At 68.6% G+C, this 41,937-nt stretch carries 49 protein-coding genes and 2 pseudogenes; 21 read left to right on the forward strand and 30 right to left on the reverse strand.

What is annotated here, in order from left to right:
- The coding region (locus tag CKO31_RS18155; protein WP_200240267.1) for a hypothetical protein at positions 1-216 on the forward strand (216 nt) is incomplete at its 5' end.
- A gap of 107 nt (positions 217-323) precedes the next feature.
- Here the strand turns inward: CKO31_RS18155 and CKO31_RS18160 are convergent.
- The gene (locus tag CKO31_RS18160; protein WP_200240269.1) at positions 324-863 is read right to left on the reverse strand and encodes a retropepsin-like aspartic protease; all 540 of its coding nucleotides are present in this window, start codon (positions 861-863) and stop codon (positions 324-326) included.
- A 277-nt stretch (positions 864-1,140) separates the two neighbouring features.
- Between CKO31_RS18160 and CKO31_RS18165 the strand changes: the two genes are divergently transcribed.
- Entirely contained in the window at positions 1,141-1,356 is a 216-nt protein-coding gene (locus CKO31_RS18165; RefSeq protein ID WP_200240271.1) for a hypothetical protein, read from the forward strand.
- Here CKO31_RS18165 and CKO31_RS18170 read toward each other — a convergent pair.
- On the reverse strand, positions 1,353-3,164 hold the full coding sequence (locus CKO31_RS18170) for an amidohydrolase (protein WP_200240272.1): 1,812 nt from the start codon (positions 3,162-3,164) through the stop codon (positions 1,353-1,355). The genes CKO31_RS18165 and CKO31_RS18170 overlap by 4 nt on opposite strands.
- A gap of 184 nt (positions 3,165-3,348) precedes the next feature.
- Entirely contained in the window at positions 3,349-4,302 is a 954-nt protein-coding gene (locus tag CKO31_RS18175) for an AraC family transcriptional regulator (RefSeq protein ID WP_200240274.1), read from the reverse strand.
- 318 nt (positions 4,303-4,620) lie between these two features.
- Between CKO31_RS18175 and CKO31_RS18180 the strand changes: the two genes are divergently transcribed.
- From CKO31_RS18180 to CKO31_RS18200, 5 genes are all read left to right on the forward strand, one after another.
- A complete protein-coding gene (locus CKO31_RS18180) occupies positions 4,621-6,327 on the forward strand; it encodes an arylsulfatase (protein ID WP_242475481.1) in 1,707 nt (568 codons plus the stop codon).
- A 429-nt stretch (positions 6,328-6,756) separates the two neighbouring features.
- Positions 6,757-7,731: an HAD family hydrolase gene (locus CKO31_RS18185; protein ID WP_200240276.1), complete on the forward strand. Its 975-nt coding sequence runs from the start codon at positions 6,757-6,759 to the stop codon at positions 7,729-7,731.
- 1 nt (position 7,732) lies between these two features.
- Positions 7,733-10,027 (forward strand): tetratricopeptide repeat protein, encoded by a 2,295-nt coding sequence (locus CKO31_RS18190; RefSeq protein WP_200240278.1) that lies wholly within the window; start codon positions 7,733-7,735, stop codon positions 10,025-10,027.
- A gap of 209 nt (positions 10,028-10,236) precedes the next feature.
- Complete coding sequence (locus CKO31_RS18195) at positions 10,237-10,470, forward strand: AbrB/MazE/SpoVT family DNA-binding domain-containing protein (RefSeq protein ID WP_200240280.1); 234 nt, start codon at positions 10,237-10,239, stop codon at positions 10,468-10,470.
- Positions 10,457-11,035: a PIN domain-containing protein gene (locus CKO31_RS18200; RefSeq protein WP_242475482.1), complete on the forward strand. Its 579-nt coding sequence runs from the start codon at positions 10,457-10,459 to the stop codon at positions 11,033-11,035. The genes CKO31_RS18195 and CKO31_RS18200 overlap by 14 nt, the downstream gene beginning before the upstream one ends.
- Here the strand turns inward: CKO31_RS18200 and CKO31_RS27945 are convergent.
- Genes CKO31_RS27945 through CKO31_RS18215 form a run of 3 tightly spaced genes read right to left on the reverse strand, consistent with a single transcriptional unit; the run spans position 10,947 to position 11,919 of the window.
- Complete coding sequence (locus CKO31_RS27945) at positions 10,947-11,162, reverse strand: PIN domain-containing protein (protein WP_498370617.1); 216 nt, start codon at positions 11,160-11,162, stop codon at positions 10,947-10,949. The genes CKO31_RS18200 and CKO31_RS27945 overlap by 89 nt on opposite strands.
- A gap of 57 nt (positions 11,163-11,219) precedes the next feature.
- On the reverse strand, positions 11,220-11,672 hold the full coding sequence (locus tag CKO31_RS18210) for a type II toxin-antitoxin system VapC family toxin (RefSeq protein ID WP_200240284.1): 453 nt from the start codon (positions 11,670-11,672) through the stop codon (positions 11,220-11,222).
- Entirely contained in the window at positions 11,659-11,919 is a 261-nt protein-coding gene (locus CKO31_RS18215; RefSeq protein WP_200240286.1) for an AbrB/MazE/SpoVT family DNA-binding domain-containing protein, read from the reverse strand. The genes CKO31_RS18210 and CKO31_RS18215 overlap by 14 nt, the downstream gene beginning before the upstream one ends.
- A 428-nt stretch (positions 11,920-12,347) precedes the next feature.
- Between CKO31_RS18215 and CKO31_RS26945 the strand changes: the two genes are divergently transcribed.
- From CKO31_RS26945 to CKO31_RS18230, 3 genes are read left to right on the forward strand one after another with little or no spacing between them, the layout of a single operon-like run.
- A complete protein-coding gene (locus CKO31_RS26945) occupies positions 12,348-12,557 on the forward strand; it encodes a hypothetical protein (protein WP_242475483.1) in 210 nt (69 codons plus the stop codon).
- Positions 12,558-12,593: 36 nt separating this feature from the next.
- Positions 12,594-12,833, forward strand: a complete 240-nt coding sequence (locus CKO31_RS18225; RefSeq protein WP_200240290.1) for a ribbon-helix-helix domain-containing protein — start codon at positions 12,594-12,596, stop codon at positions 12,831-12,833.
- A 9-nt stretch (positions 12,834-12,842) separates the two neighbouring features.
- Positions 12,843-13,181 (forward strand): type II toxin-antitoxin system RelE/ParE family toxin, encoded by a 339-nt coding sequence (locus CKO31_RS18230; RefSeq protein ID WP_200240292.1) that lies wholly within the window; start codon positions 12,843-12,845, stop codon positions 13,179-13,181.
- Between the two features lie 48 nt (positions 13,182-13,229).
- Here the strand turns inward: CKO31_RS18230 and CKO31_RS18235 are convergent, their stop codons facing one another.
- Genes CKO31_RS18235 through CKO31_RS18240 form a run of 3 tightly spaced genes read right to left on the reverse strand, consistent with a single transcriptional unit; the run spans position 13,230 to position 14,202 of the window.
- The gene (locus CKO31_RS18235; protein WP_200240294.1) at positions 13,230-13,694 is read right to left on the reverse strand and encodes a hypothetical protein; all 465 of its coding nucleotides are present in this window, start codon (positions 13,692-13,694) and stop codon (positions 13,230-13,232) included.
- Between the two features lie 17 nt (positions 13,695-13,711).
- A complete protein-coding gene (locus CKO31_RS27950; RefSeq protein WP_498370616.1) occupies positions 13,712-13,873 on the reverse strand; it encodes a PIN domain-containing protein in 162 nt (53 codons plus the stop codon).
- Complete coding sequence (locus CKO31_RS18240; protein ID WP_200240296.1) at positions 13,870-14,202, reverse strand: DUF7317 family protein; 333 nt, start codon at positions 14,200-14,202, stop codon at positions 13,870-13,872. Before CKO31_RS18240 ends, CKO31_RS27950 begins: the two co-directional genes overlap by 4 nt.
- A 180-nt stretch (positions 14,203-14,382) precedes the next feature.
- Between CKO31_RS18240 and CKO31_RS18245 the strand changes: the two genes are divergently transcribed.
- A complete protein-coding gene (locus CKO31_RS18245; RefSeq protein WP_200240298.1) occupies positions 14,383-14,568 on the forward strand; it encodes a PIN domain-containing protein in 186 nt (61 codons plus the stop codon).
- Between the two features lie 50 nt (positions 14,569-14,618).
- Here CKO31_RS18245 and CKO31_RS18250 read toward each other — a convergent pair whose 3' ends face one another.
- The 7 genes and pseudogenes from CKO31_RS18250 to CKO31_RS18270 all read right to left on the reverse strand — a co-directional run bounded on the left by CKO31_RS18250 (position 14,619) and on the right by CKO31_RS18270 (position 16,962).
- Entirely contained in the window at positions 14,619-15,119 is a 501-nt protein-coding gene (locus CKO31_RS18250; protein ID WP_200240300.1) for a hypothetical protein, read from the reverse strand.
- A gap of 24 nt (positions 15,120-15,143) precedes the next feature.
- The gene (locus CKO31_RS18255) at positions 15,144-15,470 is read right to left on the reverse strand and encodes a hypothetical protein (protein ID WP_200240302.1); all 327 of its coding nucleotides are present in this window, start codon (positions 15,468-15,470) and stop codon (positions 15,144-15,146) included.
- On the reverse strand, positions 15,403-15,726 hold the full coding sequence (locus tag CKO31_RS26950) for a hypothetical protein (RefSeq protein WP_369075138.1): 324 nt from the start codon (positions 15,724-15,726) through the stop codon (positions 15,403-15,405). Before CKO31_RS26950 ends, CKO31_RS18255 begins: the two co-directional genes overlap by 68 nt.
- Positions 15,723-15,980, reverse strand: coding sequence for a hypothetical protein (locus tag CKO31_RS26955; RefSeq protein ID WP_242475493.1), 258 nt, complete (start codon positions 15,978-15,980; stop codon positions 15,723-15,725). The genes CKO31_RS26950 and CKO31_RS26955 overlap by 4 nt, the downstream gene beginning before the upstream one ends.
- A gap of 76 nt (positions 15,981-16,056) precedes the next feature.
- Positions 16,057-16,383 (reverse strand): annotated as a pseudogene (locus tag CKO31_RS27295) (hypothetical protein); the annotation flags it as partial.
- A 20-nt stretch (positions 16,384-16,403) separates the two neighbouring features.
- Positions 16,404-16,565 (reverse strand): annotated as a pseudogene (locus tag CKO31_RS18265) (IS4 family transposase); the annotation flags it as partial.
- Positions 16,566-16,719: 154 nt separating this feature from the next.
- Positions 16,720-16,962: a hypothetical protein gene (locus CKO31_RS18270; RefSeq protein ID WP_200240306.1), complete on the reverse strand. Its 243-nt coding sequence runs from the start codon at positions 16,960-16,962 to the stop codon at positions 16,720-16,722.
- 272 nt (positions 16,963-17,234) lie between these two features.
- Between CKO31_RS18270 and CKO31_RS18275 the strand changes: the two genes are divergently transcribed.
- Positions 17,235-17,621: a transposase gene (locus CKO31_RS18275; RefSeq protein ID WP_200240308.1), complete on the forward strand. Its 387-nt coding sequence runs from the start codon at positions 17,235-17,237 to the stop codon at positions 17,619-17,621.
- Between the two features lie 98 nt (positions 17,622-17,719).
- On the forward strand, positions 17,720-17,884 hold the full coding sequence (locus CKO31_RS18280; RefSeq protein ID WP_200240310.1) for a hypothetical protein: 165 nt from the start codon (positions 17,720-17,722) through the stop codon (positions 17,882-17,884).
- 318 nt (positions 17,885-18,202) lie between these two features.
- Here the strand turns inward: CKO31_RS18280 and CKO31_RS18285 are convergent, their stop codons facing one another.
- From CKO31_RS18285 to CKO31_RS18345, 13 genes are all read right to left on the reverse strand, one after another.
- Positions 18,203-19,402 (reverse strand): dicarboxylate/amino acid:cation symporter, encoded by a 1,200-nt coding sequence (locus CKO31_RS18285; protein ID WP_200240312.1) that lies wholly within the window; start codon positions 19,400-19,402, stop codon positions 18,203-18,205.
- A 56-nt stretch (positions 19,403-19,458) separates the two neighbouring features.
- Positions 19,459-20,421, reverse strand: coding sequence for a hypothetical protein (locus tag CKO31_RS18290; RefSeq protein WP_200240314.1), 963 nt, complete (start codon positions 20,419-20,421; stop codon positions 19,459-19,461).
- On the reverse strand, positions 20,418-21,908 hold the full coding sequence (locus tag CKO31_RS18295) for a Mur ligase family protein (protein WP_242475486.1): 1,491 nt from the start codon (positions 21,906-21,908) through the stop codon (positions 20,418-20,420). Before CKO31_RS18295 ends, CKO31_RS18290 begins: the two co-directional genes overlap by 4 nt.
- 299 nt (positions 21,909-22,207) lie before the next feature.
- A complete protein-coding gene (locus tag CKO31_RS18300; RefSeq protein ID WP_200240316.1) occupies positions 22,208-22,495 on the reverse strand; it encodes a sll1863 family stress response protein in 288 nt (95 codons plus the stop codon).
- Positions 22,496-22,674: 179 nt separating this feature from the next.
- Positions 22,675-24,453, reverse strand: a complete 1,779-nt coding sequence (locus CKO31_RS18305; protein ID WP_200240318.1) for a complex I subunit 5 family protein — start codon at positions 24,451-24,453, stop codon at positions 22,675-22,677.
- Between the two features lie 46 nt (positions 24,454-24,499).
- Complete coding sequence (locus tag CKO31_RS18310; protein ID WP_200240320.1) at positions 24,500-26,005, reverse strand: proton-conducting transporter transmembrane domain-containing protein; 1,506 nt, start codon at positions 26,003-26,005, stop codon at positions 24,500-24,502.
- Positions 26,002-27,477: a complex I subunit 5 family protein gene (locus tag CKO31_RS18315; RefSeq protein WP_200240353.1), complete on the reverse strand. Its 1,476-nt coding sequence runs from the start codon at positions 27,475-27,477 to the stop codon at positions 26,002-26,004. Before CKO31_RS18315 ends, CKO31_RS18310 begins: the two co-directional genes overlap by 4 nt.
- Positions 27,478-27,488: 11 nt before the next feature.
- A complete protein-coding gene (locus CKO31_RS18320) occupies positions 27,489-27,785 on the reverse strand; it encodes an NADH-quinone oxidoreductase subunit K (protein WP_200240322.1) in 297 nt (98 codons plus the stop codon).
- Positions 27,786-27,797: 12 nt separating this feature from the next.
- Positions 27,798-28,583 carry an MnhB domain-containing protein gene (locus CKO31_RS18325; RefSeq protein WP_242475487.1) on the reverse strand — a complete coding sequence of 262 codons (786 nt, stop codon included), beginning with the start codon at positions 28,581-28,583 and terminating at the stop codon, positions 27,798-27,800.
- Positions 28,580-28,861, reverse strand: a complete 282-nt coding sequence (locus CKO31_RS18330) for a Na(+)/H(+) antiporter subunit B (protein ID WP_200240324.1) — start codon at positions 28,859-28,861, stop codon at positions 28,580-28,582. Before CKO31_RS18330 ends, CKO31_RS18325 begins: the two co-directional genes overlap by 4 nt.
- Complete coding sequence (gene mnhG / locus CKO31_RS18335) at positions 28,858-29,163, reverse strand: monovalent cation/H(+) antiporter subunit G (RefSeq protein WP_200240326.1); 306 nt, start codon at positions 29,161-29,163, stop codon at positions 28,858-28,860. The genes CKO31_RS18330 and mnhG overlap by 4 nt, the downstream gene beginning before the upstream one ends.
- A 118-nt stretch (positions 29,164-29,281) precedes the next feature.
- Positions 29,282-29,545, reverse strand: a complete 264-nt coding sequence (locus CKO31_RS18340; RefSeq protein ID WP_200240328.1) for an MrpF/PhaF family protein — start codon at positions 29,543-29,545, stop codon at positions 29,282-29,284.
- On the reverse strand, positions 29,538-30,167 hold the full coding sequence (locus CKO31_RS18345; protein ID WP_242475488.1) for a Na+/H+ antiporter subunit E: 630 nt from the start codon (positions 30,165-30,167) through the stop codon (positions 29,538-29,540). The genes CKO31_RS18340 and CKO31_RS18345 overlap by 8 nt, the downstream gene beginning before the upstream one ends.
- A gap of 420 nt (positions 30,168-30,587) precedes the next feature.
- Between CKO31_RS18345 and CKO31_RS18350 the strand changes: the two genes are divergently transcribed.
- The 8 genes from CKO31_RS18350 (at position 30,588) to CKO31_RS18385 (ending at position 40,908) form a co-directional block, all read left to right on the forward strand.
- Entirely contained in the window at positions 30,588-31,736 is a 1,149-nt protein-coding gene (locus CKO31_RS18350) for a DUF2333 family protein (protein ID WP_200240330.1), read from the forward strand.
- Complete coding sequence (gene glsA, locus CKO31_RS18355; protein WP_322789177.1) at positions 31,729-33,603, forward strand: glutaminase A; 1,875 nt, start codon at positions 31,729-31,731, stop codon at positions 33,601-33,603. The genes CKO31_RS18350 and glsA overlap by 8 nt, the downstream gene beginning before the upstream one ends.
- Positions 33,604-33,869: 266 nt before the next feature.
- Positions 33,870-34,649 carry an SOS response-associated peptidase gene (locus CKO31_RS18360; protein WP_242475489.1) on the forward strand — a complete coding sequence of 260 codons (780 nt, stop codon included), beginning with the start codon at positions 33,870-33,872 and terminating at the stop codon, positions 34,647-34,649.
- 276 nt (positions 34,650-34,925) lie between these two features.
- A complete protein-coding gene (locus tag CKO31_RS18365) occupies positions 34,926-36,341 on the forward strand; it encodes a WecB/TagA/CpsF family glycosyltransferase (protein ID WP_200240332.1) in 1,416 nt (471 codons plus the stop codon).
- Positions 36,338-37,072, forward strand: a complete 735-nt coding sequence (locus CKO31_RS18370; RefSeq protein WP_200240340.1) for a sugar transferase — start codon at positions 36,338-36,340, stop codon at positions 37,070-37,072. Before CKO31_RS18365 ends, CKO31_RS18370 begins: the two co-directional genes overlap by 4 nt.
- A gap of 85 nt (positions 37,073-37,157) precedes the next feature.
- Positions 37,158-38,651 (forward strand): sugar phosphate nucleotidyltransferase, encoded by a 1,494-nt coding sequence (locus tag CKO31_RS18375; protein ID WP_200240342.1) that lies wholly within the window; start codon positions 37,158-37,160, stop codon positions 38,649-38,651.
- Between the two features lie 66 nt (positions 38,652-38,717).
- Complete coding sequence (locus CKO31_RS18380) at positions 38,718-39,686, forward strand: glycosyltransferase family 2 protein (protein WP_200240344.1); 969 nt, start codon at positions 38,718-38,720, stop codon at positions 39,684-39,686.
- Entirely contained in the window at positions 39,673-40,908 is a 1,236-nt protein-coding gene (locus tag CKO31_RS18385) for a hypothetical protein (protein WP_200240346.1), read from the forward strand. Before CKO31_RS18380 ends, CKO31_RS18385 begins: the two co-directional genes overlap by 14 nt.
- A 112-nt stretch (positions 40,909-41,020) precedes the next feature.
- Here CKO31_RS18385 and CKO31_RS18390 read toward each other — a convergent pair whose 3' ends face one another.
- A complete protein-coding gene (locus tag CKO31_RS18390; RefSeq protein WP_200240348.1) occupies positions 41,021-41,725 on the reverse strand; it encodes a DUF8196 domain-containing protein in 705 nt (234 codons plus the stop codon).
- Positions 41,726-41,937: the final 212 nt, after the last annotated feature.

Below are 41,937 nucleotides of genomic sequence, written 5' to 3' on the forward strand. Positions count from 1 at the left end.
TTCGGGCAGCAGGGGAAGCTCAACGGTGCCTGGCATGGCGGCTTGCAGTCTCGTATTTATTTATCGAGCAATGCCGCAATTATAGCTCAAATTCAGACGGTTGAAGGGGGTATGTCCGGAGTTCTGCATTGGGCGCTGATGCTGGGCGCTTTGGCGCTCGGGATTTGGCTGGCGGGCGAGGTGGCCGGCGTGTGGCAGCGGACATGGATGCGCTGAGCGAGCGGATTCCGCACCTTGAGGCGTTCGTCCGGTTGCCCTAACGCAGCGCCCGGCGCACCGGGAGGCGGCGAGGCGGGATGCTGCCGCGGCGCCGGCCGGGATGCTCATCCAGCGCGGTCGGCCGCTTGCTGCAACGGCTCCGACGGCGTCTCGCCCGCGACTTCGTCGCGTGTGGCGCAGCGGCTCAGCAGCAATGCCGGTGGGTCCACCGAGAAGATGAAGGGGGCCGCCCGGCGCAGGGCGCTCAAGCCGAGGATTTGCCGTGCGCTGCCGGGGAAGACCGCGGCCTCCACGTCCTCCAGCCAGCACTGAGTGCCGATGCGCATCCGGGCGATGGCGTAGACGGGCACCGTGAGCTCGGAGCCGTCGGCGAGCACCCCGCGAAGCTGCTTCACGTAACGCGCCGCGTTGCGGTGCTGGAGCACGGCCAGCGTCTCCTCGTTGATGGTCATATAGCCAGAGCCCGTGTCCACCATCAGCTCCAGCGGGCCGTAGCCATGGATCTCGCCGCTGACGTAGAAGGTGGCCGCGGACTTCTGCTGCATGTCGATGCGATAGCGGAAGTCGTCAGGGTCGACATCGACCGCCAGGGCGACACCACCGAGGCAGTAGGGCAGGAGCAGGGCAAGAACGGCTGCGCGCATGAGATCGATTCATCTGTTGCTGGATAAGGTGGGCCCGTGCGTGCGGCGGCCTTGGGTCCGCGCCGCGGCGGGTGGCAGTGCTGGCGGGAGATGACTCAGGCACCGGGTCACCGGCGGACGCTACAACGAAAGCCTGCCTGGGTACAAACCCAGGGATCATCATGGTGAATGCCCCGGGGATGCTTTGGGGCCTATGGCCCTGCGGGCTTGGCATAAGCCCCGCCGCGACGACAGGGGCGCATGCGCCGGTCGCCGCCACCGCCCAGATCAGCTGCGGATGGGCGAAGACAAGGTCGTGCTGCCGGACGACATCGGCTCGAAGGTCGTGGTCGAAGGCCTGCCGGGCTGGGAGTCGGCCGAATTCGAGGCGTTGGCGGAGCTGGCTCACGGCCCGACTGACGGCCGGGCTCATGGTCGCCCGGCAGGCGGTCCGCCACTTCGGCACCACGCTCGCCGCGAAGGCCCGCTTCGCGACGCCGTTGCACCAGGCTAGCGGCTGATGGCGGCGCCCTGCGCCGCTGGTCTCGCCTGCTGTTGCGGTGCGGGCGCCGCTGCCGCTTCCTCCGGTGGCGGCGGCGCCGGCTGCACCCGCCCCTCCAGCATGGTGCCCCATACCGGGATGTCCTTGATCCAGGTCGAGGGTACCTCCAGCGGATTGGCTTCCAGAATGGTCAGGTTGGCCCGCTTGCCCACCTCGATGGAGCCGATGCTGTCTTCCTGTTGAATGGAATGGGCGGCGCCCAGAGTGACGGCCCGCAGCGCCGCCTCGCGAGGAACCTTGTGTGCCTCGCCCATGATCCGGCCCTCGCCGGTCAGCCGGTTGACTGCGGCGTACATCAGCTGCAGGGGCTTGGCCGGGCCCATGGGCATGCCGGAGCCAAAGGAGAATGGCAGGTCATGCTTCAGCACCTCCGCCATGGGCACCATGCTGTGAGCGCGCTCCTCGCCGATGCCCAGGTCGGCATAGCGCGCGGCGAGCGCCTCGACCCAGTAGGGATTGGCACTGACGATGCCGCCCAAGGCCGCGAAGCGCGCCACCTGCGCCGGCGCCGCGAAGCCGAAGTGGGCCAGCACCGTGCGGTGATCTTCGCGGCGGTTGCGCGCCATGGCCTGCTCCAGGCTCGCCAGCAGCACGGCGAGGCCGCCGTCGCCGACGGCCTGGACATGGATCTGATAGCCCGCGTCCCAGTAGGCCTGGAAGGCGGCGTCGAATGCCGTCGGCTCCATGATCCAGCTGCCCTCGCGACCGTCCGCGTAGCCGGCCTGGAGCTGCATGCTTGCGCCGTACATGGCGCCGTCGGTGTAGAGCTTGACCTGTCGCGGCAGATAGCGGGTGCGACCCTCGCCCCGGGACAGGAGTCGGCGGGTGGCGTCGATCAGGGCCCCGGCGGCACCCGGGCTGGTGGGCGGATGCCGGGCCGCCAGCGCCTTGCCGTCGGCGATGAAGCAGTGGTTGAAGGGCGTGGTCGAGTCACTGTAGGCGGCGTTGACGGCCTGCTGAAGCGGCTTCGACAGCACTGCACCCGGCTCGCAGGCGAGCGTAATGCCGTTGCGGTGATAGTAGCGCTCGGTGAGCTCGAGCCCCTGGCGAAGCCGCTCCGGCGGCGCCAGCAGCGGCGCTAGCTTGTCGAGGACAGCGATCATCCCTTGCGCCTGGACATGGCCCTGCTCCAGGTCGATGTGCGCCCGCTGGCTCGCGGGCAGCCCGGCGACCAAGTCCGCATCGATGCCGGTCTGCGCGAGGGCTGCGCTGTTCAAGTAGAGCTCGCGGCAGGACCGGTGCCAGACCACCACCGGCACCGCCGTCATCAGGCTGTCCAGGAACGCCCGGGACATGTCGCCGTGGAAGCCCTGGTGATAGCCCCAGGTGACGAAGGGCCCACCGACGTCCTGGTGCTGTGCGGCCAGCGCATGGAGCAGGCGCTCGCGGTAGCCCTCGGCATCGCGCACCGCCGGCGAGCGCCCGGCGACGGTGTCCCAATCCTCGATGGCGATCACCTGCGTGCCCAGGGTCAGCGCGGCCAGAATGGGGTGCACGTGCGGCTCGATGAAGCCGGGCACCACCACCTTGCCCGCGAAGGTCTGGTCCAGCTCGGCGTCAGGCCCCGCCGCCGCGGTCACGTCGGTGCGGCTGCCGACCGCGACGAAGCGCCCGTTGCGCACGGCGAACGCCTGCGCCCGCGGCTGGACCGGATCCATGGTGATGATGTCGCGCGCGGCATAGACCTTGGTCGCCGCCGGTGTCTCGGCGATGGCGGACAGCGCCTGAAGGCTCGGCGTCTGCGCAGCGGCTGTGGCCATCCCGAGCACCAGACCACCGACTGCGAGCAGCCGCGACGCGGTGCACAGGACAACCCGAGCGGATCTCCGAGCCATAGCCTTCCCCGAGCGAATAACCGATGCACAAGCTCGGAGTATAGGCGCCGGCGCCCGGGGACATGCAGGTGGACTGCGCTTCGCTTGAATGCCCCGCTCGGCGCTGCGATCACGGTCGTTGTCCGTTCGCGCGGCCGGTGGCCGACGGCGGTTCGCCGAACAGAGCCCGATACTCGGTGGCGAAGCGTCCGGGGTGATGCATGCCGCAGCGCGCGGCGATGCTCGCGATGTCGACATCGGCGCCGCGCAGCAGGGCGTCGCGCGCGGCGTGCAGGCGCAGGATCGTCAGGTAGCGCCGGGGCGAGATGCCCAGCTGGTCGCGGAAGGTCTGCTCCAGCGTGCGCTGGGCCACCCCGATGCCGGCGCACAGCGCCGGGATGCGCAGGTCCTCGTCGATGCGCTCGCGCACCAGTCGCTCGAAAGTCCGCAGCAGGCCCATACGCTCGGCGTAGCTCGGACGCCCGCCGCGTCCTTGGTCGTTGTGCACGACCAACATCAGCTCGGCGGCCAAGGCCCCGAGCTCCGCGTGCCAGTCCGCCACCCGGGTGCCCGAGCGCGCCCCTGCGAGCCGTGCGATGCGGTTGACGATACGGGCACTGCCCGGGAACGACGCCGGAAAGACCCTGGGCCTATCGAACAGGCTCGCCGACAGACCGAGCTCGCCGAGCACGGTGCCGGGGAGCTGGAGCGCCGTCCAGTGCGTCCCGGCCGGCAGCAGATAGTCGAGCTCGGCCCCCGCCGGGTAGCAGACGAGGTCTCGGGCGCCGAAGCGATACCCGTTGATGCAGCCGTCGCGCTCGGCATCGAGGATGGCGCCCAGCACCACGGCCCCCTCCGGCAGCCAGCCGCGTGCGCGCAGCATGCGGCTGTAGCGGCCGCTGTTCAGGGAGATGGGGCCGGCGAGCAGGCCGCGCAGCTCGCCGCGAAAGTCACCCGCTTCCAACTGGTGGTGCTCGATGGACGCCTCACGTATGGCCGTCGCCAGCTGCTCGGCGTCGAAGAAGGTCAGCGCCAGCCGTTCGATCACTGGCTCTCCCATGGCCCCGGCAGGCGAGGTGTTCATCCCGTTGTCCTCTTGTGCGAAAAGCGGACAACAAGGTTACCAAGAGAGCTGGCAGCGGTAATACTGCGCGGCGCTGCGAAGCTGCGGTGCTCGTCCTGAATCGCATCGCGTTTTGTCCGCTATTGGCGGACATGGCCCCGGCTCTGAGGAAGGGGCTGCATCGCGGGTGCGAGCACGGACGGCGGCGTCTTTAGTACGCAGAAGATTGGAGCGCTTCTCGGCGTCCCCCCACGGCCGGAGGACGTTTGAGAATCCAGCACCGCCGACGCCGGCGCAGCGTCTCTCGACCGTCATCATTCAGCTCTCGGAGGATTTGCTTTGCATAAGAAACTCACCTTGCCAATGCTGGCAGCTGCGCTCGCGCTGCTGAGCTTGCCAGCGCACGCGCAGCTGCCCAACCCGTTCACGTCCAATCCTGCGGCTCCACCCGCCGCGGCGGAGCGCCCGTCTGCCCCTGCCGAGTCCGCCGAAGCGGTTGCCCAGAGTGCGCAGCCGGCTGGCGCAGAAGGCAAGGCTCCGGCGGCAGGCGAGCGGCCAAACATCCTCGTCGTCTGGGGCGATGACATCGGCCAGTCCAACATCAGTACCTATACGCACGGCCTGGTGGGCTATGAGACGCCCAACATCGACCGCATCGCCAACGAGGGCATGACCTTTACCGATTACTACGGCGAGCAGTCCTGCACCGCGGGCCGCAGCTCCTTCATCACCGGTCAGAGCGTATTCCGCACCGGCCTGTCCAAGGTGGGCCTGCCCGGTGCCGAGCTCGGCATGCGCGAGGAGGACCCGAGCATTGCCGTGATGCTGAAGGCGCTCGGCTATGCCACCGGCCAGTTCGGCAAGAATCATCTGGGCGACCGCGACGAGCATCTGCCCACCAACCACGGGTTCGATGAGTTCTTCGGCAATCTCTACCACCTCAATGCGGAGGAAGAGCCGGAGAACGAAGACTATCCGCGCGACATGGCGCTGCCGAGCGGCAAGACCTTTCTCGAGCAGTTCGGTCCGCGCGGCGTCATCCACTCCCGGGCTATGCCGGACGGCACGCAGCAGATCGAGGACACGGGTCCGCTGACCAAGAAGCGCATGGAGACCGTCGATGACGAGACCTCCGCTGCGGCGCTCCGCTTCATCGAAGACAACACCAAGGCCGGCAAGCCCTGGTTCGTCTGGTGGAGCGGCACCCGCATGCACTTTCGCACCCACGTGAAGGACGAGCTGCGGGGTATCTCCGGGCAGGACGAATACGCCGACGGCATGGTCGAGCACGACAGGCACATCGGCAAATTCCTGGACAAGCTGGACGAGCTCGGCATCGCCGACAACACCGTCGTCTTCTACTCCACGGACAACGGCCCGCACTACAACACCTGGCCGGATGCCGGTGCCACTCCGTTCCGCGGCGAGAAGAACACCAATTGGGAGGGCGGCTGGCGGGTGCCGGCCATGGTGCGCTGGCCGGGGAAGATCCCGGCCGGCGAGTGGACCAACGAGATCGTCCACCACATGGACTGGTTCCCGACCTTCCTGGCCGCCGCCGGCGACCCCAAGGTCAAAGAGCGCCTGAAGCAGGGCGTCACCGTGCCTGCTATGGGCCGCGACTACAAAGTCCACCTGGACGGCTACAACATCCTGCCGCTGCTGACCGGCCAGGCCGAAGAGAGTCCGCGGAAAGAGATCTTCTACTTCTCCGACGACGGCGACCTGACCGCACTGCGCTATGCGGACTGGAAGCTCATCTTCTTGGAGCAGAAGGCCGAGGGTACCTTCCGCGTCTGGATGGAGCCCTTCGTGGAGCTGCGGGTGCCGCTGATCGAGAACCTGCGCCGCGACCCCTACGAGCGCGCCGAGATCACGTCCAATACCTACTATGACTGGCTGCTGGACCGCGCATACATGCTGGTTCCGGCGCAGGCCTATGTCGGGCAGTTCCTGGCAACCTTCCAGGAATTTCCGCCGCGGCAGAAGGCGGCGAGCTTCAGCCTGGATCAGGTGATGGAGAAGCTCTCACCGCCCGGCGGCTGAGCCGCTGTCCATGGCGGCGCGCAGCTTCGCAGCGGAAGCAGCGCCCGCCCAACCGACGGCGCGCCTGCGAGCAGGCGCTTGCAGGTGCGTCGTCAGCTCGGGTGGGCAACCGCAATGGGCAGGCCGATGGATTGCTGTCTGGCCCCACCGTGCGGGTCCCTGATGCGGGCAAGCCTCCACGCTTGTGGAGTGGGGCCTGGCTTTGCGTGCGGCGAGGTAGCGCCGAAACGACCAAGCGCGCAACCACAAGCTCGTCGACGGGGCTGAGGACCTCGTCCCGAGACGACGCGCGATGGGCGGGGGACGAGCCGGCTAGCTGCGCCTGTCCACTCGCACCGGGTCTGGCCGAAATCCGCAGCCTGCGGTACACCAGCGCGGTGTCCATTGGGCATGCTGAGAGAACCTTTCTAACATCCAAGAGAATCGGCGATGCGCATCCTGACCTTTCTGCTGCTCTGGCTGCCATTGGCGGTGGCCGCCGACCCACTGGCGTCATGGAATGACGGCGAGGCGAAACAGGCGATTATCGAATTTGTCGCAACAGTCACCGAGCCGGACTCGCCCGACTTCGTCCCCAAGGCCGAGCGTGTCGCCGTCTTCGACAATGACGGTACCCTGTGGGTGGAGCAGCCGTTCTACACCCAGCTCGCGTTCGTGCTGGAACGACTCCGCGAGCTCACCGACGACCATCCGGACTGGCGCAAAGAGCAGCCGTTCAAGGCCGCGCTGGAAGGCGACAAGGCGGCCCTGGGCGAGGCCGGCATGGAAGGGCTGATGCAGCTCCTGATGGCCACCCATGCGGGGCTTTCGAGCAGCGAATTCGCGGACATCGCAGCGGATTGGATCGCCACCGCCCGTCATTCGCGCTTCGAGCGTCCCTACACCGAGCTGGTCTACCAGCCCATGCTGGAGCTGCTCGCCTATCTGCGCGAGCACGGCTTCAAGACCTACATCGTCTCAGGCGGCGGCATCGCCTTCATGCGCCCCTGGACCGAGCGGGTCTACGGCATCCCGCCGGAGCAGGTGGTGGGCTCGCAGATCGCGCTGGACTACAAGCTGGTCGACGGTGAGCCTACCCTGGTGCGCAAGCCCGAGATCGCCTTCATCGACGACAAGGCGGGCAAGCCCGTCGGCATCCAACGCCACATCGGCCGCCGGCCGATCCTGGCCTTCGGCAACTCCGACGGCGACTATCAGATGCTCGAGTGGACCAGCGCCGGACCCGGCCGGCGCCTCGGGCTGATCCTGCACCACGACGACGCCGAGCGCGAATACGCCTATGATCGCGACAGCCATGCGGGCCGGCTCGACAAGGCCCTGGACGATGCCGAGACCCAGGGCTGGACGGTGGTGTCCATGGAGCGTGACTGGGCCAATGTGTTTCCAGCGGCGCCGCAGGACTAGCGTGCGGCTGCTGATCGCAATGGGGATGCTCGCGAGCGCCCTCGGCATCGCAGCCGCCCAAGCCGCCCCCCCGCGAGCTGCTCCCTCGGCCGACTTCGCCGGCAGCAGCCGCTGTGCCGCCTGCCACGAGGCGGAGCTCGCCCGCTGGCGGGGCTCCCATCACGACCTGGCCATGGCGGAGCCGACCGAGACAACCGTGCTGGGCGATTTCGACGACGCCGAGCTCACCGCGCACGGCGTCACCTCGCGCTTCTTCCGCCGCGACGGCGACTGGCTGGTGCGCACCGACGGGCCAGACGGTGAGCTCACGGATTACCGCATCGCCTACACCTTCGGTTGGGAGCCGCTGCAGCAGTATCTCATTGCACTTCCCGGCGGCCGTTTGCAGGCCCTTGGACTTGCCTGGGACAGCCGGCCTGCCGCAGAGGGCGGTCAACGCTGGTTTCATCTCTATCCGAACGCGCCCGAGATGGGGCCGAAGCACCCGCTGCACTGGACTGCACCGGATCAGACCTGGAACTACCAGTGTGCGGAGTGCCACTCCACGGGCCTTCGCAAAGGCTACGACCTGAACAGCGATCGCTACGCGACGACCTGGGCCGAGATCGATGTCGCCTGCGAGGCCTGCCACGGGCCGGCGTCCGCGCATGTCGAGCAGGCCGAGGCCGTCGCCGCCGGCAACAGTGATGCCTGGAGCCAAGACAAAGGTCTGCCGATTACCCTCGGCGAGGCCCGGGATGCGCGTTGGCTGATCGACGCCGACACCGGCCTGCCGCGCCGCTCGACGCCCCGAGCCAGCCGTGCCGAGACCCAGCTCTGCGCCCGCTGCCATTCCCGCCGGGGCCAGATCCATGCCTGGCAGCCACCGGGGCGCCCGCTCGGCGACAGCCACCAGCTCGCCCTCCTGGAGCCCGGCCTGTACCACGCCGACGGGCAGATCCTCGATGAGGTCTTTGTCCACGGCTCCTTTCTGCAAAGCCGCATGTACGCCGCCGGCGTCACCTGCACCGACTGCCACGACCCCCACAGCCTTCAGCTCAAAGCCGACGGCGATGAGGTCTGCGCGCAATGCCATCCCGCGGCGCGCTATGCCACGCCCGAGCATCACCACCATGCGCCCGGCAGCGCCGGGGCCAGCTGCATCGGCTGTCACATGCCGCAGCGCAAGTACATGGTCATCGACGCCCGGGCCGATCACAGCATCCGCATTCCCCGCCCGGACCTCAGTGCCGGGATCGGCACGCCGAACGCCTGTGGCCAGTGTCACGCCGACCGCAGCCCAGACTGGGCGACCGCGAGCATGCAGGACTGGTACGGCGACGCCTGGTCCAAGCGCCCTCACTACGGCGCGGCGATCGCCGCCGGCCGCAGTGGTGCAGTGGATGCGCCGGAGCAACTGCTCGCGCTCGCCGCCGACACCCACCAGCCCGGCATCGCCCGCGCCACCGCCGTGGAGCTGTTGCAGCCTCGGCTGCAGCCGGAGCACCTGCGGGCCCTGCCGCCGCTGCTCGCAGACGCGGACCCGCTGGTGCGCCGAAGCGCCCTCGGCTGGCTCGAGGCGGCCGACGCCCAGCTGCGGCATCGGTTCGGCATGCCCATGCTCGACGACCCCGTCCGGAGCGTTCGCCTCGCCGCTGCGCGGGCGCTCGCCCCGCTGATGCGCTACGAGCTGCCGGCGCCCGAGCGGCAAGCGCTGGCGGCCGGACTGCGCGCCTACAATGACGCACAGCTGGTCAATGCCGAGCGGCCCGAGTCGCACCTGAACATCGGCTTGGCGGAGATGGCCCGAGGCAAGGTCGCCATGGCCCGAAAGGCCTATCAGCAGGCGTTGGCGCTCGACCCGGCCTTTGTCCCGGCCTATGTGAACCTGGCGGATCTCTACCGTGCGCTCGGCTCCGACACCGAGGCCGAGGAGACGCTGCGCGCCGGCCTCGGACAGGCGCCGGACAGCGCGGCCCTTCATCACGCCCTCGGTCTGCTCAAGGTGCGCCAGAAGCAGCCGCAGCAGGCGATCGAGGCCCTGCGGAAAGCGGCGGTGCTGGCGCCGGACAATGCCCGCTACGCCTACGTCTATGCGCTCGCGCTCAACGGGCAGGGCGACCGCGACGAGGCGCTGGCGGTCCTGACCAAGGCCAACCGGACCTCGCCGGCAGACCGGGACATCTTGATCGCCTTGGTCACGATCAATCGCGACGCAGGCAACAGCGCCTCAGCGGCGAGCTTCGCCCGAGCGCTGCAGGAGCGCTGGCCCTCAGACCCTCAGGCCAAAGCGCTGATCAAGGAGCTTGAGCCATAGTCCCCCGGTGCTGTCGCCCGTCTCGGTGTCAGGCAGTGGAAGCCATGCAGCCACAACGTGTTCTCGGGCGCTGACGCCTCGCTGTTGGCCCACCGGCTTCCGGCCAGCTACCGCCTCTCCCGATGCCAAAATCCGATGACCGCTGACGCGCGCAGAGCCGACGCTCGCCAGAGGATGCCTGAGTCCAGATCGATCCGGGAGGGTACCCAATGCAGGTTTCAAGATGGGGCAACAGCCTGGCGGTGCGCCTGCCCGCCGCAGTGGTCGAGGCGCTCGAACTGCAAGAGGGCGATGACATCGAGATCCAAGTCGAAGGATCGCGGAGCTTAAAGGTACGCAAGGTATCCGATAGCCGGGAACTGCTAGCGCGGCTGCGCAAGTACCGCGGGCGTCTACCCGATGGGTTCCGTTTCGATCGGCTCGAGGCCCATGAGCGAGGCTAACGCCTTCTTCGATACCAATGTGCTGCTGTACCTGTTGTCCAACGACGCTGCGAAGGCGGACCGGGCCGAAGCCCTGCTCGCCGCCGGTGGCGTCATCAGCGTGCAGGTCTTGAACGAATTCGCAGCCATCGCTTCACGCAAGCTCGGCTTGGCTTGGTCGGAGATTCGCGAGATGTTGGGAACGGTGCAGTCGCTGTGTCAGGTCGAACCGATGACCGTCGCCACCCACGCGCGTGGACTCGCGATCGCCGAGCGCTACGGGTTCTCGATCGACGATTCGCTGATCGTTGCAGCTGCGCTGCTGGCTGGTTGTGAGGTGGTGTGGACCGAAGACCATGCAAGATGGACAGCCCATCGAGGACCAATTGACCGTGAAGAACCCCTTCCCCACGTCCTGAACCGACTCGGCTCAATCCAGCGCCGTCCCCGCGTTCCAGGTGGGCCTATCTTCGAGGTATCTGCTGAGCGTGGGACGATCACTCTTTGGCGAGGCGTCGGATCTCCGTGCCCAGCGGAGGAGCGAGCCGGTAGCCGATCTCGCTCAGGCGCTCAAGCTCGGGGGTGACCGAAGAGCGTCGTCCCGCTCGTTTGGCGCCCACGAGGAGGCCGCCGGTGCCGACGATGCGGATGCCGCGACGGCGTGCCACAGCGCGGCCCCTGCGCTCATCAATGAGTAGGAAGCGACATGCAATCTCTTCGGCGAGCTGGGTCGCTTCTGCCTCTTCTGGATGGTGATCTCACCGACTCGATCATGTGCAGCCGTTGCCGGGTGCGACCGGTGTCTCATCGGCCGGCACTCGCACCGGCGGCGCACACCCGAGCCGTCGCGCGCGGCGGGCGAAGCGGCGATCATCGAAGGTGTAGAGGGCCTCGCAATGGTCACTGCCGGCTAGGTGCAGGGCATCGGCGAAGTCCATACCTGCCGTGGTCAAAGGCAGGGCGGCGGCGACGCGCTCGGACTCTTCGGTGTTGATGTGACCGAGGCCGAGCAGGTGTTCGAAGACGCTGACGATCTGTGGGGCCTCGAAGCGATAGAAGGCCCGCAGGACCCATTCCAGCTCCAACACCACGGTCAGGGGTACGAACAGGCTGGGGTTGTTCGTCATGATCGCTCGCGCGATGGGGCGCTGCTTGGCGGCCTCCGGGTCGTTCGGGTCGTCGACGTAGAAGCGGGCGAGGATATTGGTATCAAGGGCGATCATCGGCCTCGGCCCGCATCGCCTCCGCCACGTCGAAGTCCGCAAGGCGCCGCTCCCCCGGGAGGTCGCAGCGCAGCATACCGTAGCCGTCCTCGGCGCGGGAAGGCGGTATCGACTTCAGCGGGCGTATCCGGATGCTGTCCCCTTCCAACGCGAAATCCAGCTTGCTGCCCGGCACCAGACCGAGCCGGCGGCGGATGACGGCGGGGATGACGACCTGACCCTTGTCGGAGACGGTGACTGTCGGCATGCTTTTTCCTCGATTTCTTACCTGGTAAGAGGCCCCCTGAATCTAGCACGCGTGTCCGCGACCGGCAACTCACGGCAGCCTGCAGCGCAGGGGCCGACCCCGGGCGCTCTCACCCTACCGGATCTCTTCATCTGTCTCGGGGAAAACGGGCCGTACCACGGTTTCCCTCCTCTACACAGCCCCTAGGCTCCGCATTCCGGGCTCAGGAAACGATTCGGCTGCGCCGTTGCATGAGCTGTGGGCACAGCTCGATGCCCTGCCTGTTGATGGCAGCGAGGCTCAGACCTAGGCCAGCGCGTCGGCGTGAGCGAGCAGGACGATCTGATCGGGGACCCGATCGCGGAGGTCGCCCGCTCCCATGGGGGTGGCGATGGAGACCTATCTCGCATTCGCAGGTCAGGACGACTGGGACCGGTCGCGAGCGAGCCGTGACCGACGATGGTCTCGGTGTTGGCGTGCTGGTAATGGGCGTTGGTGTAGTGGACGCCCTCCTCCATCAGGTTGGGGAAGCCGCCGTCGCCGAACAGGTGCGCATACCGGTTTGGCAGATCGCCGCGCAGGGCGTCGACGGTAATGGGCGTCTGAAGATCAGCCCATGGCCCGGTCCGGAAGGCGCGGCGGGCGACGATCCATGCTAGCCTTGGCAAGGATTGCCAAATTGCGGAGCCTCAGCTATGGCCACCATGAACATCTCCCTCCCGGACGACCTGCGGGACTTCGTGAACCGGCAGGTCGCTATGCACAGCTTCTCCAGCACAAGCGAGTATCTCCGTGAGCTGATTCGGCGCGAGCGCGACATTGAGATGCTGCGCAACAAGCTGCTGGCCGGGCGCGACTCCGGGCCGGCGGTACCCATCGACGACGCCTGGTTCGCACAGTTACGGGTACAGGCCGCCGCCGATATCGCCGAGTGATCGGCCCGCATGACAGATAGAACGCTGCAACTCCGACCGCTCGCACAGGCGGACATCGACGCAATCCTCGCGTACTTGCGTGCCGAAGGCGGACCGGGCTTGGCCGGCAAGTTTGCGCAGCTGCTCGAAGACGCACTGCGTACCCTCGCGACGCATCCGGCCATCGGCTCCCGGCGCTACGCGGACCTGCTGGGCATCCCCGGGCTGCGCAGCTGGCCGATCAAGCAGTCGGCGTATCTGATCTTCTATGTGGACGACGCCGGGCAGCTCGACATCTGGCGCGTCCTGCACGCTCGCCGAGATATCTCGGCACTGCTGGGCGAAGGCGACTCGCCAGACGCGGAGTAGGTTGGGCCGACGCAAGGGGGAGCAGGGTCAGTTCTAGGGGGAGCAGGGTCAGTTCTCGCATTGTTGCATCGCGGTTCGGACAATCCGTCCGACGGTCGAGAGATGGATGCCGAAATACGCGGCGATGGCTGCGTAGCTGTAGGCGCCTGTCGCGTACGCGGCCAAGATCGCTGAGTTTCGATCGGGATGGGATTGCGCAATCTCCGCCAACGGGGCCGGCGGCGGACGCCGCTGAATGTTGGGCACACTCAGCCGGTCGCCTTTGATGTTCGCCGCCGCCTGCATCTTCTCTACGAACGTCTCGTCGCCAAGGTAAACCTGCTGGCGCAGGTTCTGCCAGATGTCGCGCCCGAGTCCTTCGAGAACGAACCGCCTGTAGCGCGCCTGCGCGCGATCGCGATCCTCTGCAAACTGCCTCAACACGAAATCCGTCTCGAGCCATGGTGGAGTCGTGCTCTCACCGGCCGTCGCCCGATAGCTGCTCCAAAACCATTGCTCCGGATCTTGGACCATGCCCGCCCGCACGGGATTCAGTACAATTGTGCACCCGGTCGAGCTAAATCGAGTCGGAGCCCGTCCGAGACCGCCGTCGGCACCACGACGGGTCCGGAGAGATGATGGAGTAGTTGGAGCCTAGCGATACGGGCGAGAGCGACGAGTGGACCGGCGTCGGCGACGACAACCCGGCTCATCGCATCGCATCCAGCTCCCCTGCAAGCTCCTCTGTCGAGTAGTCGACGGCGGGGATGCCGGCTTCATGGAGCAACTCCATGAAGTCTTCTTGGGAAAGGCCGGCAACCTTAGCGGCTTTGGCAAGAGAGAGTTCGCCGGCCTCGAACAGGTTCAACGCAAGTGCTCGGTGGACGCCGCTGTCCAACAGCCTCTGATCGAAAGGGACTGCGACGATGGCGGGACGGCCGTTCTTGGTGATCAGTGAGACCTGTCCGCGTGCGGCGTCGGAGAGCAGTTCGCCGGAGCGTTGGCGCAGGTCGCGGGCGGTGAATACGTCCAAACTCTCCACTCTTGGGGCCTCAAAAATGTACACACAAAGCGTAGCACAACGCATTTTGTAGTTCCACGTCCGGCTCGGGCTGTTTGAGGCAATCCCAGTCCGGCATCGGCCCCGATACACCGTTCCAGGCAGGTGGGTCAGCTGCGCTGAAGCAGCGCACGACTGCAGTCGCTGTGTCAGGTCGAACCGATGACTGTCGCCACCCACGAGCGTGGACTCGCGATCGCCGAGCGCTACGGGTTCTCGATCTACCATTCGCTGATCGTTGCAGCTGCGCTGCTGAGTGGTTGCGAGGTGCTGTGGACCGAAGACCTGCAAGATGGCCAGCGCATCGAGGATCAACTGACCGTGAAGAACCCCTTCGCCACGTCCTGAACCGACTCTTCCAACCTCGGCGTTCTGGGGGGCGCTCTGGGGACAGAGTACTAAATTACCGTGCGCCAAGTTCGGAGACGGTGCGGCCCGCTCGCGTCGAGCTGGTCGGTGGGGCTGTGCTGCCATCCAGATTGGCTCGCCCCCCGAGAGGCGCGCAGCGAGTCGGGGCCGGCGCTGAACGCGTATGCGCACGTTGTCTCGCCGGCCGGCATGCTTCGTCTGGTTAGGGGGCCACCGACTCGGCTCGATCCAGCGCCGCCCCCCGCGCGCTCAAGGTAATCGTCTGGGAAGGTCCAGATCGGGCTGCCCGGGGCACGCGTGAGTCCGCGCTCCTCAGGGGCCAGGTCGTAGCGCAGGCTCAGGACCACATCACTGCTGACCCAGGGGCTTTCGCGCAGGTAGCCGCTGCCGCTGACCGCGCCTCCCGCGTTGCTGACATCGATGACGCGAAGCCTCGGGTGGCTGCGTAGAAAACGACTTGCCTGCTCCGTGGCAATCTCGCCGATCAGCGCCTCGCCGGCGCGCTGCCGGCCGAACACCAGCTTGGACAAGCTCAGCGCGGAATCCGCGGAGGATTAGTAGCGCGTCAGGGCCTTGGGCACGCGCAACGCCCCGTCGAGCACATAGCCGCCGAGAATGCCGCGGTCGATGTCGCTGCCGACCAGGACCGGATTTTCGTAGTCCACCTTGTAGCCGTGCACGTATATGTAGACGTCCTTGCTGGCAGAGGCATCCAGGCGGGCATCGAGCGCGGCGGTGAAGCGCTCGCCAGGCACGGGAGAGCGCTCGACCCCGCCGGCGAACGGCAGCACGCTGCGCTCGAGGATGCCGTATTCATCGACGTTGCCGACCCGCAACGGGTAGCGGTCGCTGCGATCCTTGAGCAGGGAGATGCGGCGCAACTCTGCCCAGGTCAGGGGTTGGTCGCCTGCCGGCTCGATGCAGGTCCCGCTGCGGGAAGGCGATGCTGATGCCCGCGTCGGCGAAGGCCTGGTTGATGGCCCGATTCAGCGCCGAGATGGTGCCGACGCGCGCATCGACGGAGTCGACGAAGGCGCGCAGTGTCAGGGTCAGCGCGTTGTCGCCGAAGGTGTCGAAGGTCACCACCGGCGGCGGCTCGTCGAGGACATGCTCGTTCGCGTGTGCGATGCGCGTCATGATCGCCGACGCCGGTTCCACATCGCTGCCGTAGGCGACACCCACCACCAGCACGATGCGAGTGACGGGATCCGACAGCTGGTCAAGGTCGTGACCGCGTAACGGTCCGCGGCAGACAGTGCATAGCGCTGCAGCAGGATGATCTCCAACAGCGCCGGCAGCCGCCTTAGCAGCACCCAGGTGCCGACGGTGAAGAGCAGGGCGAGGCCCAGATGCAGCAAGGTAACGGGCCGTTGCTGCTCTTCGCCGTCCATTGAACCTAGAAACGGTAGTTGAACGGCCCCCAGGGTGCGTCCCGCGGGGCGTCCAGCAAGGCACAACGAGGGTCCACGTCAAACGCCGGGTCGCGGTGCACAGCAGCCTGAGGTTCGGCTCCGGCCAGCGGAAGTGCGCGGCCGCAAGCCCTTTCGGCCGGCAGATGGCAGACAGCAGAGCCAGGGTCAGCAGGAGTGCGGCAACGCGGAGCAATTCGACGCCGACGGCCAGCCCCAGATCGGTCCCCGGAGACGCGTGCAGCAGCAGCCAGCCCGATGCGGCGAGCAGCAGCGGCAGCGGTAACGCCAGGATCAGCGTCAAGCCGAGCGTGCGCAGCGTGAGACTAAAGTGGTCTGTGGTGAATGGCGCTAACTTAAGCGGAAAGCTCACTGATTCATGCACTTGGCGGCCAGCTTGCCGACTCAGCGCTGCTTCTTCGGATGGCCGTTGAGCCGCACCTCCTCACGCGCCTCGGCCCGTGGCTTGGTCAGCAAGGGGAACGACTTGGGCCGGCGCTTGCGCTGACGGGGCTCGATTCGCCCCGGTCTGAGGCCAACCCGCGGCTCGGCGATGAGCAGCAGCAACCCGTGGATGACCACGCCGTCATGGCTGGCACCGCCGCGCGCAGCGCCTAAGGTGCTGATCATGGTCTGCGGCAACCGTGCGCGAGCCCTGCAGTAGCCCGCCCTGTTGCTGCTGCACGCCGCCAGCCCCCCGATCAAGCGCTTGACCCTGGCATCATTGACCACCGCTCGACAACTGCCGTCGGGTGAGAGTGCCTGCGCCATGAACATCGACAGCGTCTCGGTCGGCGGCCTCTCTTGAGATCAGGGGTCGCTCGCGGTGCTCAGGCAGCAGCGCCTCCACGTCATCGAGCAGCTCCGGGCCGGTGAGCAGGTTGAAGAACCCATAGGCGTCGGCGTTGTCGATCCGGCTCTGTACACGACGTTGTCGCGCGGCAGCAGCGGGAGTAGCCTGCATGGTGGGTCGCCTCCGGGATGGGGTGGGTTTGGTAACTCCACCGTACACCATCCCGCCCGGCCTATCTCCCTGACTTTTGAGACGATTCCGCTTAAGTTAGCGCCATTCGAGCCTGGCCCCTTTTCCCCCGCCATCGCCGAGCAGGTGCGCGTGCGGGTGCTGCGGTGGTTCGCCCGCAGCGGGCTGATCGAGCGTGATGACGTCCGCGAGATGCGAGCCCTCAGAGCCCCACCCAGCCCAACAGCGGCTTCTTGCTGGATGCCGCGGTGCGCGTGGGCGCGCACGATCGCGCCGGGCTGGAGCGGCTGCTGCGCTACTGTGCTCGGCCCCCGTTCGCGCTCGAGCGTCTGGAGCGGCTCGATGCCGAACGCGTCGTCTACCGATTACCGAAGCCGCAGCGTGACGGCACCACGGCGCTGACGCTCACGCCACTGGAGCTGATCGACCATCTCGCGGCACTCATCCCCCCGCCCAGGCGGCATCGCCATCGCTACCACGGCGTGCTCGCCCCCAACTCGCCCCGGCGGGCGGCGGCCGTCGTCTTGGGGCGTGACCTGACCGACGACCCGAGCGCCTCCGCCGAGCTCGCTGCACCCGGTCGCGCACCGGCCCCGAACGCTCGCTCCCCGGCGCGCTATCCTTGGGTGATGCTGCCCTAATGGGATCAAGCTCCGGCTGTTCGAGTCCCTGCCCCTGGTCTGTCCCAACTGCGGGGCGGACATGCGCATCATCGCGCAACGTCGCCGAGGCCGTCCTAGTGCAGCGCATCCTTGCCCATATGGGCGAGCCCACCGAGCCACCGCCGATCGCCTCCGCCCGCGGACCGCCCGGCTGGGACGATGCGCCCGAGCCGGCGCCGGACTGGGACCTCCTCCAACAGCCCGAGTCCGACTTCGAGTTTGATCAGCGCATTGCGTGGTAGCCGCCGTCTCTCGCAGGTGACGGCGCAGCCCCACTCGTCTCCCGGCGGCGCACGGCCCCGCAGATGCACGCCCCAGCACCCCACAACGCGCGCGCCTGCACCGCCCCCGACACCCGTCGGCCCCGCTGTTCGGTGTTGACCACACATCCCGCCCCGCTATCGTCCTCTCCCAAACCAACCTGGTCACTCAGGGTGGCTTGGATTTCCTATCCGTCACGCGAGCCGCCGCTGGTCGAGGACGAGACCCCCCGAGCCCCGCTCATGATCCTGCTCGACACCAACGTGCTGTCGGAGCTGATGCGCACGCACCCGAGGCGATCACTGCGCACGCGCACCCTGCGAGTGCTCGTTGCGCGCATCTACGACCGCTGCGACGATCAAGTCGCCCCAAACGTTCAAGGCGGTGATGGGGTAATCGAAGAAGCGGTCCACCACCAGGTATAGCGCCAGGTACGTCTGCGGCAGCCCCAGCAGGTCGAGCATAAAGGCCATCATGGCGATGCCGCCGCCGGGGATGCCGGCAGTGCCGGCGCTGGAGGCCATGGTGAGCAGCACGATGAACAGGGCCTGCGCGAGGCTGACCTCGGCGCCGGCGAGCTGGGCGATGAAGATGAGCAGGATGGACTGGTACAGCGCCGAGCCGTCCATGTTCAGCGTCGCCCCGAGCGGCAGGGTGAAGCTGGTGGTGTCGGGGCTGACGCCGGCGTTTGCTTCCAGTACGCGCTTGGACACGGGGTAGGTGGCCGCGCTGGACGCGGTGGCCAGCGCCGTCGCCGGCGCCGCGCGCACCTGCGAGAGAAAGGCCAGGGGCGCCCGGCGGCTGCCGAGCCACAACAGCGTCGGCAGGAACAGCCCGGCATGGACCAGCGCCGCCAAGGCCACGGCCCAGACGAAGGGCCGCAGCTCCAGCACCGCCCGCCACTCCATGTCCGCGAGGCTCGCGTAGACCAGGGCCGCGATGCCCACGGGCGCCGCCAGCAGCAACAACGACAGCATCCGCATCAACAGCGCATTCGCCGCCTCGGCGCCGTCCTGGAGCGTCCCGCGCTGGGACGCCGACAGCCCGCGGGCCGCGAGCGCCGCGAAGATGGCGATGACCACGATGTGCAGGATGTTGCCGTCCGCCAGGGACGCGAACAGATTCTCTGGCACGAAGTTGGCCACCAGCGCCTCGCTGCTGAAGGCTGCGTCCTGGGGGCTCACCTGCGCCAGCGCAAGCAGCCCGGGCGCGACGCCGCGGGAGAAGGCCCAGCCGAGCAGGGTGCCGACGCCGGCCGCGGCGGCCGATGTCAGCAGGTAGAAGCCGAGCGTGCGGCTGCCCAGGCGCTTCAGGTCCGCGCCGCCCGCCAGTGCCGCATAGATGGACACCAGGATCAGCGGCAGGATCAAGACTTTCAGCAGAGACAGAAAGATCTTGCCGAGCCAGGCAACATAGGGCGCCCCCGCCGGCAACAACAGGGCCGCGAGCACGCCGAGCACCAGCGCGGTCGGGGTCGAGTAGAGGGCTTTACCGATCATGGCCTGCCACCGGGACTGTCGGGCTGCATGTGTCCATTGCTTCCGTCGGCGCGGCGTCAGTCGAGAAACGGATTGCCGCCTGCGCGGCTGCGCAACGGGCGGATGCCGAGCACCGACATGAGTCGGTCGACCATCTCCACCTGTGTGGCGCGGGCGCCCTGCTGGGCCTCGAGGTTGTAGTACTCACCGAGGCCGTGGCGGGCGACATAGTCGGACAGCGAGCAGTCGAAGCTCTGGCCTGTCACCTGTTTGTGCATGACGTTGAGTCCGGCGGCGTTGAGGGCGCCGATGCGCCGGCGCATGGCCGGGTCGGCGTAGGCCGAACGGCGGCCGACGACGAAGATCAGATTGTCCTCGTCGCGCAGCCCCGGCCTGCCGCGGCCGGCGGCCCCCGGCCACTGCGTGAGGCCGGGAGCCGGGCGGAGCATCGAGATGTTGCCATAGCCGCCGTTGCCGGCATGCCCGTCGCCGTTGTTGTGCAGCGCGAGGATGGGCCCGCGGCGGCCGCGGTAGTGATCGAGGACCGCTCGGGTGTAGTGCGGTGCCGGCCGTCGCTGGGCGACGCAGAGCCGCGACTCGCCGCGGCTGGTGGAGAAATTGCGGTTCGGGTCCTGCCCGCGATAGGTGCGCCGGCCCCCGCTGTCCACCGCCAGCAGGCCGCCGCCGTAGGTGAGCACTGCGTGCACACCGGCGGCGAAGGCGGCGTCCTCGTCGTCGTGGGGCAGCACCCAGAAGGGGCCGTCCGGAGTCCGGGTGTGCTCCAGGATGTGAAAGGTCCACTGGAAACCGCCCTCGTTTACCTGCTGGCGGCGGTAGCACACGGGTGTGCCGCGCAAGGCCCCGAGATGACGGCGGACGTCCGCCGAACGCGCCTCGGCCGGGTCCATGCAGGCGCTGATGCTGCTGCCGGCGAGACGGTCGCCGCCGGCGCATCCGGCGAGGAGCACGCAGCACAGCAAGCCCGCGGCGACGGCGGGGTGCAACCGCGGGCGCGTGTGCAAAAGCAGCCGGGCGCTCAACCGCGCGCCCATCCGAGCCGCGCGAAGTTCCGCGCCACCTCGTCCTGGTCGCTGAAATAGGTCTTGGTGCCGTGCCGGTCGATGCTGCGCTCGTGGCCCTTGCCGGCGATGAGCGCCACCTGGGGCTCGTGCGCCGGTGCCGCGTCCAGGCGGTCGAACAGATGACGGATGGCTTCGGCGCGATCCAGCACCACGTCCGGCGCCGCGGCGCAGCCGCCCATGCCCTCCAGCGTCTCGTCGATGATGCGCCGGGGGTCTTCGAAGCGGGGATTGTCCGAGGTGACGATGGCGTGGTCCGCGTGCCGGCAGACGGCGGCGCCCATGAGCGGGCGCTTGCCCCGGTCACGGTCACCGCCGCAGCCGAAGAGCGTGGTCACCCTTGCCCGGGCGAAGGCGTGGCGAATGGCGGTGAGCACGTTCTCCAGCGCATCCGGCGTGTGCGCGAAGTCCACCACCAGGGTGCGGTTGCCGCAGACGAAGGTCTCGAAGCGACCGTCCACCCCCTGCAGGGCACGCCAGGGGGCCGCCGGCAGCTGCCTGCCCGTGGGCGCCAGGATGCGTGCCGCCAGCGCCAGCGCCAGCGCGTAGTTGGCGCGGTTGTAGCCGAGCGCCAGGAAGGCGCGCTCGCCGAGCATCCCGGCATCGGCCGCCGCGGGTGTGAGGAGCTCGACGGGCGCTCCCGGCCGTTCCTGCCGCAGCCGCTCGGCCACCGCGGCGCTGGTGGTCAGCAGCGGCAAGCCCGCCGGCAGGTGGTCGACGATGCCCGCCTTGGCCGCGAAGTAGCCGTCCTCGGTGCCGTGGTAGTCCAGGTGGTCCACCGTGAAATTGGTCCAGCCGGCCGCATCGAATCGCAGCCCGGCGAGGCGTCCCTGGTGCAGCGCATGGCTGGAGGCCTCGGTGACGAGCACGTCGGCGCACTCCTGGTAGGCCGCCAGCAGCCGGCGCAGCTCCACCAGCGGCGGCGACGTGAAGCCGGTGACGCCCTGGTCGACGCCGTTCAGCGCGAGCCCGAGGGTGCCGACCGACAGCACCCGCTCGCCGGCGGCGCCGAGCAGCGCCTCCAGGTACTTGACCGTCGTGGTCTTGCCGTTGGTGCCGGTGACCGCGGCGATGCGCCAGTGGCCGGCCGGCAGCGGATAGAAGGCATCGCACAGCCGCGCGAGCGTATCCCCGTAGGCACCGGGGCGGGTGACGAAGATGCCCTTGTGCCGCAGCGCCTCGAAGCAGTCCATGCGCCGGTTGGTCACCAGCACCGCGAAGGGGCTGGCGGCGAGGTAGCGCCGGTAGAGCTCGGCATCGGACGGCCCGCCGTCATGGCACTGAAAGCACAGCACCGATCCCGGCATACAGGCATCCGAGCGCCACTGGATGTCCGACAGCGCGTCAAGATCCAGCCCCGCCGGCACGCGGTGCCAGGCGAAGTCGATGCGGGCAAAGGCCTCGGCCGGGGATGACAGCGGGCCGGGCGTGGGCGGGCAGGGCGGCAAGCGGTTGCTCTCGTAACGGTCTTGGTACGGGACCTCGTGCCCGCGGGTGCGAGCGTCAGCCGCTTGCGCGCCGCGCTGTGGGCGCGAGTGGGGCGGCTCAGGCTGAGCGTGCCTGTTGGCTCCGGCCCGCGCTCAAGTGCCGCGGGCGGCTCGGCGTCGCGCTGCTGGAGTTGGACCCTGCGGGGGCATCGTCCCTGAATGCCCGGGCTCCAGCGCCCGCTCAGGCGCATCTACACAGCTGGAAGCCGCCGCGCGACGCGCTCAGTGCGGGCTGGGAGCGATGCGCAGATCCGTGCTCGTCACTTGAACCGCGACATCGCGCTTGCGAAGGCGTTGGAGAAGCTGTCCCAGGCCTTGTCGAAGCCCGCCTTCATGTCCTCCCAGGCCTCGTCGCTGGCGTTGCGGAGCTCTTTCAGCTTCGCCTCGGCCTCATCCCGCTGGGCGCGCATCTCGTCGAGCTGTTTCTGATACTGGATCTTCGCGTCGGCCTCGGCTTGGTCGACCTTGGCCTTCATTTTCTCGATCTCGGCGTTCCACTCGTCGATGTTCGCCTTTGCCTTCTCGATGTAGTGGTTTCTCTCTGACATCTGGCTGATCTCCTCGGTTGGAAGGAACACGCAAACACGCCGGTCGTTTTGTACGCCGATCTCCAATGCATGACAAGCCAGGTGGATCCCACAGCGAAGGGCGTCCGTCCGGCTAGACCGCTGGCGCGACCGGTAGGGTGGACGAGCGACAGCGAAGTCCACCGAGGGGCCTGATCGCGTTAGCCGCCGCCCGGTGCCTGGGCGCCCAGCAGCAGAAGCAGCAACAGGGCGCTGATGCCTACCCAGAGGGCGCCGGCGACGGGCCATTGCCGCAGCTCCCGCTCCACGTCACCGGCGGGAGTACCGAAAACCCGCTCGAAGGCAGCGAGGGCGATGCCCTTGAGCCTACCCCAGACGCGGCCGAGGTCCTCCAGGAAGACCTCGCCCATCGCCTTCACCGCCCGCAGCAGCGGCATCACCAGTGCCAAGAGGTCGCCGGGGGGTATCAGGCCGACGAAAGGCGCGAACAGCTTGGGCTGTAGCGCGGCGATGAGCGCTACCGCAGCGGCGATGCCGACGCCTATGCCAAGGGGTAGCCCGTTGCTGAGCCAGGCCTCCGGCTTGCCGAAGGCGATGGCGAAGGGGAAGAGCGCCACCAGCGCCGCCAGCAGCCCCCAGGCGGCGACGGGCCAGAGCCAGTCCGGCTCGGCATGCGGCTGAAGGCGCCAGGAGACCCAGATGAAGCGGGCCATCAGCAGCACGGTGCCGACGGCAGTCACCGCGATGACGGCGCCGATCCAGGTCCACTCGGCGGCGTCCAGGACGGGCTTCAGGTCGTATTTGGCGGCGGCGCCGCTGGTGAAGGGCGCTCCCGCCAGCGCCAGCGCCAGGAACACCAGCACGCCGAGGATGAGCGCCTGGGTCATAGAGCCGGCGGGGCCCGCGTGCTTGCGCAGGCCCACGCCCAGAAAGAGCCCGCCCTTGGCCAGCCCGTGCTGGGCGGCGTAGAAGACGATACCGGCGACGCCCATCGGCGCCAGCGCCGGCTCCACCAGCACCAGCCCGAGGACGGTCATCATGAGTCCCATCTTGGCGATGCTGGAGTAGGCGAGGATGACCTTGGGGTCGCGCTGCACCAGCCCGACAGGCAGCGCCAGGGTCATGGTGCCGAGCCCCGCCAGCGCCAGCCAGTGCCCCCAGCCGGGCAGGGCCAGCTCACCCACCGGCAGGAAGCGCAGCCAGCCGAGCAGGGCGACCTTGATCATGGTGCCGCTCAGCACCGCACTCGCCGGCACCGGCGCCGCCGGGTGCGCCAGCGGCAGCCACAGATGCAGCGGCACCAGGCCCGCCTTGACGCCGAGCCCGAGCAGCAGCAGCGCGATCGTCGCGTTGCTGAGCGCAGTCACCTCGCCCGTTCCCGGCCGCGTGGTACCGGTCTCGCTCGCGAGCATCACCAGCCCGGCAAAGAGCGCCACCTCGCCCAGCAGCGCCATCACCAGATAGACCTTGCCGGCCCAGAGCGCGGACGGGCTGCCGTCGTGCACCACCAGCCCGTAGGCGGCGATGCCCATCATCGCGAAGCCGGCGTAGAAGCTGAACAGGTCGGCGCCGACGATGAGCCAGAAGTTTCCCGCCATGGACAGCAGGAACAGGACATCGAAGCGCCCGCTGCGCGCCGTCGGTGCCTCGGGCGGCCCGCCGCGCTCGCCCAAGGCCGCATACACCCCGGCCGCGAGCCACACCAGCGCCGTGAACGCCAGGTAGACCTGCGCCGTCGCATCCAGCGCCAGATGGGTGCCGAGAAAGAGCCAGGGCAGAGGCAGCTCGGTACCCACCGGCACCAACAGCGCCGCCGCCAGCGCCGGCACCGGGCCGAGGGCAACCCAGGGGAGGGCCGAGGGCCGGGGGCTGAGGGCTGAGGCAGCGGTGCCCCAGTCCTGCCGAAACCGCACCCCGGACGCCGGCCACACCAGCAACAGCGGCCAAACCCAGGCGATCAGCAAGAGCCAGGCGCTCATGGACCCGCCTCCGCCCTTTCAAACTTCAAACTTCCTACTTCAAACTTCATAACCCGTATTCCCGCTCAGCAATCAACCGCGCCCACTCCAGCGGGCTGAAGGGCGCCGACGCCAGCAGCCCCGCCAGCAGGCAGAACACCGCCGTGATCACCGGCGGCCAGAGCAGGGCACCCATGGTCTCGAACCGGGTGTGGAAGTGGTGCTCCTTCGGCCAGGACGCCGGCAGCGGCCGGAACCAGGCCCGATACAGGATGGGCAGGAAGTAGCCGGCGTTGAGCAGGGTGCTGGTGGCCAGGATCACAAGCACCCAATGCTGGCCGGCCTCCACGCCGCCCAAGCCCAGATACCACTTGCTGACGAAGCCGGCGATGGGCGGGATGCCGATCATACCCAGCGCGCCGACGGTGAAGGCGAGCGTCGTCAGCGGCATGCGCCGGCCGACGCCATCCATTTGGCTGACGTTGGCGACGCCCAGGGTCTCGGCATAGTTGCCGGCGCAGAAAAAGAGCGTGATCTTCATGATCCCCTGATGCACCAGATGCACCAGCCCGCCGACGGTAGCCACCGGCCCCAGCAGCGAGGTGCCGAGCGCAATGTAAGACACCTGACTGACGGTGGAGTAGGCGAGGCGTTTTTTGAGCCCGTCCTGGGTCATGGCCAGGATGGAGCCATAGACGATGGTGAAGGACGCCAGCACCCCCAGCACCGTCAGCAGGCCGAGCTGCGACGCCAGCGTGACGCCGTAGACATCGTAGACCACCCGCACGATGCCGAAGGCGCCGGCCTTCACCACGGCCACCGCATGCAGCAGCGAGCTCACCGGCGCCGGCGCCACCATAGACTGCGGTAGCCAACCGTGCAGGGGCACCAATGCCGCCTTGACGCCGAGCCCCGCCAGCAGCACCGCGAAAATGGCCACCAGCTGGCCGTGCAGGTCCGGGGAAAGACCGCCCAGCATGCCGCCCTCCACGAAGTCCACTGGCCCCGTCAGGGTGCGCAGCCACACGGCCCCCACCAGCAGCAGCAGCCCGCCGGAGAGGGTATAGGCCAGGTAGATCTTGGCGCCCCGGGTGGCCTCAGGCGTGCCGCGGTGGGCTACCAGCGGATAGGTGGCGAGGGTGAGGATCTCGTAGAAGATGACGAAGGTCAGCAGGTTGCCCGACAGCGCAATGCCCACGGTGGCGGACACGCACAGGCTGAAGAAGCCGAAGAAGCGCGAGCGGTTGGTGGAGTGCTCCAGGTAGCCGATGGCGTAGACCGTGGTGACCAGCCAAAGCACCGTGGACAGCGTCACGAAGAGCACCGACAGCGCATCGGCATTGAGCACCAGCGTCAGCCCGGGGGCGATGGCGATGCGCGTCTCGAACACCTGCCCGAGCCAGACGCCGTAGATCATCAGCCCCACCAGCACCAGCTTGGCGATGGCGCCGACGAGATTCAGCACGGTGCGCAGGGTGTGGCTCTCCTCGCGCACCAGGAAGATGAACACGCCGGGCAGCAGCGAGCTCAGCACGATGGCCCCCGGCAGCAGGGCTGCGTAGTCCCAGCTCATACCCCGCCTCCTGTCCCGCTGCCCGCGGCACTCAGGCCCAACAGCGTCCACAGCGGGCCCGAAGCCAAGCCCAGCACCGCCACGGAGATCAGCGCCAGGGTCAGGGCCGGCACCTCGGCGCGGGCGTCGGTGATGAACTTGAGCGGCGTCGGCTCCAGGCCGAAGGCACGGCTCAGCACCCGAAACACATAGGCCGACGCCAGCAGGCTGCCGGTGGTGACCACGATCACCCACCACCACTGGCCGGTGGCGATGGCGCCCTGCATCAGCAGCCACTTGCCGATGAAGCTGCCGCTCGGCGGCAGGCCGATGAGCGCAGAGCCGGACAGGGCGATGGCGAAGGTGGTCGCCGGCAGGCGCTGGGCGGTGCCGCCGAGATCGTCGATGCGGTCATGCCCGGCGTTGGTCTGCACCAGGCCGGCTGCCAGAAAGAATCCCGCCTTGGCGAAGCCGTGGGTGACGGCCATCAGCAGCAGCGCCGCCAGCAGGTCGTCCCGGGCAGGCCCCGGCGGGGTCGCCGTCAGCAACGGCAGGAACAGGAACAGATAACCGATTTGCGCCACGGTGGAGTAGGCCGCCAGCAGCTTGAGCCGCTCGGCGCGCAGCGCCCGCCAGGAGCCCCAGAGGACGGCCACCGCCCCGAGCAGCGCCGGCAGCATGGCGGCCGCCATACCGGTGATGGGCCAGAACAAGTCCAGCCACAGCCGCAGGATCAGATAAAAGGCCGCCTTCACCACCAGTGCCGACAGGGCCGCGCTCACCGGCGCCGGCGCGTTGGCGTGGGCCGGCGGCAGCCAGAAGTGCAGCGGGAAGAGCGCCGCCTTCAGCGCCAGCCCGGCCACCATCAGCGCCATGGCCGCGGCGTTGACGGCAAAGAGCTCCGGTGCCGCCGCAATGCGCTGCGCCAGCAGCCCCAGGTCCAGGGTGCCGTGGGCGGTGTACAGCAAGGCCACGCCCAGCAGATAGCTGATGCTGCCGAGCAGGCCCACCAGCAGATAGCGCAGGTTCGCCGCCACTGCATCGCGGTTGCCGGTGAGCGCGCCCAGGGCCGCCGCAGCGATGCCGAGCAGCTCCAGCATCACATACAGATTGAACAGGTCGCCGGCGAGGAAGAGCCCGTTCAGCGCAGCCCACAGGAGCAGCCACAGCGGCCAGAACGAGCGCACCCGCAGCCGGTCGTGGAAGTAGCCGGTGGCATAGACGCTGATGCCGAGCCCCACCAGGTTGGCCATGAGCACCAGCGCGGTGGCCAGGCCGTCGGCGCGCAGCGCAATGGCGAGCTGCGCATCCCAGCCGCCCAGGATCAGATGCAGCGTGCCCTGCTGCCACACCGCGGCGGTCAGCGCCACCGCCGCCCCCGCCGTCGCCAGCGCCGAGACGATGCCCAGGCGCACCGACCAGCGCGGCAGGGCCGTCACCAGCATCGCCCCCACCAGCGGCAGCGCGATGCACAGGACCAGCGGGTCCGTCATGGGCGATGCGCTCATCGGCGGCGGTCTTCCTCTTCCGCGTCCTGCAGGCGCGCACCCAGCATCAGCGCCAGGGCCGTTGCGCTCACGGCGACCACGATGCCCGTGAGCACCAGGGCATGCGGCACCGGGTCCGGGGGTGCGACATCGCCGCGATAGGCGATGGCGATGAGCACGTGGAAGACGCCGGCGCCGGTGATATTCAGGGCGATGATCTTGCGCAGCAGCGGCTCGTGGACCAGGAAGGACCAGAGCCCGAGCGCGAAGAGCACCAGACCGGCGCCGCCGTAGAGAAACTGTGCGGTCAACATTCGGGGAAGGTGCTAGGGGCTAGGGGCTGGGGTGTTCTCTGCTGCCGGCTCGGTCGCGGAGAGGGCGTCCTCGTCTTCGGCCGTCGGCCGGGCTTGCGGGCCGGGCGGGCGGCCGCCGACATAGGCGGCCGCCAGGGCCACGCCGATGGCGACGGTGGCGGCCATCTCGATCGCGAGGATCAGCCACTTGGCGATCTTCGGCGGATAGGTCAGAAAGCCGGCGCCGAAGACCATGAGCCCGAGCCCCACCAGGGTGAACACCAGCACGCCGGCCACCAGCAGCCAGCGCTGGGCGGCCTCGCCCGGCAGGCCGGCGCGCGGGTCGCCGGCCAGGCGCACGATGACGCCGGCGGCGCCGAGCAGCGCACCGGCCTGGAAGGCGCCGCCGGGTGCGTAGCCGCCCACCCAGAGCAGGTAGCCGCCGGTGACGATAAGCAGCGGCACCACCCAGGACACCATGCCGGCCAGCACGGCACCGGAGCGCTGAAAGCCCGGCGCCGCCGGCCCCAGCGACCAGATGCCGAGCAGGGCGGCCAGCAGCACCGCCAGCTCCATCAGGGTGTCGTAGGCGCGATAATTCAGCAGCACGGCGGTGACCGGGTTCTGCACGCCGGTGCCGGGCAGGCGCTCGTAGGCGAGGTCGGCGAGCCGCGGGGCCGCACCCGCTTGCAGCGCCATGAAGTACACCACCGTCAAGGCCGCGCCCAGCAGCGCCAGCAGCACCGCCACCAGCAGGCTCAGATCGCGGTTGCGCTCGGCGCTGCGCGCGGCGCGCCTGGCCCTGGTCATGCTGGTCATGTCTCGTCACCCCCATCCGTGCGGGCCGAGGACCTGGCCGCGCGCCGGGCGGCCGCCAGCATCAGGGCACCGCCGAGTCCGGCGCCGATGGCCGCCTCCGCCAGCGCCACGTCCGGCGCCTTCAGCCGCGCCCAAACCAGCGACAGCCAGAGCCCGAAGGCGATGAACAGCATCACCGCGCGGCGCGGCTCCGGGCTCAGCACGGCGGCGAAGCCGAGCGCCAGCAGGGTCACCAGGAGCACGCCATCGAAGACGATCAGCAGGGTCAGCTGGCTCATTGCATGTCCTCGCCGTCGCCGCGCAGGGCGCGCTTGGCGATGAGGTGCGCGCCGGTGGCGCCCGACACCATCACCAGCACCCACAGCAGCACCAGCTTGACGGCGTAGAAGAGATCCGGCTTGTAGAGGATGAGCCCGAGCATGATAAGCCCCAGACCCAGGTTGTCCGCCTTGGTGAGCGCGTGCAGGCGGCTGAACAGGTCCGGCAGACGCAGCAGGCCGATGGTGCCGGCGAAGAAGAAGGCCGCCCCCAGGGTCACGCTGACGGCGGCGATCAGGTGCAGGATGGTTTCCGTTGACATCACGGCGGATCGTGGAGGACAGGGTCGGGGGGATCGGAACGGTGGTCGAACGGCGCCGGGTGCCTGCCGGGCGGCGATGTGCAGCGACAGTCTGCGGCGGCGGTCTGCGGGAGCGCTGTCAGGCTTGATCCTCGCCCGCGCGCCGGCGGGTGAAGGCTGCCACCGACACCGCCGCCAGCAGCGCGAAGATCAGCGCCACGTCCAGCAGCGCCGGCACCTCCAGCGCCAGCCCGAGCAGCAGCAGCACCGCCATGCCGGAGGTGCCGAGCAGCTGCGCGGCCATCATTCGGTCCGCCGGCGTGGGCCCGATCACCACGCGCACCAGGCCGGCGGACATGGTCAGCAGCAGCACCAGCGCCATGCCGAGCAGGAATTCAGGCATCGCCGCCCTCCACTCGGGTCTGCGCCTGTGCCACGGCGGCGGCCTCGGCGCGGGCCAGCGCCAGGGCGTCCTCGCGCTCGCAGCTGGTCACGGTCACCTGCGGGGCACCGGCGAGCGTCTCGCCGAAGAGACGGGCGACGCGCTGCTCCAGACCCACGAGGCCCGCCACGACGGACGGATCGGCGTCCAGCGCATGCACTTGGACGATGCCGTCGCGGATGTCCGCGGAGAGGGTGCCCGGCAGCAGGCTGATGGTATCGAGAAAAACCACCTTGGCCGCGGCGTCCTGAAGACGGGGGCGATAGCCGATCAGGGCCGGATCGATGCGCAGCCGGGGCGAGAGCACGCGCCTTGCCACATCCACGCCGCCGAGGATGGACTCCCAGACGAAGAAGGGGACGAAGGCGACCAGCCGCAGCGGGCTCGGGTCGGCGCCCACCAGCGTCGACAGTCGGGCAGCGGCGAAGGTGGCCAGCAGCACCGCCGGCACGCCGACGATCCAGGACACGGGGTCGGTCCCCGCCAGCATCAGCCAAACCAGTGCGAACAGCACCAGACGCATGGTCCAGCGCAGCGGGCTTGCGGTCGTGGGAGGGCGGGTCGCGTCGGTCAAGGTCGGCAACCGTCGAATATCCGTTACAGAGCTGAGACAATGTGGGCGGGGGACTGCCCGATTTCCACGGGCAAGGCACAATATTCGGATTAACCGAAGTGCGCAATCGCGACGGCCACCGGGCGCGGGCGACGCCTCAATGCGAACCGCCAGCACTCACGGCGGCGGGCCATCAGCCGCAGTCGAATTAAGATCGAGGGCGTGCTTGCAATTGCAGCCGGCGGGCGCCAGTTGCGCGAGAGATTCAAACACAGTGACCATGCGGGAACCGGGGGTTACAGTATCGCAGACCGGAGGCCGACGGCGGGCGGCCCCGGAGGCCGATGGCCGCCAAGGAGAAGGCCGCCGGGCCGCAGCACCGGTGCCCGGCCCATCTCCGCGGTCGGCTCCGCACCCAATGCTTTACCGCGAGTCCAAGAGGTATCAGACATGTCCAACGCCACCCTGAGTGACGCCGACCGCATTTTGCGCGCCGACGAGGGCGCGCCTGCGGCCGGCGGGGCACAGCCCCCCGCCGAGCCGGAGACCGGCAACGACGCCGAAGAGACCGCTGCCCGCACCGGCCGTGATGGCGGTGGGGCCCTGCGTTGGGGCGTCGTCGTCATAGCGCTCCTCGTCGTCGCTGTTGTCGGACTCGGCACATGGTGGTCCGTCCAGCCCGATAAATTCGACGTGCAGGCCAACACGGAGGAGCTCTTGGGCGCGGATGTCAGTCCTGTGCCGGGCAGCGCCATCGTGGCGTCGGCAATCAAGGTGGCGGACACCCTGTTGCACAAACCGGGCGGTTACCTGCACAACGACATGACCCCGCCCGGGATCATCATGGACAACATGCCGTCCTGGGAATATGGGGTGCTGACGGAGCTGCGGGATTCTGTCCGCTCGCTGCGCAACGACTTCAGCCGGTCCCAGTCCCAATCCGTCGAGAACGAAAGCCTGAGAAAGGCCGACTCTGAGTTCAACTTCGATGCGAAGGCCTGGTTCCTGCCCTCCGCCGAGCAAGAGTACGAGCAGGGCATCGCGGCACTGCAGCGCTACCTGAGCGCAATGGCCGAGCGCGATCCGCAAGCGCAATTCTATATCCGTGCGGACAATCTCGCAGCCTATCTACAGGTGGTGGAGAAGCGCCTCGGCAGTTTCGGTCAGCGGCTGTCGGCGAGTGTCGGCGATGAAGAGCTCACCGCCGCCTTGAGCGCACGGCCGGCTGATCGGACACCGCAGGAGGGTCAGGCCCAGAGCACCGCCGCCGGCACCGGCTCCGGCACCGGCAGCCGCACGCCCTGGACCGAGATCGACAATGTCTTCTTCGAGGCGCGCGGCTACTCCTGGGCCTTGCTGCACATGATGAAGGCGATTGCCATCGACTTTGCGCCGGTGCTGAAGGACAAGAACGCGGAGGTGTCCATGCAGCAGGTTATTCGCGACCTCGAATACGCCAGTATGCGCAAATGGTCGCCGGTGGTCCTGAACGGGCACGGCTTCGGCCTGCTGGCCAATCACTCGCTGGTGCTCGCCTCGTATATGTCCCGCGCCAACGCCGCAGTGATCGACCTAGGAACGCTGTTGGAGCGTGGCTGACACCAGCACGCCCGGCGCCCGCGGCGGCGACGTCGCCCGGGCGCTGGCCACGGCGCCGGTCCAGGACTACCTGGAGCAGCTCCACGCTGAGCTGGCGCAGGTGAGCGGCGGTACCATCGCCGACTACATTCCGGAGCTGACCCGGGCCGACCCCAACTGGCTCGGTATCGCCATCGCTACCGCGGACGGGCACATCTACCAGGTGGGCGACTCCCGCCAGCCTTTCACGGTGCAGTCCATCTCCAAGGCCATCGCCTATGGGCTGGCGCTGTCGGACCAAGGGCTGGATGCGGTGCTGGCCAAGGTCGGCGTGGAGCCCTCCGGCGAGGCCTTCAACTCCATCAGCCTGGAGCCGGACACGGGCCGGCCCATGAACCCGATGATCAACGCCGGTGCCATCGCCACGACGGCGCTGGTGCGCGATGATCGAGCGCCGCCGCTGGAGCGCCTGCTGGCCACCTTCGCCGGCTACACCGGCCACGCCATGGACATCGACACGGCGGTGTTCGAGTCCGAGCGCGAGACGGGCCACCGCAACCGCGCCATCGCCCACCTGCTGCGCGGCTACGGCATTCTGGAGAGCTCGCCGGAGGCGGCCACCGACCTCTACTTCCAGCAGTGCGCCATTCGGGTCACCGCCCGCGATCTGGCGCTCATGGGTGCCTGTCTCGCCAACGGCGGGGTCAATCCGGTGACCGGCGTGGTGGCGCTGAAGCGCCGCTACGTGGACAAGGTGCTTGCCGTGATGAGTACCTGCGGCATGTATGACTACTCCGGCGGCTGGATCTTCAATGTCGGCATGCCGGCGAAGAGCGGCGTCGGCGGTGGCATCATGGCCGTGCTGCCGGGGCAGTTCGGTCTCGGGGTCTTCTCGCCGCCGCTGGATGCCAAGGGCAACAGCGTGCGCGGCATCGAGGCCTGCGAGCGAATCTCCCGGGACTTCGGGCTGCATTTGTTCAGTGTCGCGCGGGCGACCTCGGCGACGGTGCTGCGGCGCAGCTACGACTGCACCCGGATCCGCTCGCGGCGCGAGCGCAGCCCGGCGGAGACTGCCTTGCTGGCCGAGCAGGGCGGGCGCGTGCGGGTCTACGAGCTGCAGGGCGAGCTGGTGTTCGGCAGCGCGGAGTCGGTGGAGCTGGCCATGCTCGCCGATCTCGCGGAGGCCGATGCCCTGGTGGTGGATCTCAAGCGCGTCGTCGCCGTCGGCGATGCCGCTGCCCGGCTGCTGCTGCGCCTCGCCGAGCGCGTCGCAGCCTCCGGCAAGCAAATCTATTTCACCGAGACCATGCACCTCTACGGCTTCCGGCGGCTGCTGCAAAAAACCCATGCCGCCGCCAGCGCCGACTGGCTGCGCTTCGACGACACCGACCGCGCCGTGGAGGTTTGCGAGCAGCGCTTGGTGGATGCCGCGGGCGTTGGCGCCGATGTCCTAGACGGCGCCGATCTGCACAATAATTATCTCTGCCGGGGCCTGTCCGACACGGCGCTGGATACCGTGCGCGCCGCCGGCAGCGAGCGTCGTTATCCCGCTGGTGCGGCGGTGCTGAGCATCGGCGATACGGCTCAGAGCGTCTTCTTCGTGCTCGCCGGCGAGGCGGAGGTGTGGGTCAGCACCGGCGAGGGCGGTAAGTCCGGGCGGCGGGTGCGGCTCACCACGCTCGGCCCCGGCACGGTGTTCGGCGAGATCGGCGTCCTCGACCGTGAGCGGCGCACGGCCAATGTCACCGCGAGCACCGATCTTACCTGCCTTGAGGTCCCTTTCGCGGTGCTCGACCCGGCCATCCGCGAGCACATGCTCGCCAACATGGCGCGGCATTTCGCCGCCATGCTGCGGGAGAACGCCGAGCTGGTGCGCCATCTCGCCTGACCCCGTGGGAGCGGTCTCTGGCCGCGACGGACGCTGGCCGCGGCGCTGGAAGACGTCGCGGCAAGGATGCCGCTCCCACGGCGCGGTCTGGTGTGGGAGCGGCGTCTCGCCGCGACGGATGCTGGCTGCGGCGCTGGAAGACGTGGCGGCAAGGATGCCGCTCCCACGGCGCGGTCTGGTGTGGGAGCGGCGTCTCGCCGCGACGGATGTTGGCTGCGGCGCTGGAAGACGTGGCGGCAAGGATGCCGCTCCCACGGCTCCCGGCCTTGGAAAACGCGGATGATCGGCGCTACTGTTGCATCATGTGTGGCCGCTTCGTTCAACACGCCGACCCTGAGATCTATGCCAGTCGCTACGCGGCGGAGCTGGACGCGGACGGTCTCGGCGATTGGCACCCGAGCTACAACATGGCACCGACCCGCCCGGTGCTGGCCATCCGCGCCGGCAACGACGGGGGGCGCGAGCTCACGGCGCTGCGCTGGGGCCTGATCCCGAGCTGGTCCAAGGGCCCGGACAGCCGCTACAGCATGATCAACGCCCGCGCCGAGACCGTCGCGAGCAAGCCGGCCTATCGCAGCGCCTTCAAGCGCCGACGCTGCGTGATCCCCGCCGAAGGCTTCTACGAGTGGCAGTCGCCGGCAGGCGGCGCGCAACAGCAAAAGGGCAAGCCCAAGCAGCCCTTTTTCATCCACCGTCAGGACAAAGCGCCCGTCCTGCTCGCCGGGCTTTGGGAATATTGGCGGCCCGAAGACGGTGATCCGGTGCGTTCCTGCACCATTATCGTCACGGACGCCAACAGCGCCGTGGCCGGTATCCATGAGCGCATGCCGGTAGTCTTGGATGCGTCCGCCATGGACTCCTGGCTCGATCCGCAGAACGCCGACACCGACGCCCTGCAGGCCCTGTTGCGGCCGGCGCCCGCCGAGGACTGGGCCGCGCAGCCCGTCTCGCGACGGGTCAACAGCCCGGCGAACGACGACGCGGGTCTCCTCGCGGCGCTCGAGGATGGCGACAACCAAGCAGGCGACCAGGCCGACGGCCGATGAGGCTGTCGCGCACGGGGCTGCGTCGGCTCGGCTTCGCATCAAGAATGCGTGTACGCCGATTCCTATGCGATTGGCTGGCTTGGGTATATACTCAAATGCCCTGCCTACGGTACGGAAATTGCCGCGGCTGGCCGTGCCGAGAGATGTGAGCCGGCGCACAGTTTCGGCGAGCCGAGTCCGTTGTGCTTGTACATGGATGCACACCGCAAGGGTCACGATCCTGCACCGAGGCAGGACCGAGGCAGGGCAGGCAAGAACAACGACACCAGTACGCACATGGCACGCCAAGCTCTGAAGATTCCGGGACCCCTGGGTCAGCGCATGCGCGGGCGCTGGCGTCTGTCCATCAGGCGCTCCTTGTTGCCCGCCGTGCGCTTCTTCGCCGATGTCATTCCGCGTCTGCTGGACATCACCGTCGCTGCAGGGCTGTTGCTGGTGCTGTCCCCGGTGGTGCTGGTGCGTGCCACGGCGAGCATCTGGCAGACCGGTCGGTTGTTCGATGCCGAGGATCTGGTGGGGCGCTTTCGCAGCCGCATCCAGCGCCTCGCCTTCGCCGGGCACGGTCCGGCGCGTGGGCTCGGGGTATGGCTCAGCGTCCTGAAGGGGGACCTCGCTATGGTCGGCCCACGGCCGCTGACGGCGGCGGAGGCGGTGGCGGTGCCGGCCGCGGACGCCGTGCGCTTTGCGGTACGCCCAGGCCTGGTGTCGCCTTTTGGCGTCAAGCGCAAGGTGGGTATCGCGCATGTCGGCGAGAGTCGGCTGGACCGGGATTTCGTCTATGGTCAGTCGGTGAAAGGCGATCTCGGGCTGGCAGCGCGCTCGGTGCTGAACGGTATACTCGGCGGCGATGGCACCGGCCGGGCAATGCCGAGGGTGCTCAATTTCTTCGGTATTCCGATCCAGAACACCAGTATGGCGGAGGCCGTGGACTGGCTCATGGCCGCCAGCGACCCCAGCGACCCCGGCCGCCGCGCTTCGCGGCAGCTCGCCTTCGTCAATCCGGACTGCCTCAACATCGCCTGGCGTGATGCCGACTACCGCGACGCCCTGCTGGCATCGGCACGGGTGCTGCCGGACGGCATCGGTATCCATATCGGCTGCCGCATGCAGGGGCTCGCGCTACGCGAGAACGTCAACGGCACGGACCTGTTTCCGCTGCTGTGCGCGGCAGCGGCGCAGCAGAGCCGCTCGCTGTTCCTGCTGGGCGCCCGCCCCGGCATCGCGGCGGCGGCAGCCGAGCACATGCAGCAGCGCTACCCGGCGCTCAGGGTCGCCGGTACCCGCGACGGCTATTTCGATGCCGCCGATGAGCCCGCCGTCATCGAGCAGATCAACCAAAGCGGCGCCGATATCCTGCTGGTAGCCTTCGGCGCACCGCGACAGGACCTGTGGCTGCAGCAGCACCGACAGGCCCTGAAGCCGCCGGTGCGCATGGGTGTCGGCGGCCTGTTCGACTTCTACTCCGGGCGTATCCAGCGGGCGCCGGTATGGATGCGCGAGATCGGCCTGGAATGGGCCTACCGTCTGTTGCAGGAGCCGGGACGGATGTGGCGGCGCTATGTCATTGGCAATCCGCTCTTCCTGTACCGTGTCTGGCGCCAAATGCAGGCGCCGGAGCGGTTTGCGCTGCCCGCGGCGGCGAGGGCGCCGGAGATCGCTCGGCCCGCCGGCGTGGCGGGGATGGCGCCATGACCGCCAGTAGCGAGCACAAGCGCCGACAAGAGGCGCTCATCAAGCGCTACGGCAGCCCGGCTGCGCTCGGCGCCAAGGCGAAGGCGCGCATGCTGCTCAAGCGCGCCGCCTGGGTGGGTGTCGTACGCGGCTCCTATCTGCTCAAGCGTCTGTTCGACATCCTGGCCTCCGCCGTGCTGCTGGTGCTCTTGCTACCGGTGCTCGGCCTTGTTGCGCTGGCGATTCGTCTGGAGTCGCCGGGGCCCGTCCTGTTCCGGCAGACCCGCGTCGGCCGCTGGGGGCAGCTCTTCACCATGTGGAAGCTCCGCTCCATGTACATCGACGCCGAGGCGCGCAAGGCCGCGCTCATGGCACAGAACGAGATGGCCGGCGGCGTCATCTTCAAGATGAAGGACGATCCCCGGGTCACCAAGGTCGGCCGCTTTATCCGCAAGACCAGCATCGATGAGCTGCCGCAGCTGTGGAACGTGCTGCGCGGCGACATGTCTCTGGTGGGCCCGCGCCCGCCGGTGCCGGCGGAGGTGGATGAGTACTCGCTCTCGGACCGTCGGCGGCTGGAGGTTATCCCGGGCATCACCTGTATCTGGCAAATCTCCGGGCGCTCGGAGATTCCCTTCGACCAGCAGGTGGAGCTGGATGTCCAGTACATCGAGTCCCAGTCCTTCTGGATGGACTTGAAAATACTCCTAAAAACCGTGCCCGCGTTGTTGCTCGGCACCGGCGCCTACTGAGGACCTCACCATGTGCAAGGCGAGACGCACCGCCTGCAACCGCACGCCCACGCTGCCCTGCACTCATCCAGGGAGCGCCTGAGCCATGCGCGCCCTCGTGTTCGCAGATCGCCCGGCCGCCGATCTGGCGCCGCTGGATGCCCAGTACGCGCCGGCACTGCTGCCGGTGGCGGATCGGGCGCTGGTGCAGTTCCGCCTGGAGGAGCTCATCGATGCCGGCATCACCGAGCTCGTCTTCGTGCTGGCCGAGCACGCCGACAAGCTGGAGGCCCTGCTCGGCGCCGGCGAGCGCTGGGGCGGTCGCTTTCGCTTCGCCCTGAGCCGCAGCGGCCGCCACGGCGGCGAAGCCCCCAGCGCCGTCTGGCCGCGGCTGGCACTGGGAGAAGACGAGCCGCTGCTGGCCCTGCGCGCGGACTTGCTGGCGGGTCCCTGCATTGCGGACTTTCTGGATCAAGCCCAGGGGCTGCCGGGGTCGGTGGTGCTGGGTGCCGCGGCCGACCCGAGGGCGTCGCTGGTGCTGCTGCGTGCCGGGCATCCTGATCCCGCGCCCTTGCTGGATCTGTTGCATTGGCACGGCGGGCCAGCCGACGCCGCCGCTGCCGCTGCCGCCCACACCGTCGACCTGCGCGCTACGGCGCTGAGCCTGATCGAGTCCGTGGCGGAGTACCATCGCGCCAACCGAGATCTCGTGGCCGGACGGCTGGCCGGGCTCGCCGCCGGCGGCCGCGAGGTGGCGCTCGGCCTCACCGCCGGTCGCCGTGCCGCGGTGGCGCCCCGGAGCCTCAAGCAGGGCCAGGCCTATGTCGGGGAGAACAGCCGGGTCAGCGCCGATGCCGAGCTGCTCGGCGAGGTGGTCATCGCCCGGGACGTGGTGGTGGACCGGGGGGCGACCATCATCGACAGCGTCATTTTGCCGCACAGCTACATCGGCGAGCTGGTGGAGTTGAGCAATGCCGTGGTCGCCCACGACGTCCTGATTCGCGTGGATACAGGGGCGGTGCTCAAGGTGGCGGATGCCTTTCTGCTCGGGCGCCTCGGCGGCGAGGCCGCGCAGCCGGAGGGCCCGCGCCTCGCAGACCGCATCCTGGGTACGCTGCTGCTGCTGTTGTCGCTGCCCCTGTGGCCCGTCGCGCTGGCCGCTGCGGCGCTGGAGTCCGGCGGCGGCCTGCTGCGCGGCGAGACGCTCATCGGCAACCGCGGCGCGGCGCTGCCTGGTGTCGCCGGCGGCGACCGCGAGCCGGCCTTCTCGAGCCGGCGCTTCGCCACCAGCATCCCGGTGCTGGCGACGCTGCCGCGCATCCTGGCGGTGGTCAGCGGCGATCTGCGCCCGGTGGGCGTCGCCCCGCTGACGCCGCAGCAGGCGGAGTCCCGCACCGAAGACTGGCAGCGGGTGCGCGATCAGGCGCCGGTGGGGCTCATCGGGCCCACGCAGCTGACGCTGCCGCCGGATGCGCCCTTTGACGAGCGGCTCATGAGCGACGCCTTCTACGCGGGCAAGCGCAGCGCCCTCGGCGACCTGCGCTGGCTCTGGGTCGGGCTGCTCGGACTCTTCAGCCGCCGCGCTTGGCAGCGGGCTTGAACAGATAGACCGGCATGACCGCTGGCGGCATCCCAAACACGACAACGCGCAGCGAGGGGGAGGAACATGGCCGAGGACAGCATCGAAGCGCAAGCCGGCGAGCACGCAGCCCATGCACCGCGCGTGGCCATCGCCATGCGCTCCTACAACGACATCGACACCATCCGCGGCACGCTGGAGATGGTCGCCCGCCAGGGCTACCGCAACTTCACGCTCTGGAATTTCGACTCCAGCTCCCGCGACGGGACGCTGGAGGTGATCCGCGAGTACAACGACCCCGCCCGCATCCACCAGAACGATCCCAAGTCCTACAACCCCGGGCGGGTACTGAGCCACGCCGTGGCCACCATCGGCGCCGAGGCGGACGTCATCGTCTTCCTGAATTCGGACGCCACGCCGGAGCGCGACGATTGGCTGGAGCGGCTCATCGCGCCGCTGGCGGTGCCGGACGTCGGTGCCGTGTTCGGCCGTCAGACCCCGCGCCCGGATTGCCGCGAGCTCTTCCGCAAGGACACCGAGCGCGCCTTCGGCGACGGCAAGGCGTCCGCCGGCTGGGTGCACTTTTTCTCCATGGCCAATGCCGCCGCCCGCCGCGAGGTGCTGGCGCGCTACCCCTTCGAGACGGCTGTGCAATACTCCGAGGATATCGAATGGTCCTATCGGCTGCGCCGGGCGGGCCTGCGTATCGTCTATGTGCCCGAGGCCGCGGCGATGCACTCCCACAACTACACCCTGGCTCAGTCCTACAAGCGCCAGTTCGGCGAGGGCAAGGCCGAGGCCTGGATCTTCCGCAACGGCGAGCTCGACATGTCCTGGCTGCGTTACATGGTGCTGCCCACAGGTATGGAAGTCCTGCGCGATCTCGCCTGGGCCCTGCGTGAGCGCTCGCTGGAGGCGGCCCTGCACAGCGTCCCGCTGCGCGTCACCCAGAAATGGGGTCGTTGGCGCGGGCTGCGGGCAGGCCTCGGCGCGGGGCTGATGCCGGGCGCCGACGACGGCCACGGCAAGGGCGAGCACTCGCATGGGGAAGCCTGAGCCGGTCGCGCCGCACGCGCCCGTCGCGGCACCGCCCGAGCGCTATACGCTCGACGGCGGGCCGGCAGTGGAGGCCCGCATCGACGCCGATCAGCAGCAGATCGCCGCTGCCGTGCTCGACTCGGTGCCCCGGCGCAGCTTCGTCGCCCTGGTGCTCATGGGGGGCTACGGCCGCGGCGAGGGCGGCTATGTGGTCACCGAGGACGGGCCAGCCCCGTTCAACGACTACGACTACTTCGTCGTCGTTCGGGGCACATCCGGCGCGCAGCGCGCCGCTTTGCACCGCGGGCTCGCCGAGCTGGCGGAGACACTGACGGAGCGCGTGGGCGTGGAAGTGGACTTCGCACTGCTGAGCGCCGAGCACCTGAAGCGCGCCGAGTATTCACTGATGAACGCCGAGATGCGCTGGGGCCACCGGGTGGTGGCGGGTGACGCGGACGTGTTGGAGCGCATGCGTGACATGCCCTTCCACGGCCTGCCGCCTGGCGAGCTCACGCGGCTGATGCTGAACCGCGGCGCCCTGTTGCTGATGGATCAGCAACAGCTGCTCGAGCGCCGCTCCCTGGCCGCCGGCGGCGGTATGGACACAGGCGAGCGCGAGGTCTTCTTCAAGTACCTGTTCAAGGCCGTCCTCGCCTGCGGCGACACCCGCCTCGCGGCGGACGGCCGCTATCACCCGTCCTATCCCGAGAAGCTCGCCCGGCTGGAAGCCCCGCGCCCGGCGCTCTACGTGGATGATCGCGAGCGCCCGGACCCCATGCCGCGGCACGACGAGTTTCTCGAGCTCTACCGGCTCGCCTACCGCCACAAGTTCCACCCGGCCTACGAGGAATTCGCCGACGCCCGCCCCGCGGACTGGCTGGCGCGGGTGCTGCGCATCTGGACCGCCACGCTGCGCGCCTTCGAGATCCGCCGCCTGGGCGCGAGCTTCTCGGACTGGCACGACTACTGCCGTGCGGACATTCCCAAGGGGCAGGGCGGCAACCTGGTGCGCAACCTCGGCGTGACCGTGCGCGACTTCGGCCCCCGCGAGCCCCTGCGCCGCCCCCGCCGCGCCCTTCGCTACCCGCGCGAGCGCCTCATCGGCACCCTGCCGCTGCTGCTGACGGAATCCGGCTCGCTGCTCGACCCCTGCGCCGCCAGCGCCCTGGGGCTGCCGGCGAATATCCACTGGAAGCTGGCGGCGGAGCGGTTCCTGGGGCTTTGGGCGCGGTATGCTTGAGGGGAAGGGCGGAGTGTGGAGGGCGGAGGGCGGATCACGGAGTGCGGATCACGGAGTGCGGAGTGCGGAGTGCCGAGTGCGGCGTTTGGCGAAGATCGGTGGTGGTAGGGGCTCAGTCGGCGTTCGGTCGACTCTTGAGCGCCTCTGGGTTCATCACTGTCATCGCCTCGTCGCCCATACCCATCACGAGCACGCCGGCCTTCGTGGCCCGGCGGATGATGCTGTCGTCCGGGTAAAGGCTGGCTAGCACGCCGACGGCCCGATTGTCGGCGTACTCCGGGCAGAAGCGCGATAGGTCCTCGAGCTTGGCCAGCAGGGGCTCGATATGGCTCGCCTGGAGGCGTGACTTGGTCTCGTTGACCAGCACGATGTCGTTGCAGGCGAGGAGGGCGTCATACTCCCGGGTTTCTCCATCCCGCCGGCGGACGACGCGCAGCGCGAAGAGGTCGGGGGAGTCGCAGCCGAACAGCTCGGCGGCGACCCGGGGCAGGCTCGGCGCTACGATGTCCTCCACCACGGTGCCGAGGCGGTTGGCGAGATCGCCCCATTGCTTGTTCATGCGCTTGCGATCACGCTCGGACTCCTCCTTGAACGCGCGCATCTCGTCCTTGAACGAGCCCATCTCGTCCTTGAATGCCCCCATCTCGTCCTTGAACGCGCGCATCTCGTCTTTGAAGCCGCTCATGTCGTCTTTGAATTCCCGCATCTCCTCCGAGAGGCGGTTCAGCGACATTTCCGTGCGCATCGCCTGGTAGCTCAGCTCCTTCATGTACTCGCGGAGTTCGTCGACTTCCTCGCGGATGGCGGTGTTGGCCATGTCTGTCCTCCGACGGCTCATACGCAACTTGCTTCAGCAGCATAGCAAGTCGGGCAGTGGTCCGTCGGCTCAGCGTGCGAGCCGTCAGCAATTCTAAATTTGCCGCCCTGGCGCAGCGGCGCGGCCAGTAGGCGGCGGCGTCGCGGGCTCCAGGGCCTCGTGCATGAAGTCGAGGAGCTGCTCCCAGGAGTCGAACGGCCAGTACAGCGTCA

Origin of the sequence: Thiohalocapsa halophila (assembly GCF_016583825.1) — a bacterium.
Classification (GTDB): Bacteria; Pseudomonadota; Gammaproteobacteria; order Chromatiales; family Chromatiaceae; genus Thiohalocapsa; species Thiohalocapsa halophila.

Bases quoted from the DNA above. Each gene is read 5' to 3' on its own strand.
- CKO31_RS18160 (WP_200240269.1), bottom strand. From the start codon at position 863: ATGCGCGCAGCCGTTCTTGCCCTGCTCCTGCCCTACTGCCTCGGTGGT.
- CKO31_RS18165 (WP_200240271.1), top strand. From the start codon at position 1,141: ATGGGCGAAGACAAGGTCGTGCTGCCGGACGACATCGGCTCGAAGGTC.
- CKO31_RS18170 (WP_200240272.1), bottom strand. From the start codon at position 3,164: ATGGCCACAGCCGCTGCGCAGACGCCGAGCCTTCAGGCGCTGTCCGCC.
- CKO31_RS18175 (WP_200240274.1), bottom strand. From the start codon at position 4,302: ATGAACACCTCGCCTGCCGGGGCCATGGGAGAGCCAGTGATCGAACGG.
- CKO31_RS18185 (WP_200240276.1), top strand. From the start codon at position 6,757: ATGCGCATCCTGACCTTTCTGCTGCTCTGGCTGCCATTGGCGGTGGCC.
- CKO31_RS18195 (WP_200240280.1), top strand. From the start codon at position 10,237: ATGCAGGTTTCAAGATGGGGCAACAGCCTGGCGGTGCGCCTGCCCGCC.
- CKO31_RS18200 (WP_242475482.1), top strand. From the start codon at position 10,457: ATGAGCGAGGCTAACGCCTTCTTCGATACCAATGTGCTGCTGTACCTG.
- CKO31_RS18210 (WP_200240284.1), bottom strand. From the start codon at position 11,672: ATGATCGCCCTTGATACCAATATCCTCGCCCGCTTCTACGTCGACGAC.
- CKO31_RS18215 (WP_200240286.1), bottom strand. From the start codon at position 11,919: ATGCCGACAGTCACCGTCTCCGACAAGGGTCAGGTCGTCATCCCCGCC.
- CKO31_RS18225 (WP_200240290.1), top strand. From the start codon at position 12,594: ATGGCCACCATGAACATCTCCCTCCCGGACGACCTGCGGGACTTCGTG.
- CKO31_RS18230 (WP_200240292.1), top strand. From the start codon at position 12,843: ATGACAGATAGAACGCTGCAACTCCGACCGCTCGCACAGGCGGACATC.
- CKO31_RS18235 (WP_200240294.1), bottom strand. From the start codon at position 13,694: ATGGTCCAAGATCCGGAGCAATGGTTTTGGAGCAGCTATCGGGCGACG.
- CKO31_RS27950 (WP_498370616.1), bottom strand. From the start codon at position 13,873: ATGAGCCGGGTTGTCGTCGCCGACGCCGGTCCACTCGTCGCTCTCGCC.
- CKO31_RS18245 (WP_200240298.1), top strand. From the start codon at position 14,383: ATGACTGTCGCCACCCACGAGCGTGGACTCGCGATCGCCGAGCGCTAC.
- CKO31_RS26950 (WP_369075138.1), bottom strand. From the start codon at position 15,726: ATGACGCGCATCGCACACGCGAACGAGCATGTCCTCGACGAGCCGCCG.
- CKO31_RS26955 (WP_242475493.1), bottom strand. From the start codon at position 15,980: ATGGACGGCGAAGAGCAGCAACGGCCCGTTACCTTGCTGCATCTGGGC.
- CKO31_RS18270 (WP_200240306.1), bottom strand. From the start codon at position 16,962: ATGCAGGCTACTCCCGCTGCTGCCGCGCGACAACGTCGTGTACAGAGC.
- CKO31_RS18285 (WP_200240312.1), bottom strand. From the start codon at position 19,402: ATGATCGGTAAAGCCCTCTACTCGACCCCGACCGCGCTGGTGCTCGGC.
- CKO31_RS18300 (WP_200240316.1), bottom strand. From the start codon at position 22,495: ATGTCAGAGAGAAACCACTACATCGAGAAGGCAAAGGCGAACATCGAC.
- CKO31_RS18305 (WP_200240318.1), bottom strand. From the start codon at position 24,453: ATGAGCGCCTGGCTCTTGCTGATCGCCTGGGTTTGGCCGCTGTTGCTG.
- CKO31_RS18310 (WP_200240320.1), bottom strand. From the start codon at position 26,005: ATGAGCTGGGACTACGCAGCCCTGCTGCCGGGGGCCATCGTGCTGAGC.
- CKO31_RS18315 (WP_200240353.1), bottom strand. From the start codon at position 27,477: ATGACGGACCCGCTGGTCCTGTGCATCGCGCTGCCGCTGGTGGGGGCG.
- CKO31_RS18320 (WP_200240322.1), bottom strand. From the start codon at position 27,785: ATGTTGACCGCACAGTTTCTCTACGGCGGCGCCGGTCTGGTGCTCTTC.
- CKO31_RS18325 (WP_242475487.1), bottom strand. From the start codon at position 28,583: ATGACCAGCATGACCAGGGCCAGGCGCGCCGCGCGCAGCGCCGAGCGC.
- CKO31_RS18330 (WP_200240324.1), bottom strand. From the start codon at position 28,861: ATGAGCCAGCTGACCCTGCTGATCGTCTTCGATGGCGTGCTCCTGGTG.
- mnhG (WP_200240326.1), bottom strand. From the start codon at position 29,163: ATGTCAACGGAAACCATCCTGCACCTGATCGCCGCCGTCAGCGTGACC.
- CKO31_RS18340 (WP_200240328.1), bottom strand. From the start codon at position 29,545: ATGCCTGAATTCCTGCTCGGCATGGCGCTGGTGCTGCTGCTGACCATG.
- CKO31_RS18350 (WP_200240330.1), top strand. From the start codon at position 30,588: ATGTCCAACGCCACCCTGAGTGACGCCGACCGCATTTTGCGCGCCGAC.
- CKO31_RS18365 (WP_200240332.1), top strand. From the start codon at position 34,926: ATGGCACGCCAAGCTCTGAAGATTCCGGGACCCCTGGGTCAGCGCATG.
- CKO31_RS18370 (WP_200240340.1), top strand. From the start codon at position 36,338: ATGACCGCCAGTAGCGAGCACAAGCGCCGACAAGAGGCGCTCATCAAG.
- CKO31_RS18375 (WP_200240342.1), top strand. From the start codon at position 37,158: ATGCGCGCCCTCGTGTTCGCAGATCGCCCGGCCGCCGATCTGGCGCCG.
- CKO31_RS18380 (WP_200240344.1), top strand. From the start codon at position 38,718: ATGGCCGAGGACAGCATCGAAGCGCAAGCCGGCGAGCACGCAGCCCAT.
- CKO31_RS18385 (WP_200240346.1), top strand. From the start codon at position 39,673: ATGGGGAAGCCTGAGCCGGTCGCGCCGCACGCGCCCGTCGCGGCACCG.
- CKO31_RS18390 (WP_200240348.1), bottom strand. From the start codon at position 41,725: ATGGCCAACACCGCCATCCGCGAGGAAGTCGACGAACTCCGCGAGTAC.